At 71.9% G+C, this 56430-nt stretch carries 54 protein-coding genes, 3 tRNA genes and 2 pseudogenes (1 of these 59 only partly in view); 34 read left to right on the top strand and 25 right to left on the bottom strand.

What is annotated here, in order from left to right; genetic code table 11:
• From AB0C01_RS23990 to ilvC, 3 genes are all read left to right on the top strand, one after another.
• Positions 1 to 1509, top strand: partial view of an acetolactate synthase large subunit gene (locus AB0C01_RS23990; protein ID WP_357572155.1) — the 3' portion only. 384 nt of this gene lie to the left of the window's left edge; only the last 1509 of its 1893 coding nucleotides appear in the window; its start codon lies beyond the left edge, outside the window; the stop codon is at positions 1507 to 1509.
• Positions 1509 to 2024, top strand: coding sequence for an acetolactate synthase small subunit (gene ilvN / locus AB0C01_RS23985; protein WP_196928030.1), 516 nt, complete (start codon positions 1509 to 1511; stop codon positions 2022 to 2024). Before AB0C01_RS23990 ends, ilvN begins: the two co-directional genes overlap by 1 nt.
• Positions 2025 to 2115: 91 nt before the next feature.
• Positions 2116 to 3129: a ketol-acid reductoisomerase gene (gene ilvC, locus AB0C01_RS23980; protein WP_357250632.1), complete on the top strand. Its 1014-nt coding sequence runs from the start codon at positions 2116 to 2118 to the stop codon at positions 3127 to 3129.
• Positions 3130 to 3218: 89 nt separating this feature from the next.
• Here ilvC and AB0C01_RS23975 read toward each other — a convergent pair whose 3' ends face one another.
• On the bottom strand, positions 3219 to 4208 hold the full coding sequence (locus tag AB0C01_RS23975; protein WP_357250629.1) for a hypothetical protein: 990 nt from the start codon (positions 4206 to 4208) through the stop codon (positions 3219 to 3221).
• 265 nt (positions 4209 to 4473) lie between these two features.
• Between AB0C01_RS23975 and serA the strand changes: the two genes are divergently transcribed.
• Entirely contained in the window at positions 4474 to 6072 is a 1599-nt protein-coding gene (serA, locus tag AB0C01_RS23970; protein WP_357250626.1) for a phosphoglycerate dehydrogenase, read from the top strand.
• Positions 6073 to 6147: 75 nt separating this feature from the next.
• On the opposite strand, the gene AB0C01_RS23965 is transcribed toward serA, so the two are convergent.
• Positions 6148 to 6504 (bottom strand): hypothetical protein, encoded by a 357-nt coding sequence (locus tag AB0C01_RS23965; RefSeq protein WP_357572154.1) that lies wholly within the window; start codon positions 6502 to 6504, stop codon positions 6148 to 6150.
• 300 nt (positions 6505 to 6804) lie between these two features.
• On the bottom strand, positions 6805 to 7647 hold the full coding sequence (locus AB0C01_RS23960) for an FAD:protein FMN transferase (protein WP_357250621.1): 843 nt from the start codon (positions 7645 to 7647) through the stop codon (positions 6805 to 6807).
• 226 nt (positions 7648 to 7873) lie between these two features.
• Between AB0C01_RS23960 and AB0C01_RS23955 the strand changes: the two genes are divergently transcribed.
• Complete coding sequence (locus tag AB0C01_RS23955; RefSeq protein WP_357250618.1) at positions 7874 to 8905, top strand: 3-isopropylmalate dehydrogenase; 1032 nt, start codon at positions 7874 to 7876, stop codon at positions 8903 to 8905.
• Positions 8906 to 9068: 163 nt separating this feature from the next.
• Complete coding sequence (locus tag AB0C01_RS23950; protein ID WP_357250615.1) at positions 9069 to 10166, top strand: branched-chain amino acid aminotransferase; 1098 nt, start codon at positions 9069 to 9071, stop codon at positions 10164 to 10166.
• Positions 10167 to 10244: 78 nt separating this feature from the next.
• Here AB0C01_RS23950 and AB0C01_RS23945 read toward each other — a convergent pair whose 3' ends face one another.
• From AB0C01_RS23945 to AB0C01_RS23930, 4 genes are read right to left on the bottom strand one after another with little or no spacing between them, the layout of a single operon-like run.
• A complete protein-coding gene (locus AB0C01_RS23945; RefSeq protein ID WP_357250612.1) occupies positions 10245 to 11003 on the bottom strand; it encodes a tyrosine-protein phosphatase in 759 nt (252 codons plus the stop codon).
• A 55-nt stretch (positions 11004 to 11058) separates the two neighbouring features.
• Complete coding sequence (locus AB0C01_RS23940) at positions 11059 to 11517, bottom strand: PRC-barrel domain containing protein (RefSeq protein ID WP_357572153.1); 459 nt, start codon at positions 11515 to 11517, stop codon at positions 11059 to 11061.
• Positions 11518 to 11542: 25 nt separating this feature from the next.
• Positions 11543 to 12112, bottom strand: coding sequence for a carboxymuconolactone decarboxylase family protein (locus AB0C01_RS23935; protein WP_357572152.1), 570 nt, complete (start codon positions 12110 to 12112; stop codon positions 11543 to 11545).
• 2 nt (positions 12113 to 12114) lie between these two features.
• Positions 12115 to 12288 carry a hypothetical protein gene (locus AB0C01_RS23930; protein ID WP_357250603.1) on the bottom strand — a complete coding sequence of 58 codons (174 nt, stop codon included), beginning with the start codon at positions 12286 to 12288 and terminating at the stop codon, positions 12115 to 12117.
• Between the two features lie 316 nt (positions 12289 to 12604).
• Between AB0C01_RS23930 and cimA the strand changes: the two genes are divergently transcribed.
• Complete coding sequence (gene cimA, locus AB0C01_RS23925) at positions 12605 to 14188, top strand: citramalate synthase (RefSeq protein ID WP_357250601.1); 1584 nt, start codon at positions 12605 to 12607, stop codon at positions 14186 to 14188.
• Between the two features lie 13 nt (positions 14189 to 14201).
• Here cimA and AB0C01_RS23920 read toward each other — a convergent pair whose 3' ends face one another.
• Positions 14202 to 15137 (bottom strand): endonuclease/exonuclease/phosphatase family protein, encoded by a 936-nt coding sequence (locus AB0C01_RS23920; protein ID WP_357572200.1) that lies wholly within the window; start codon positions 15135 to 15137, stop codon positions 14202 to 14204.
• 406 nt (positions 15138 to 15543) lie between these two features.
• Between AB0C01_RS23920 and AB0C01_RS23915 the strand changes: the two genes are divergently transcribed.
• The 7 genes from AB0C01_RS23915 (at position 15544) to arfB (ending at position 20987) form a co-directional block, all read left to right on the top strand.
• Positions 15544 to 16053, top strand: coding sequence for a hypothetical protein (locus AB0C01_RS23915; RefSeq protein ID WP_357250598.1), 510 nt, complete (start codon positions 15544 to 15546; stop codon positions 16051 to 16053).
• A gap of 184 nt (positions 16054 to 16237) precedes the next feature.
• On the top strand, positions 16238 to 17287 hold the full coding sequence (locus AB0C01_RS23910; RefSeq protein ID WP_357572151.1) for a MoxR family ATPase: 1050 nt from the start codon (positions 16238 to 16240) through the stop codon (positions 17285 to 17287).
• Positions 17284 to 18285 carry a DUF58 domain-containing protein gene (locus tag AB0C01_RS23905; protein WP_357572150.1) on the top strand — a complete coding sequence of 334 codons (1002 nt, stop codon included), beginning with the start codon at positions 17284 to 17286 and terminating at the stop codon, positions 18283 to 18285. Before AB0C01_RS23910 ends, AB0C01_RS23905 begins: the two co-directional genes overlap by 4 nt.
• A complete protein-coding gene (locus AB0C01_RS23900) occupies positions 18282 to 19241 on the top strand; it encodes a VWA domain-containing protein (RefSeq protein WP_357250590.1) in 960 nt (319 codons plus the stop codon). The genes AB0C01_RS23905 and AB0C01_RS23900 overlap by 4 nt, the downstream gene beginning before the upstream one ends.
• Before the next feature lie 38 nt (positions 19242 to 19279).
• Positions 19280 to 20134 (top strand): trypsin-like peptidase domain-containing protein, encoded by an 855-nt coding sequence (locus tag AB0C01_RS23895; RefSeq protein WP_357250587.1) that lies wholly within the window; start codon positions 19280 to 19282, stop codon positions 20132 to 20134.
• A gap of 96 nt (positions 20135 to 20230) precedes the next feature.
• A complete protein-coding gene (locus AB0C01_RS23890) occupies positions 20231 to 20527 on the top strand; it encodes a hypothetical protein (protein ID WP_357250584.1) in 297 nt (98 codons plus the stop codon).
• Positions 20528 to 20561: 34 nt separating this feature from the next.
• The gene (gene arfB / locus AB0C01_RS23885) at positions 20562 to 20987 is read left to right on the top strand and encodes an alternative ribosome rescue aminoacyl-tRNA hydrolase ArfB (RefSeq protein ID WP_357250581.1); all 426 of its coding nucleotides are present in this window, start codon (positions 20562 to 20564) and stop codon (positions 20985 to 20987) included.
• Positions 20988 to 21023: 36 nt separating this feature from the next.
• On the opposite strand, the gene AB0C01_RS23880 is transcribed toward arfB, so the two are convergent.
• Together AB0C01_RS23880 and AB0C01_RS23875 are read right to left on the bottom strand one after the other, a co-directional pair.
• On the bottom strand, positions 21024 to 21710 hold the full coding sequence (locus AB0C01_RS23880) for an RICIN domain-containing protein (protein ID WP_357250578.1): 687 nt from the start codon (positions 21708 to 21710) through the stop codon (positions 21024 to 21026).
• A gap of 370 nt (positions 21711 to 22080) precedes the next feature.
• Positions 22081 to 22332, bottom strand: a pseudogene (locus AB0C01_RS23875) (3-methyladenine DNA glycosylase); the annotation flags it as partial.
• Between the two features lie 46 nt (positions 22333 to 22378).
• Between AB0C01_RS23875 and AB0C01_RS23870 the strand changes: the two are divergent.
• Positions 22379 to 23773 (top strand): recombinase family protein, encoded by a 1395-nt coding sequence (locus tag AB0C01_RS23870; protein ID WP_357250575.1) that lies wholly within the window; start codon positions 22379 to 22381, stop codon positions 23771 to 23773.
• A 209-nt stretch (positions 23774 to 23982) separates the two neighbouring features.
• On the opposite strand, the gene AB0C01_RS23865 is transcribed toward AB0C01_RS23870, so the two are convergent.
• The 4 genes and pseudogenes from AB0C01_RS23865 to AB0C01_RS23850 all read right to left on the bottom strand — a co-directional run bounded on the left by AB0C01_RS23865 (position 23983) and on the right by AB0C01_RS23850 (position 27878).
• Positions 23983 to 24354 (bottom strand): hypothetical protein, encoded by a 372-nt coding sequence (locus AB0C01_RS23865; RefSeq protein WP_357250572.1) that lies wholly within the window; start codon positions 24352 to 24354, stop codon positions 23983 to 23985.
• A 337-nt stretch (positions 24355 to 24691) separates the two neighbouring features.
• Positions 24692 to 25357, bottom strand: coding sequence for a hypothetical protein (locus AB0C01_RS23860; protein ID WP_357250569.1), 666 nt, complete (start codon positions 25355 to 25357; stop codon positions 24692 to 24694).
• Between the two features lie 335 nt (positions 25358 to 25692).
• Positions 25693 to 26319: pseudogene (locus tag AB0C01_RS23855) on the bottom strand (3-methyladenine DNA glycosylase); the annotation flags it as partial.
• Between the two features lie 35 nt (positions 26320 to 26354).
• Positions 26355 to 27878, bottom strand: coding sequence for a hypothetical protein (locus AB0C01_RS23850; RefSeq protein WP_357572149.1), 1524 nt, complete (start codon positions 27876 to 27878; stop codon positions 26355 to 26357).
• A 174-nt stretch (positions 27879 to 28052) separates the two neighbouring features.
• Between AB0C01_RS23850 and AB0C01_RS23845 the strand changes: the two genes are divergently transcribed.
• The 4 genes from AB0C01_RS23845 (at position 28053) to AB0C01_RS23830 (ending at position 29468) form a co-directional block, all read left to right on the top strand.
• The gene (locus tag AB0C01_RS23845; RefSeq protein ID WP_357250563.1) at positions 28053 to 28856 is read left to right on the top strand and encodes a fumarylacetoacetate hydrolase family protein; all 804 of its coding nucleotides are present in this window, start codon (positions 28053 to 28055) and stop codon (positions 28854 to 28856) included.
• Between the two features lie 108 nt (positions 28857 to 28964).
• Positions 28965 to 29036, top strand: a tRNA-Gln gene (locus AB0C01_RS23840).
• Positions 29037 to 29171: 135 nt separating this feature from the next.
• Positions 29172 to 29244, top strand: a tRNA-Glu gene (locus AB0C01_RS23835).
• Positions 29245 to 29395: 151 nt separating this feature from the next.
• A tRNA-Glu gene (locus AB0C01_RS23830) sits at positions 29396 to 29468 on the top strand.
• A gap of 172 nt (positions 29469 to 29640) precedes the next feature.
• Here the strand turns inward: AB0C01_RS23830 and AB0C01_RS23825 are convergent.
• Positions 29641 to 30327: an IclR family transcriptional regulator gene (locus AB0C01_RS23825; RefSeq protein ID WP_110562481.1), complete on the bottom strand. Its 687-nt coding sequence runs from the start codon at positions 30325 to 30327 to the stop codon at positions 29641 to 29643.
• Positions 30328 to 30376: 49 nt separating this feature from the next.
• On the opposite strand from AB0C01_RS23825, the gene leuC reads away from it, so the two are divergent.
• The 4 genes from leuC to AB0C01_RS23805 all read left to right on the top strand — a co-directional run bounded on the left by leuC (position 30377) and on the right by AB0C01_RS23805 (position 35482).
• Positions 30377 to 31822 (top strand): 3-isopropylmalate dehydratase large subunit, encoded by a 1446-nt coding sequence (leuC, locus tag AB0C01_RS23820; RefSeq protein WP_357250560.1) that lies wholly within the window; start codon positions 30377 to 30379, stop codon positions 31820 to 31822.
• Between the two features lie 14 nt (positions 31823 to 31836).
• The gene (leuD, locus tag AB0C01_RS23815) at positions 31837 to 32424 is read left to right on the top strand and encodes a 3-isopropylmalate dehydratase small subunit (RefSeq protein ID WP_357250557.1); all 588 of its coding nucleotides are present in this window, start codon (positions 31837 to 31839) and stop codon (positions 32422 to 32424) included.
• 172 nt (positions 32425 to 32596) lie between these two features.
• Positions 32597 to 33289 (top strand): HU family DNA-binding protein, encoded by a 693-nt coding sequence (locus AB0C01_RS23810; protein WP_357572148.1) that lies wholly within the window; start codon positions 32597 to 32599, stop codon positions 33287 to 33289.
• A gap of 141 nt (positions 33290 to 33430) precedes the next feature.
• A complete protein-coding gene (locus AB0C01_RS23805; protein WP_357572147.1) occupies positions 33431 to 35482 on the top strand; it encodes an endonuclease/exonuclease/phosphatase family protein in 2052 nt (683 codons plus the stop codon).
• Between the two features lie 22 nt (positions 35483 to 35504).
• On the opposite strand, the gene AB0C01_RS23800 is transcribed toward AB0C01_RS23805, so the two are convergent.
• The 5 genes from AB0C01_RS23800 to cofC are packed head-to-tail and all read right to left on the bottom strand — an operon-like array spanning position 35505 to position 41218.
• Complete coding sequence (locus AB0C01_RS23800; RefSeq protein WP_357572146.1) at positions 35505 to 36383, bottom strand: NUDIX hydrolase; 879 nt, start codon at positions 36381 to 36383, stop codon at positions 35505 to 35507.
• On the bottom strand, positions 36371 to 37891 hold the full coding sequence (locus tag AB0C01_RS23795; protein WP_357572145.1) for a CYTH and CHAD domain-containing protein: 1521 nt from the start codon (positions 37889 to 37891) through the stop codon (positions 36371 to 36373). Before AB0C01_RS23795 ends, AB0C01_RS23800 begins: the two co-directional genes overlap by 13 nt.
• A gap of 24 nt (positions 37892 to 37915) precedes the next feature.
• The gene (locus AB0C01_RS23790) at positions 37916 to 40282 is read right to left on the bottom strand and encodes an RNA degradosome polyphosphate kinase (RefSeq protein ID WP_357572144.1); all 2367 of its coding nucleotides are present in this window, start codon (positions 40280 to 40282) and stop codon (positions 37916 to 37918) included.
• A gap of 54 nt (positions 40283 to 40336) precedes the next feature.
• Entirely contained in the window at positions 40337 to 40534 is a 198-nt protein-coding gene (locus tag AB0C01_RS23785; RefSeq protein WP_030335323.1) for a hypothetical protein, read from the bottom strand.
• 36 nt (positions 40535 to 40570) lie between these two features.
• Positions 40571 to 41218, bottom strand: a complete 648-nt coding sequence (cofC, locus tag AB0C01_RS23780) for a 2-phospho-L-lactate guanylyltransferase (protein WP_357250535.1) — start codon at positions 41216 to 41218, stop codon at positions 40571 to 40573.
• A gap of 127 nt (positions 41219 to 41345) precedes the next feature.
• Between cofC and AB0C01_RS23775 the strand changes: the two genes are divergently transcribed.
• From AB0C01_RS23775 to AB0C01_RS23755, 5 genes are all read left to right on the top strand, one after another.
• Positions 41346 to 42083 (top strand): lysophospholipid acyltransferase family protein, encoded by a 738-nt coding sequence (locus AB0C01_RS23775; protein WP_357572143.1) that lies wholly within the window; start codon positions 41346 to 41348, stop codon positions 42081 to 42083.
• A 58-nt stretch (positions 42084 to 42141) separates the two neighbouring features.
• Positions 42142 to 43149: an NAD(P)H-dependent glycerol-3-phosphate dehydrogenase gene (locus AB0C01_RS23770; RefSeq protein ID WP_357250529.1), complete on the top strand. Its 1008-nt coding sequence runs from the start codon at positions 42142 to 42144 to the stop codon at positions 43147 to 43149.
• Positions 43150 to 43156: 7 nt separating this feature from the next.
• Positions 43157 to 44287, top strand: coding sequence for a cystathionine gamma-lyase (locus tag AB0C01_RS23765; RefSeq protein WP_357572142.1), 1131 nt, complete (start codon positions 43157 to 43159; stop codon positions 44285 to 44287).
• Positions 44284 to 45063 (top strand): putative protein N(5)-glutamine methyltransferase, encoded by a 780-nt coding sequence (locus AB0C01_RS23760; protein WP_357572141.1) that lies wholly within the window; start codon positions 44284 to 44286, stop codon positions 45061 to 45063. Before AB0C01_RS23765 ends, AB0C01_RS23760 begins: the two co-directional genes overlap by 4 nt.
• A gap of 221 nt (positions 45064 to 45284) precedes the next feature.
• The gene (locus AB0C01_RS23755; protein ID WP_357250521.1) at positions 45285 to 46334 is read left to right on the top strand and encodes an ROK family protein; all 1050 of its coding nucleotides are present in this window, start codon (positions 45285 to 45287) and stop codon (positions 46332 to 46334) included.
• A 101-nt stretch (positions 46335 to 46435) separates the two neighbouring features.
• Here AB0C01_RS23755 and AB0C01_RS23750 read toward each other — a convergent pair whose 3' ends face one another.
• Positions 46436 to 46636 carry a DUF397 domain-containing protein gene (locus tag AB0C01_RS23750; RefSeq protein WP_357250519.1) on the bottom strand — a complete coding sequence of 67 codons (201 nt, stop codon included), beginning with the start codon at positions 46634 to 46636 and terminating at the stop codon, positions 46436 to 46438.
• 6 nt (positions 46637 to 46642) lie between these two features.
• On the bottom strand, positions 46643 to 47488 hold the full coding sequence (locus tag AB0C01_RS23745; protein WP_357250516.1) for a helix-turn-helix transcriptional regulator: 846 nt from the start codon (positions 47486 to 47488) through the stop codon (positions 46643 to 46645).
• Between the two features lie 278 nt (positions 47489 to 47766).
• On the opposite strand from AB0C01_RS23745, the gene AB0C01_RS23740 reads away from it, so the two are divergent.
• Positions 47767 to 47985, top strand: a complete 219-nt coding sequence (locus AB0C01_RS23740) for a hypothetical protein (protein WP_357250513.1) — start codon at positions 47767 to 47769, stop codon at positions 47983 to 47985.
• Between the two features lie 195 nt (positions 47986 to 48180).
• Positions 48181 to 49281, top strand: a complete 1101-nt coding sequence (locus AB0C01_RS23735) for a D-alanine--D-alanine ligase family protein (protein ID WP_357250510.1) — start codon at positions 48181 to 48183, stop codon at positions 49279 to 49281.
• A gap of 45 nt (positions 49282 to 49326) precedes the next feature.
• On the opposite strand, the gene AB0C01_RS23730 is transcribed toward AB0C01_RS23735, so the two are convergent.
• Both AB0C01_RS23730 and AB0C01_RS23725 read right to left on the bottom strand, forming a co-directional pair.
• The gene (locus AB0C01_RS23730; protein WP_357572140.1) at positions 49327 to 50010 is read right to left on the bottom strand and encodes a DUF3515 family protein; all 684 of its coding nucleotides are present in this window, start codon (positions 50008 to 50010) and stop codon (positions 49327 to 49329) included.
• A 9-nt stretch (positions 50011 to 50019) separates the two neighbouring features.
• Positions 50020 to 50253, bottom strand: a complete 234-nt coding sequence (locus AB0C01_RS23725; RefSeq protein ID WP_013284547.1) for an Lrp/AsnC ligand binding domain-containing protein — start codon at positions 50251 to 50253, stop codon at positions 50020 to 50022.
• A gap of 96 nt (positions 50254 to 50349) precedes the next feature.
• Between AB0C01_RS23725 and AB0C01_RS23720 the strand changes: the two genes are divergently transcribed.
• A complete protein-coding gene (locus AB0C01_RS23720) occupies positions 50350 to 51339 on the top strand; it encodes a thiamine-phosphate kinase (RefSeq protein ID WP_357572139.1) in 990 nt (329 codons plus the stop codon).
• A 29-nt stretch (positions 51340 to 51368) separates the two neighbouring features.
• Complete coding sequence (locus AB0C01_RS23715; protein WP_357250502.1) at positions 51369 to 51830, top strand: GNAT family N-acetyltransferase; 462 nt, start codon at positions 51369 to 51371, stop codon at positions 51828 to 51830.
• 88 nt (positions 51831 to 51918) lie between these two features.
• On the opposite strand, the gene rpmB is transcribed toward AB0C01_RS23715, so the two are convergent.
• Positions 51919 to 52110 (bottom strand): 50S ribosomal protein L28, encoded by a 192-nt coding sequence (gene rpmB / locus AB0C01_RS23710; RefSeq protein WP_091671657.1) that lies wholly within the window; start codon positions 52108 to 52110, stop codon positions 51919 to 51921.
• 302 nt (positions 52111 to 52412) lie between these two features.
• Between rpmB and AB0C01_RS23705 the strand changes: the two genes are divergently transcribed.
• Positions 52413 to 54026 carry a DAK2 domain-containing protein gene (locus AB0C01_RS23705; protein WP_357250499.1) on the top strand — a complete coding sequence of 538 codons (1614 nt, stop codon included), beginning with the start codon at positions 52413 to 52415 and terminating at the stop codon, positions 54024 to 54026.
• Positions 54023 to 56272 carry an ATP-dependent DNA helicase RecG gene (gene recG / locus AB0C01_RS23700; protein WP_357572138.1) on the top strand — a complete coding sequence of 750 codons (2250 nt, stop codon included), beginning with the start codon at positions 54023 to 54025 and terminating at the stop codon, positions 56270 to 56272. Before AB0C01_RS23705 ends, recG begins: the two co-directional genes overlap by 4 nt.
• Positions 56273 to 56430 lie beyond the last annotated feature (158 nt).

Genomic DNA, 56430 nt, shown 5'->3' with positions numbered 1-56430 from the left:
AACCTGGTCACCCCGATCGCCGACGCGTACATGGATTCGGTGGCGATGGTGGCGATCACCGGGCAGGTGGCCCGCCCGTCGATCGGCACCGACGCCTTCCAGGAGGCGGACATCCAGGGCATCACCCTGCCGATCACCAAGCACAACTTCCTCGTGCAGAACGCCGAGGAGATCCCCCAGGTGCTGGCCGAGGCGTTCCACCTGGCCAGCAGCGGCCGGCCCGGCCCGGTGCTCGTCGACATCCCCAAGGACGTGCTCCAGGCGCAGACCACCTTCGCCTGGCCGCCCACCCTGGACCTGCCCGGTTACCGGCCGACCCTGCACCCGCACGGCAAGCAGATCCGGGAGGCGGCGCGGCTGATGGCCGCGGCCCGCCGGCCGGTGCTCTACGTCGGTGGCGGTGTCCTCAAGGCCGGCGCCACGGACGGGCTGCGCCGACTGGCCGAGCTGACCGGCATCCCGGTGGTCACCACGCTGATGGCGCTCGGCGCGTTCCCCGACTCGCATCAGCAACACCTGGGCATGCCCGGCATGCACGGCACCGTCGCCGCGGTCTACGGCCTGCAGAAGGCGGATCTGATCGTCGCGCTCGGCGCGCGGTTCGACGACCGGGTCACCGGCAAGCTCGACTCGTTCGCCCCGGACGCGACAGTGGTGCACGCGGACATCGACCCGGCGGAGATCGGCAAGAACCGGCACGTGGACGTGCCGATCGTCGGAGACGCCAAGCACGTCATCGACGAGCTGATCGCCGCGGTGACCGTCGAGCGGTCGGCGGGTCGCAGCACCGACCTGGGTGACTGGTGGACTCAGCTGGACGACCTGCGCAACCGCTACCCGCTGGGCTACGACGAGCCGTCCGACGGCACGCTCTCCCCGCAGTACGTGATCAAGCGCCTGGGCGAGATCGTCGGCCCGGACGCGATCTTCGTGGCCGGGGTGGGCCAGCACCAGATGTGGGCGTCCCAGTTCATCTCCTACGAGAAGCCGTACACCTGGTTGAATTCCGGCGGCCTCGGCACGATGGGTTACGCGGTGCCGGCGGCGATGGGCGCGAAGGTCGGCAAGCCGGACACGGTGGTCTGGGCGGTGGACGGTGACGGCTGCTTCCAGATGACCAACCAGGAGTTGGCCACCTGCGCGTTGGAGGGCATCCCGGTCAAGATCGCCGTGATCAACAACGGCAATCTCGGCATGGTCCGGCAGTGGCAGACGCTGTTCTACAACGAGCGCTACTCCAACACCGACCTCGGCACCCACAAGCACCGCATTCCGGATTTCGTCAAGCTCGCCGAGGCGCTGGGCTGCATCGGGTTGCGCTGCGAGACCGCCGACGACGTGGACAAGACCATCGCCGCGGCCATGGAGATCAACGACGCTCCGGTCGTGATCGACTTCGTGGTCGGCAAGGACGCGATGGTCTGGCCGATGGTCGCCGCCGGCACCAGCAACGACGAGATCATGTTCGCCCGCGGCGTCCGCCCGGTCTTCGACGAGGATGATATCTAATGACCATGCACACCCTGTCCGTGCTCGTGGAGAACAAGCCCGGTGTGCTCGCCCGGGTCTCCGGCCTGTTCTCCCGGCGCGGGTTCAACATCGACAGTCTCGCCGTCGGCGAGACCGAGAACCCGGACGTCTCCCGGATCACCATCGTGGTCAACGCCGAGTCGTCTCCGTTGGAGCAGGTCACCAAGCAGCTCAACAAGCTGGTCAACGTGCTCAAGATCGTTGAGCTGGATCCGCAGGTCTCGGTCGCCCGGGAGTTGCTGCTGGTGAAGGTCCGCGCCGACCGGTCCGCCCGGTCCCAGGTGCTGGAGACCGTCAGCCTGTTCCGCGCCCGGGTGGTCGACGTCGCCCCGGACACGCTGACCATCGAGGCCACCGGCACCCCGGACAAGCTCGACGCGCTACTCCGCGATCTTGAATCCTTCGGGATCAAGGAGATGGTCCAGTCCGGGCTGGTGGCGATCGGGCGCGGCTCGCGTTCGATCACCGCCGGGCCCGCGCTCCGGGCCGCCTGACCGCCACCGGTCGGCCCGGCCGGGCCGTACCCGAACCCATCCGCACAGCCACGACGGGCCGCCCCGTCCGTCGTACGAAAGGGAAGTTCTCATGAGCGTTGAGGTGTTCTACGACGACGATGCCGACCTCGGCCTGATCCAGGCCAAGAAGGTCGCGGTCATCGGCTACGGCAGTCAGGGCCACGCCCACGCGCTGTCGCTGCGGGATTCCGGCGTCGACGTGGTGATCGGTCTGCCGGAGGGCTCGAAGAGCCGGCCCAAGGCCGAGGAGCAGGGCTTCCGGGTCCTCACGCCGGCGCAGGCCTCCGCCGAGGCCGACGTGATCATGGTGCTCGCGCCGGACACCGCCCAGCGTTCGATCTACTCGGAGTCGATCGCCCCGAACCTCGCCGCGGGCAAGGCCATCTTCTTCGGCCACGGCTTCAACATCCGGTACGACCTGATCAAGCCGCCGGCCGACGTGGACGTGGCGATGGTCGCGCCGAAGGGCCCCGGCCACCTGGTCCGCCGCCAGTACGCCGACGGCAAGGGTGTGCCCTGTCTCGTCGCCGTCGAGCAGGACGCCAGCGGCAACGCCTTCGCCCTCGCCCTCGCGTACGCCAAGGGGATCGGCGGCACCCGCGCCGGCGCGATCAAGACCACCTTCACCGAGGAGACCGAGACCGACCTCTTCGGCGAGCAGGCGGTGCTCTGCGGCGGTGCCTCGGCGCTGGTGCAGACCGGTTTCGAGGTGCTCACCGAGGCGGGCTACGCCCCGGAGGTCGCCTACTTCGAGTGCCTGCACGAGCTGAAGCTGATCGTCGACCTCATGTACGAGGGCGGCATCGCGAAGATGCGCTACAGCATCTCCGACACCGCCGAGTACGGCGACCTCTCCCGTGGCTCGCGCATCATCGACTCCCGGGTCAAGGACGAGATGCGCAAGATCCTGGGCGAGATCCAGTCCGGCGAGTTCGCCCGCGAGTGGGTCGCCGAGGACGAGGCCGGCCGGCCCAACTTCACCAAGTGGCAGGCCGAGGGTGCGGCGCACCCGATCGAGGAGACCGGCAAGAAGCTGCGCGGCATGATGAGCTGGGTCGACCGCCCGATCACCGAGACCGCCTGACCCGTACGACCCGAAACGGTCCACCAGCGGCCGGCGATCCCGCGCTCTCCCCAGCGCGGGTCGCCGGCCGCTGGCCGTAACGCCCCGCGTCAGCGGCTTTCCGTCGCCTCGGCCTCAGCGGCTGCCCAGGCTGCCCTCTCGTACCGCCCAAGGGCGTTGAGGATGCCGGCCAACGCGCGTAGCGCGACGACCAACCGACTGTGATATCGAACGGGGTCGTGTTCGGCCAACCAGCGGTAGTGCCCGACCGCCTCCTCGGCCGCCGCAACAGCCGCCTCCGGTTCGCCGAGCCCCACGTGGCACTTGGCGATCACGAACAACAGTCTGCCGAGCATCGGCCGGAACCGCAGTGGCTCCACACGGCTCATGAAGGTCAGGTCCTCGCGGGCACCCGTGGTCAGCGTCAGCGCCTCGGCCCACCGACGATGCGAGACGAGGGATTCCGCCAGCCCGGTCATCGCCTCGAGTCGGGCGGGCATGTGCTTCAGCCGCATCCAGAGGGGAAGCCGCCGGAACAACTCGACCGCCTCCTCCCGGGCGGCGAGCGCCGCGGCCGGCTCGCCCAGCACCGCCCGGCAGTAGCCGAGCTCGGTGAGGGACCGGGCCAACGCCATCCGCTCACGGGCGCCGAGCGGCGCGCACCGTAGCCAGGTATCCCGGGCCTGGTCGGCGAGCAGCAGCGCGTCGCGGGGTGCGTCGGAGCGGAGTTGCATGGCCACCATCAGCTGCGCCGCGGCCAGGACGACGAGGCCGTCTCGGTCGGTCGCGTTCCCGACGTACCCGATCGCCTCCCGGCCCTGCGCGACCGCGGATTCGACCGTGCGGTCGTCGGGGACGGATCCTTGCGCGACGAGCGCCCGCGCGAGCCCCACCTCGTGCCGGCCCGGCCGGTCCTGGACCAGCCGCCGGTAGAGCGCGACCGCCTCGTCCGCGGCGGCGGTGCGCCGGGACACGAAGCTGCGTCGGATTTTCACCTGTTGGGACCGGGTGACCAACGCCTCGGCCAGCTTCGGACCGAACCGCGTGAGATCGATGCGGGTCAGCTGTCGCAGCAGCGTGCGACGCACGGCGAGCAACAATTGTGGCTCCTCCCGCAGGGGTGTGTCTCCGGTTGTAGCGGGCGCGGGCAACCGTGTCGGTGCGGTGAACGGCCGATGTCCGTCGCTCGACCGGGCGTGTGAGGGCACTCACCCCGAAGACCGGAACACGTCGACCAGCCCGGCCCCTACGATCGCCTGTAGGTGCAGCAGCCGGCACCTGACGGCCACGGCACGGATCAGCGCAGGGCGCAGTGCTGCGCCCGGCCGCCCGCGCCGATCGCAAACACGACCTCTACGAGGACCGATGAATCCTGTCGTACTGATCGCCGAAGAACTCGCCCCCGCCGCCATCGAGGTGCTCGCCCACGACTTCGACGTCCGGCACGTCGACGGCACCGACCGTCCGGCCCTGCTCTCGGCGCTCTCCGAGGCCGACGCCGTCATCGTGCGCAGCGCCACCCAGATCGACGCGGAGGCGGTCGCCGCCGCACCGCGACTCAAGGTGGTCGCCCGGGCCGGCGTCGGGCTGGACAACGTCGAGGTGGCGGCCGCCACCGCGCGGGGCGTGATGGTCGTGAACGCGCCCACCTCCAACATCGTCTCCGCCGCCGAGCAGGCCGTCGCGCTGTTGCTCGCCGTCGCCCGGAACACCGCCAGCGCCAGTGCCGCGCTCAAGGCGGGGGAGTGGAAGCGGTCGAAGTACACGGGCGTCGAGGTGCAGGGCAAGACCGTCGGCGTGGTGGGGCTCGGTCGCATCGGCGTGCTCTTCGCGCAGCGCATCGCCGCGTTCGGCACCCGGCTGATCGCGTACGACCCGTACATCCAGCCGGCCCGTGCGGCGCAGCTCGGCGTCCGCCTGGTCGGGCTGGAGGAGCTGCTGCGGGAGAGCGACTTCATCTCCATCCACCTGCCGAAGACGCCGGAGACGGTCGGCCTGATCGGTGAGAAGGAGCTGGCGATCGTCAAGCCCGGCGTTCGCATCGTCAACGCCGCCCGTGGTGGCCTCGTCGACGAGCAGGCGCTCGCGAACGCCATCGCCGAGGGCCGGGTCGCCGGCGCCGGTGTCGACGTGTACAGCAAGGAGCCGTGCACCTCCTCGCCGCTGTTCGCCTTCGACAACGTGGTGGCCACCCCGCACCTGGGCGCCTCCACCAACGAGGCGCAGGACAAGGCCGGTCTCGCCGTGGCGAAGAGCGTCAAGCTCGCGTTGCAGGGCGAGTTCGTGCCGGACGCGGTGAACGTGCAGGCCGGCGGCGTGGTCGCCGAGGACGTGCGGCCACTGCTGCCGCTGGCCGAGAAGCTGGGCCGGGCGTTCACCGCTGTCGCCGGCGGCATCGCGGCCAGCGTCACCGTCGAGGTTCGCGGCGAGATCGTCGCGCACGACGTGTCGGTGCTGAAGCTCGCCGCGACGAAGGGCCTGTTCAGCTCGGTGGTCGAGGAGCAGGTCACCTACGTCAACGCGCCGCACCTGGCCGCGGAGCGGGGCGTCGAGGTCACCCTGGCGGCCCTGGCCGAGACGGCCGAGCAGCCCACCCTGGTCACCGTACGCGGCGCGCTGCCGGACGGCCGGACGGTGAGTGTCTCCGGCACGGTCACCCACTCGGGTGCTCGGGACGTGCTCAAGCTGACCGAGGTGGACGGCTTCGACGTGGAGATCGGCGCGGAGGGCATCCTGCTCTTCCTGCGCTACGCCGACCGGCCCGGTGTCGTCGGCACGGTCGGCACCCTGCTCGGCGAGTCGGGCATCAACATCGCCGCCATGCAGGTGGCCCGGCGTGAGGCGGGCGGCGAGACGCTGATGACGCTCACCGTCGACCAGGCGCTCGGCGCCGACCTGCTCACCTCGGCCGCCGAGTCGATCGGCGCGACCGCGGCCAGCGCCGCTGATCTGCGCGACGAGTAGTTACCGACACGCACCGTGGGGGCCTGGCGATTCGCCGGGCCCCTCGTCGTTTCCCAGGCCGTGCCGCCGGTCAGGTCAGCCGGGCAGTCGCGCCTGGGGCGGGTAGACCGAGCCGTCCTGCGGGTCGAAGAGCATCAGCCCGTGCTCGCCGGCCAGCCGCTCGATGTCCAGCAGCACCTGGTCCGCGCAGGTCGGGTGCAGGTTCAGCTCGACATGATCGTGGGCGGCGTGCAGTGGTGCCACCGCCCACGGGCTGTTCGCGCCGGGGTGACGGTCCGGATAGGACGCGGTGATCGCCCGGTAGAAGCTGACCACCCGCGGATCCGGGTAACGGTCCACGTGTCGCCCCTGCCGGCAACCGTTGACCGCTGTCCGCACGTCCTCGGGCGTCGCCCCGGCCTCCAGGGCCCACACGCTCAGATCGAAACTCACGGCGGATAGCGTGCCATCCGCCGTTCACCATGTCGAAACTGCCTCGCCGCCGGTCAACCATCGGGTCCGGAGTCTCCCGTCCCGACGGTCCGGTGTAGAGACTCTTGCGTCGAGTTGCGTCGATTCGCTAGCGTACGTACTGCGGTCACTGGCCGAGTTCGAGGCGCCGGCCCGTCTTCGGGTGGCGCGGTCGGCATCCGGCGCGACCGGTCCGCACCCCTCGATTGTGCGAGCCACGCGCACTCGTCGCTGATCGGCCCCCACGATCGTTGCCGAGAGCGTGGGGGCCGATCGCAACACTCAGCGTCGGTGGGCGAAGAGCACCCGATAGTGGGAGTTGCCCCGGAACCACGCCAGGCCGGTGGGGCCGGCGGCGTACAGCGCGGTGGCGTAGGCGTCGGCGATCGTCAGGTCCGGACCCACGACCGTGGCGGCGACGAGCTGGTCGGCCGGCTCGCCGGTGTGCGGGTCCACCACGTGCCCCTGTCGCCCGGTCACCCCGGAGGTGCCGACCGCGCCGGCGGTCATCTCCAACACCAGCGGTGCGCGCTCGGGTGCGGTGGGGTGGTGCACCGCGACCCGCCACGGCCCACCGTGCGGCGCGTGGCCGCGGACGACGAGGTCGGCTCCGGCCAGTACGGCGTAGTCGTGGATTCCCGCGGCCCGAAGCCTCTCGGCGGCCCGTTCCACCGCCCAGCCACCGAGCAGACCGCCCGGGTCGAAGCCGCCGGGCACCGCCCAGGCGTCGAACCACCCGTCGGTGGCCGCGCGCATGGCCGCGCAGCGGTCCACCAGGTCGGCGAGCGGGGCGTACGAATCCGGGCTGATCTCACCCCGGCGCAGCCGGGAGACCAGGCTCTCCGGCCGGTTGGGGCCGTAGGTGAGGTCGATGGCGCGCAGCTCCGCGACGCTGTCCCGCAGAGCCTCGCCCACGCCCCGGCGGCCGAGCCACTCGGGCGCGTTGAGGAGGAGGGTGTATTCGGCGGTCGCGGTGCGGACGGTGTGCTGCACGGCGATCCGGCCCTCGGTGGCGCCGGCCGGGTCGATCCGCTGTCGGCGGCTGCCGAGGCGAAGGTCCGGTCGACGACTGCGGAATGCCGACGGGTCCGGCCAGCGGGTCCGCGGCTGTTCGTCGATGCGCATCGCATCTGTCCCCTCGCACTCGGTGCCGCGTCGTCGCGACCCGGCGGTCAGCAGGCCCCCGTGACCCGCTGACCACACCGTAGGCAGCGGACATGACCGCCTCATGAGTCCCAGCTGAGAGGCTGCTGTGCATCACAATTTCTCAGATGTTGGACCCCGCGTACCGGGAGGCGGGACAGCGACGTACCGTTGCCGGGACGGACCCGTTGAGCAGAGGAGTGCGGTCGTGGCGCGGATCGCGGTGGTGGCCGGAGACGGCATCGGGCCCGAGGTGGTCGCGCAGGCCCGCAAGGTCCTCGACGCGGTGCTGCCGGGCGTGCAGGCCACCGAGTACGACCTCGGCGCGGCCCGCTGGCACCGTACCGGAGAGGTGCTGCCCGACTCGGTGCTGACCGAGTTGGCCGGGCACGACGCGATCCTGCTCGGCGCGGTCGGTGACCCGACGGTCCCGCCCGGTGTCCTGGAGCGGGGGCTGCTGCTCAAGCTCCGGTTCGCGTTCGACCAGTACGTCAACCTGCGCCCGTCCCGGCTCTGGCCCGGAGTCGCCGGCCCGCTCGGCAACGTCAAGCCGGGCGAGGTCGACCTCGTGGTGGTCCGCGAGGGCACCGAGGGCCTCTACGCCGGGGCCGGTGGAACGCTGCACCGGGACACTCCCGCCGAGGTCGCCACGGAGGAGAGCCTGAACACCCGGCACGGCGTGGAGCGGGTGATCCGCGACGCGTTCGCCCGCGCCGCCCGCCGGGAGCGACGCAAGGTCACCCTGGTGCACAAGACCAACGTGCTCACCCACGCCGGGTCGCTCTGGTCGCGCACCTTCGACCTGGTCGCCGCCGAGCACCCGGACATCGCCACCGAATATCAGCACGTCGACGCCGCCGCGATGTTCCTGGTCACCCAGCCGCAGCGCTACGACGTGGTGGTCACCGACAACCTCTTCGGTGACATCCTCACCGACATCGCCGCCGCCGTCACCGGTGGGATCGGGCTGGCGGCAAGCGGCTGCATCAACCCCGAGGGGGCGTACCCCTCGATGTTCGAGCCGGTACACGGCTCGGCGCCGGACATCGCCGGGCGGGGCATCGCCGACCCGGTCGCCGCCGTGCTCTCCGCCGCACTGCTGCTGGAGCAGCTCGGGCACACCGAGTCCGCGGCCCGGGTCAACGCGGCGGTCGCCGCCGAGCTGGCCGCCCGCACTCCGGGCGTCGCGCTGCGGACCGAAGAGGTCGGGGATCGGCTCGCGGCCCACGCCGTAGCCTGACCGCCCCCGGCCCCAGCAGCGGCCGGCCCAGCCCTCGGCTCGGCCGGACCGCCCGTCTCGCCCGAGCGGCGCTACCCGCTGAACGGCCGTTCGGGTAAGTTTCTGGCACAGCCAATTCGGTGTGCGGTCCCGCATGCCGTTGTCCCGCAGGGAGGTCAGCCCGATGAGCGGTGGTGACATGCTCGACTTCGAGATCCGTCCGAATCCCGCGCCGGTATCCGCCGCCGACCGGGCCGCCCTGCTGGCCAACCCCGGGTTCGGCCGCGTCTTCACCGACCACATGGTCACCGTCCGCTACGCCGAGGGCAAGGGCTGGTACGACGCCCGGGTGGAGGCGCGAGGCCCGATCCCGATGGACCCGGCCAGCGCGGTGCTGCACTACGCGCAGGAGATCTTCGAGGGACTGAAGGCGTACCGGACGGCCGACGGCGGCGTGACGATGTTCCGGCCGGACGCCAACGCGGCCCGGTTCGTCGCGTCGGCGCAGCGGATGGCGATGCCGGAGCTGCCGCCCGAGGTGTTCGTCGACTCGCTGCACAAGCTCATCGAGATCGACCAGGAGTGGATCCCCACCGGCGAGGACGGCAGCCTCTACCTGCGGCCGTTCATGTTCGCCAGCGAGGTCTTCCTCGGCGTCCGCCCAGCCAACGAATACCTCTACCTGGTGATCGCCTCACCTGTCGGCGCGTACTTCACCGGTGGGGTCAAGCCGGTCACCGTCTGGGTCTCGCCGGACTACACCCGGGCCGCGCCCGGCGGCACCGGCGCGGCCAAGTGCGGCGGCAACTACGCGACGTCGCTGGCAGCCCAGGCCGAGGCGATCGAGGCCGGCTGCGACCAGGTCGTCTTCCTGGACGCGGTGGAGCGCCGGTTCGTGGACGAGTTGGGCGGCATGAACGTCTTCTTCGTCTACGACGACAACTCGATCGTCACCCCGCCGCTGACCGGCACGATCCTGCCGGGCATCACCCGCGACGCGATCCTCACGCTGGCCGGCGCGGCCGGGCACGTGGTCGAGGAGCGACCGGTCAGCTTCGCCGACTGGCAGGCCGACGCGGCCAGCGGTCGCCTCCGGGAGGTGTTCGCCTGCGGCACCGCCGCGGTGGTCACCCCGATCGGCGGGGTCCGCTTCCCCGACGGTGAGTTCCTGGTCGGTGGCGGCGAGCCCGGCCGGGTCACCATGAGCATCCGCGAGCAGTTGGTGAACATCCAGCGCGGCAAGGCGGCCGACGAGTACGGCTGGGTGCAGCGGGTCCTCTGACCTCCGTGGCCGTGCCGGCCCGTCCCCATCAGACGGGCCGGCGCAGTCGGCGGTCTGGTCGGCCCCGGCCCCGGCGGGCTACGCCTCGGTCGGCTCCTCGAGCAGGTGGTCGCGGAGGGCGGCGAGCTGCTCGTCGGTCACCCCGGCGTGCCGCAGGTACGCCTCGACCGAGCCGTACCCCTCGCGTAGCTCGTCGAGGAAGAGCTGCATCGCCTCGGCGGGCGAGGCCAGAAACGGCGCCGGCACGGCCGGGCCAGTCGGGCTGGTGGTCGCCAGCCAGGCACTGAACCGGGCCGACGCCTCGGAGCTGAGCGCGTAGTCCGCGGTGATGTCCGCGTCGTCGACGCCGAGCACGGAGAGCGTCAGCGCACAGACGATGCCGGTGCGGTCCTTGCCGGCGACACAGTGCACCACCGCCGGGGCATTGGCGGAGTCGGCGATCAACCCGACCGCCTCGGCCAGCCCGGCGGTGCCGGTCTGGGCCAGGTCGGCGTACCGGTCCGCGAGGTAACGGGCCAGGCTGGCACCCTCCTGGTGCGGTGTGCTCGCCCAGTCGGCGTGCTCCGGGTGGATGTTGCGGTAGGTCAGCCCCTGGTATGCCGGCACCCGGCCGTCCCGCTGCACCTCGCTGGGGCGGCGCAGGTCGATGACGGTGCGGATCCCGATCGCGGCGAACGCGTCCCCGTCCTGCTCGGTGAGGCGGTGCAGCGAGTCGGAACGGAAGAGCCGGCCCCGGCGTACGGGTCGGTCGCCGTGGCCGAGGTGGCCACCGACGTCGCGGAAGTTGAAGGTGGCGGGCAGCAGCGAGGTCTGACGATTTTCGTCGATGGCGTCCACGCTCACACGGTAACGGCCGGTGGGACCACACCCCACCGGCCGTCGGGTCGAACAGTCAGCGGGCCGTGCCCGGCGGGAGGGCGCCGTACGTCTCGTCGTAGTAGCCGCCCAGCTGATCCCGGTAGGTCGGGTCGCTGTGGCTGCTCTCGTCGTACTCCGGGGCGGCCTTGATCTGGTCCCGGGTGCGGTCGACGGAGACGGTGCGCTGGTCGTGGTCGACCTGGTTGACGGTGCCGGCCGGCAGCATCACCTTCTTGCCGAAGATCCAGGGGCCGGTGTCGACCACCAGGTAGCTGCCGCCCACCTCGTGGCTGGCACTGTCGATCTTGCCGACGCCACCGTCGCTGGCCTCGACCTTGTAGCCGACCAGGTCGGCGTCGGCCACCCCGGCCTGGTCCCGGTACCGCCAGGGGTCGAACGTGCCGGCTGGCGCGCCACCGGGCACGACGCCCTGGTCGCCGCCGTGCAGCGGGTCCGGCCCGGCGTGCGTGGCGTGCGGATCGATCCTGTCCATACCGTTCACTCCTGACTGTCACCGATCAGCTCATGTCTTGGCAGGAGCTACCCGGCTGTCGGGGGCCGGAAACGGCGGCCTCGGCGTCCAGGGTGACCGCCGCGGCGTGCACCACGGCGGAGATCCGCAGGGTCTCGTGTAGTTGCTCCCGGGTGAAGCCGCTGCCGCGCAGCTTCTTCTCGTGCAACTCCAGGCACACCGCGCAGCCGGCGATGGCCGACACGGCGAGGCACCAGAGCTCGAAGTCGCCCTTGTCCACCCCTGGCCTCGCGATGATCCGCATGCGCAGGCGGGCCGGCATCGAGGCGTACCGCTCGTCGCCGATCAGGTGCTTAGCCCGGTAGTAGATGTTGTTCATCGCCATGATCGCCGCGGCGCCCTTGGCCGCCTCGACACCCTCCGGTCCGAGGTGGCCGAGCGCCTCGGCCGCGATCTCCCGCAGCACCACCGGGTTGCGGGCGGTCACCGCGCAGGCCAGCGCGGTGCCCCAGCTCTGCGCCGGGGTCAACGCCGAGGTGCCGATGGTGGCGCCCAGGTTGAGCGCGATGTCCCTGGCGTACTCCGGCAGGGCCGCCCTGATGGCGTCCAGGCCCATGGTCAGACCCCGATCTCCGTCGGGCCGATGGAGGTGAACTCCATCGGCCCGACGAGGACCAGACGCCACGTGCCCTCGTGGGACGGGTGGCTGATCGTCGTGGACGCGTTGGTGGCGTCCAGCGATACGCAGGCGGTGGGTCCGTGCTCAGGTAAGCGGTCACTGACGGTGAGCACAGGTCCTCCTTGCCGACGGCACGGTGGCCGCCACTGGATCCGTTGCAGATGCTTCCGCACGGCTGTTTCTGCCGATGAGGGGCCCAGTGGCTTGTGAAGCCGATCACGAGCGACCGTTCGGGGTGAACGAACGCTCAGTCACTGTCCCGCTATGTGGATTGATCCTCCCAAAAAGAGGTGAGGAGTGGCAGAGTGGCCATCGTGACCAGCACCGCCCTGATTATTGCGACCTAGCGCGCCGGCTCTCCCCTCCGCCGAGCGCGCAGACCTCCCGCACCCGCGGGAGGTCTTTTTGTTGCTCCGAGAAAGGATCCTGATGACGTTCCAGGTCTTCGACACGACCTTGCGCGACGGCGCCCAGCGCGAGGGGCTCACCTACTCGGTGGTCGACAAGCTGGCCGTGGCCCGGCTGCTCGACGAGTTCGGCGTCGGCTTCATCGAAGGTGGCTGGCCGGGCGCGGTGCCCAAGGACACCGAGTTCTTCCGTCGGGCGCGTACCGAGTTGGACCTGCGGCACGCCGTGCTTGTCGCGTTCGGCGCCACCCGCAAGGCCGGTGTCGCGGTCGCCGACGACCCCCAGGTGCGGGCCCTGCTGGACGCGCAGACCCCGGCGGTGGCGCTCGTCGCCAAGGCCGACAGCCGGCACGTCGAGCGGGCGCTGCGCACCACCGGCGCGGAGAACCTGGCGATGATCCACGACACGGTCAGCCACCTCGTCCGCGAGGGCCGGAGGGTCTTCGTCGACGGCGAGCACTTCTTCGACGGCTACCGGCACGACCCGGCGTACGGCGCGGCGGTGGTGCAGACCGCGTTGGCCGCCGGCGCCGAGCGGATGGTGCTCTGCGACACCAACGGCGGCATGCTGCCGTCCCAGGTGACCGCCGTGATCGGCGACCTGACCGACCGGCTGGGGATCGACGCCGGTCTGCTCGGCATGCACGCGCAGAACGACACCTCCTGCGCGGTGGCGAACACGATCGCCGCCGTCGAGGCGGGTGTCCGCCACGTCCAGGGCACCGCCAACGGGTACGGCGAACGCCCCGGCAACGCCGACATCTTCGCGGTCGTCGCCAACCTCCAACTCAAGCTGGGCATGCCGGTCCTACCGGAGGGCTGCCTGGCGCAGATGGTGCGGGTCTCGCACGCCATCGCCGAGATCGCCAACATCGCCCCCGACACCCACCAGGCGTACGCCGGGGCCGCCGCCTTCGCCCACAAGGCGGGGCTGCACGCGAGCGCGATCAAGGTCGACCCGTTGCTCTACAACCACGTGGACCCGTCGGTGGTGGGCAACGACATGCGGATCCTGATCACCGAGATGGCCGGCCGGGCCAGTGTCGAGCTGAAGAGTCGTGAGCTCGGTCTGGACCTGGCCGGCAGCCCGGAGGCGCTGACCCGGGTCACCAAGCGGGTCAAGGAGTTGGAGGCCGGCGGCTGGTCGTTCGAGGCCGCGGACGCGTCCTTCGAGCTGCTGGTCCGTTCCGAGCTGCCGGAAGGGGGTCCGGCGCGACCGTTCACCCTGGAGTCGTACCGGGTGCTCGTCGAACATCGGGAGGACGGTTCGGTGGTCTCCGAGGCGACCGTCAAGATCCGGGTACGCGGGGAGCGGGTGATCGCCACCGCCGAGGGCAACGGCCCGGTCAACGCGCTCGACGAGGCGCTGCGGGTGGGGCTGGCCAAGCACTACCCGCAGCTGCGCGGCTTCGAGCTGGCCGACTACAAGGTGCGCATCCTGGAGGGCAGCCACGGCACCGGCGCGGTGACCCGGGTGCTGCTGGAGACCGCCGACGGCACCGGCCGCGACTGGACCACGGTGGGCGTACACCCCAACGTGGTCGAGGCCAGCTGGCACGCCCTGATCGACGCTCTCACCTACGGCCTGGCCCCCGCCTCGGTCTGACCCGGCGGCAGGATCACTGTGGGAGGGTGAGCGTGGCCAGGACCGGGCGGTGGTCGCTGCCGGGGAGGGTGAGCACCCGCACCGACCGGACCGCGATGCGGCGGTCGACGAGGACGTGGTCGATGGTGACAGGTGGGATGAGGTCACCGTCGTACGGACCCCAGGTGCCGGTCAGGCCCTCGCCGGTGGCGTCGGCGGCGTCCACGTAGCCGGTGCGCAGCAGGGCGCGCAGCGGACCGTGGTCGAGAGTGGCGTTGAAGTCCCCGGCGAGGATCCGCAGGGCGCCGTCCGGGGTGGCCGGGGGTTGGGCGGTCAGGTCGGCCCGCCAGTTGCCGACCTGGTCCAGTGCGTACGGGGCCGAGGGGTGGGCCGACTCGACCCGTACCGGGGGTGCGCCGGGGACGGCCACCGTCCCGTACGCCTGGGTGAAGCCCCACCCGTTGAGGTTGCGCCGCAGGCCGACGTCGGTCAGCGGCCACCGCGAGTAGAGCCCGGAGCCGGGCGTGCCGATCTCCGGGTTGAGCTGCCGGTGCGGCAGCAGCCGGTCGAGGCCGGCCTGATCCAGGGCGGCCCGCGCCTCCGGCGTGAACTCCTGCACGGTGAGCACGTCCACCCCGTGCCGCCGGACCAACTCGACAAGCGTCCGCGCGTCGCCGGTGCCGGCGAGCAGGTTGGCGGTGAGCAGCCGCACGGTCGGCCCGGCCGCCGCGGGTTGCGGGGAGGCCAGCGCCCGGGGTGCGACGACGCCGAGCAAGGCCACCGCGGTCAGGGCCGCGACCGTCGCCGGCCACCAGCGCCGCAGGGCGAGTGCGAGGGCCAGTGGCAGCACGCTGAAACCCGCGACGTACGGCGTGAAGGCGAGCGCCTGCACCAGGGGACCCCGGTCCAGGCCGAGCAGTCGGACGGCGGCCCAGAGGGCGATCGGCGCGACCGTCAGCCAGCAGAGCACCGTGCCGAGCCGAGCGCTGCGGTACCACCGCGCTGAGGGGATGGGTGTGGGTGGCCCGTCGACGATCATGACGCTGATCCTAATGGGTGTGCCGAAACCATTTCGTGAATGGCGAAACGTTCACCTTTCACAATTATCTGACGGCTGATCGACAACTCGATAAAGTGAGATCAACTATTGACGTCCGGCTTTTTGCGGTGCTACGTTCCATCTGGCTCATACGACGCAACTCTGAGTAGTTATCGCAGCTCAGATGGGATGTAGATTGTTCAGAAACCAACCTCACCAATTGCCGGTGGGCTAGGTTTCCCGCACCCCAGTGTCGTCGTCCGCCTATTCATGGGCAGTCATCCGTCCCGCCCCGCGGGTCGGCCGAATTCGCACGGTCACACAAGGGGGACCTGTCATGGAAACATCCTTCCGACGCAAGGCGGCAGCGGTCACGTTCGCTGTCCTGGCGCTCACTCTGGTCGGCGGGGGGATCGCCGTCGCCCAGCCGTCGGCGAAGGCGCCGCAGGCGGCCGCCAAGCCGACGGCCCGGGACACGAACAGCCAGCCGCCGGTCACCGCCGAATCCGCCCGCTCGGCGAAGGCCGCGCTGAAGTCCGGCGGGGTCACCACGATGGCGGCCGCCAGCTGGTTCACCGTCGTCAACGCCAACGGCACCAAGGCGCGCGGCACCGGCACGGTGCTCAAGTACGGCGTCGGCGAGTACGAGGTGCAGTTCGGCTACAACGTGTCGCCCGGCGCCTTCCTGGCCACCATCTCCCGGCAAGACTCCTGCTGCATCCCGCCGGGTGGTGAGGTCGCGGTCGCTCGGCGGCTGGGCACGCCCAACGCGGTCTTCATCCAGACCCGTGACTCGGCGGGAGTGCCGGCCGACCGGGGCTTCACCCTGCACACCCACACGCCCTGATCGAATCGAGACCCGGCCCCCGCGCTTCGTGCGCGGGGGCCGTTCGCTTCGATCAGCCGTTCTCGCGATGCCTCGCGCCGATCGTCACGCTTGCGTGCGACTCATCCCCGTTCGGGCCACTCCGGGCCGGTCCGGGCCGCACAATCCCACGTTTGCCGAGGCCCCGCCCCGGGAAGCAAGCACCGTGACGGACATCTCGGACACCCTGGCCAGCATGCCCAGCTCGGTCGATCCCGAGCCGACCGGCGTCGAGCTGGAACAGACCCTCTTCGAGGTCAAACGCGTGATCGTCGGGCAGGATCGGCTCGTCCAACGCCTGCTCACCGCACTGATCGCCAACGGGCACTGCCTCCTGGAGGGCGTACCCGGGGTGGCCAAGACCCTGGCCGCGCAGACCCTCGCCACAGTCGTCGGCGGCACCTTCTCCCGGATCCAGTTCACCCCGGACCTAGTCCCCTCCGACATCGTCGGCACCCGGATCTACCGGGCCTCCAAGGAGACCTTCGACATCGAACTGGGTCCGATCATGGCCAACCTGGTGCTGGCCGACGAGATCAACCGTGCCCCGGCCAAGGTGCAGTCGGCGCTGCTCGAGGCCATGGCCGAACGGCAGGTCTCCATCGGCGGGCGCAGCTGGCCCGTCCCGGAACCGTTCCTGGTGCTGGCCACCCAGAACCCGATCGAGTCCGAGGGGGTCTACCAACTCCCGGAGGCGCAGCGCGACCGGTTCCTGATGAAGGTGGTGGTCGACTACCCCAGCGACGCCGACGAGCTGGCCATCCTCTACCGGATGAGCACCGACCGGCCGGTCCCGCGCCCGGTGCTCGACGCGCAACGACTGCGGGACCTCCAGGCCCACGCCGAGCGGGTCTTCGTCCACCACGCGCTCGCCGAGTACGTGGTACGGCTGATCCTCGCCACCCGTGACCCGGGCCGCTTCGGGCTACCGGAGATCGCCCCGCTGTTGGCGTACGGCGCCAGCCCGCGGGCCACCCTGGGCCTGGTCGCCGCCGCCCGGGCACAGGCACTGCTGCGGGGACGGGAGTACGTGCTGCCCGAGGACGTCCGTGAGCTGGCTGTCGACGTCCTCGCCCACCGGCTGGTGCTCTCCTTCGACGCGGTGGCCGACGGGGTGTCGGCGGAGAGCCTGGTGCGACGGCTGGTCGAGGCGGTGCCACCGCCCCGGCTGGCCAGCAGCCACCCACAGCAGACGCCGGACCTGGCGGCGGCATGAGACGAGCGAACGTCGCGCCGGCTGACCCCGGCCTGGCCGAGTTGGCCCCGGACCAGCGGGTCCGTCGCCTGGAACTGACAGTCACGCGCCAGCTCAACGGACTGCTGCACGGCCAGTACCGCGGCCTGCTGCCCGGGCCGGGCAGTGAACCCGCGGGCAGCCGCGAGTACCGACCGGGCGAGGACGAGGTCCGCCGGATGGACTGGGCGGTGACCGCCCGCACCGGCGTACCGCACGTCCGCCAGATCGACGCCGACCGGGAACTGACCACCTGGCTGCTCGTCGACGGCAGCGCCAGCATGGAGTTCGGCACCGCCGAGCTGGACAAGCGGGAGTTGGCGGTGGCCGCGGTCGCGGCGGTCGGTTTCCTCACCGCCGGCATCGGTAACCGCCTCGGCGCCCAGGTGCTGCGCGCCGACGGGGTACGCCGCTTCCCGGCCCGCAGCGGACGTACCCATCTGCTCACCCTGCTGCGCACGCTGCTCGCCGCCCCGCGACCCACCGCGCCCGTCGACCGGCCGGGGTGGAGGCCGCCGGACCTGGCCGACGGGCTCGACGCGCTGCACCGGATCGCCAACCGGCGCGGTCTGGTCGTGGTGGTCTCCGACTTCCTCGACGGCCTGCCCGACGACCCCGGCCAGCCAGCGCCCTGGGAACGCACCCTGCGCCGGCTCGCCGTCCGGCACCAGGTGCTGGCGATCGAGGTCACCGACCCCCGTGAGCTGGAACTGCCGGACGTCGGCCTGATCACGCTCATGGACCCGGAGACCGGCCGACGCCGCGAGGTGTGCACATCGGACCGCCGGCTGCGCGAGCGGTACGCCGAGGCCGCCGCCGCCCAGCGCGACCAGATCCACCAGTCGTTGCGCCGCAGCGGCGCCACCCACCTGCCCCTGCGCACCGACGGGGACTGGAGCGCGGACATCGTCCGGCACGTGCACGCCCAGCGCCGACTGGCCACCGCGCCGGTCGCCCCGGTACGGGGAGGTGTCGCGTGACCTGGCAGTCGCCGCTGCGACTCTGGCTGCTGCTCGGCGTACTCGCCCTCGTCGGCGCGTACCTGCTGATGCAACGCGGGCGCAGCCGGTACGCGGTCCGCTTCACCAACCTGCGGCTGCTGGACCGGGTGGCGCCGGAGCGGCCCGCCTGGCGTCGGCACGTACCGGCCGGGCTCTTCCTGGCCATGCTGGCCCTGCTGGTCGTCGGGTTCGCCCGCCCCAGCGCCGAGGTCCAGGTGCCCCGGGAACGTGCCACGGTGATGGTGGCGGTGGACGTGTCCACGTCGATGCTCGCCACCGACGTGGAACCGGACCGGTTGGCCGCGGCGAAGCAGGCGGCCCGGCGGTTCGTCGAGGGCCTGCCCGACGAGTTCAACGTGGGTCTCGTCGCGTTCGCCGGCAGCGCGGCCGTGCTGGTGCCGCCCGGCACCGACCGCGACGCCCTCGACGAGGGGATCGGCCGGCTCGCCGAGGGAATCACCGGCGTGCAGGGCACCGCGATCGGCGAGGCCATCAACACGTCCCTCGGCGCGGTCAAGAGCCTGGACAGCGAGGCCGCGAAGGAGACACCACCAGCCCGGATCATCCTGCTCTCCGACGGTGCCAACACCTCCGGAATGGACCCGATGGAAGCGGCCGCGGAGGCGGTGACGGCGGAGGTGCCGGTGCACGCCATCTCCTTCGGGACGCCGTCCGGGTTCGTCGACCGAGGCGGACGGCCCATCCAGGTGCCGGTCGACGGGCAAACCCTCAAGGAGGTCGCCGAGGAGACCGGCGGGATGTTCCACGAGGCCAGCACCACCGACGAGCTGCGGGCCGTCTACGACGACATCGGCAGCTCGGTCGGTTACCGCACGGAGCGGCAGGACGTCTCGGCTCGGTTCATCGGCCTCGGACTGGTGTTCGCGATGGGCGCCGCCGCCGGATCGATGCGCTGGTTCTCCCGCCTGCCCTGACCGCCGCGCACCACCGCCGTCGACCGTGAGGAGTACGCATGGCAGTACAGACCGGACTGGGCGAACCACGCGGTCCCTGGTTCGTCTCACCCCAACTCGACCCGGACGGGCGCGGGTGGTGGGACCCGCCCGAGCGCGACCCGGGCGAGCGGAGGCCGCGACGGCTGCTCGCCGCACTGGCCGTGGTGGCGCTCTCCGCCGTCTCGGGGGCCGTCGCCGGGGGCGTGGTGGCCGCCCGGGACGGGGCGCCCGGCCCGGCTGCCGCGTCCGCCGCCCCGGTGCCCGCCGAGCTGGTCACCGCAGCCGAAAAGACCGTGCCCGGGGTGGTGTCGGTGCTGGCCGGCGGCACGTCGGCCGGATCCGCGACCGGCTCGGGCTTCGCGGTGGACGACCAGCAGCACCTGATCACCAACGACCACATCCTGGCCAAGGGTGGTGGCGGGCCGGTGACCGTCGAGCTGCCCGACGGCCGCCGGTTCGCCGCCGAGGTGGTGGGCCGGGAGCCGCGCAGCGACCTGGCGGTGCTGAAGGTGCCGGCGGCGGCCGGTCTCACCCCGTTGCCGATGGCCAAACCGGGTGCGACCCGGGTCGGTGAATCGGTGCTCGCGGTGGGCTCACCACTCGGCCTGGCCGGAACCGTCACTGCGGGAATCGTCAGCGCCTTGGACCGCGAGGTACGGCTGGGCAACAACCGGCACCGCGCGGTGCAGACCGACGCGTCCATCAACCCCGGCAACTCGGGAGGGCCGCTCGTCAACGCCCGCGGGGAGGTGGTCGGAGTGAACACCGCCATCGCCACCATCGACGGGAGCGGCTCGATCGGCATCGGCTTCGCCATCCCGATCGACCAGGTGCAGCAGACCGCCGACACGATCATCGGTAAGGGCGGCTGACCTGCCCGGACAGCCGCTCGCGCGGCCAGTGTCGGATATCCGGCCGGACCGCATCGGGCTATGGAAATATCACTGTCGGTATGGATACTGGCGGAGGTGGAGCGTCCTCTTCTCGCGGTCCTCCTGCTGGTGGGCCTGGTCATCGGATGTGCGGTGGGGTCGGCGTACGCCCGGGCACGACGCGGGTGGAACGACTACCAGACGGTCCGGAAGTCGGTGCCGGGCGCCCGTCGAGGCGCCTGGTCGCTGATCCGCGGGGTCGCCGTGAAGGCCGGGGTGATCGCGCTCCTGCTCTTCGGCGCGGTGGCGTACGCGGCGGTCGGCTCCGACGAGGAGGCCGCCGGGCCGGCGCCCAGCCAGTCGCCCACGCAGAGCAAGACCCCGCACCGATGACCCCTGGCGGGTCGCCGCGGGTTAGCCTCGGGGCGTGGACGACGGACTGCGGGTGACCGATCGGTGGATCGTTCCCGCCGGGGAGCTGCGGGAGCGCTTCTCCCGCTCGTCCGGGCCGGGTGGGCAGGGTGTGAACACCGCGGACTCCCGGGTCGAGCTGAGCTACGACCTGGCCAACTCGCCGGCCGTGCCCGATTGGCTGCGGACACGGGCACTCGCCCGGCTGGCCAACCGCCTGGTCGACGGGGTGCTGACGATCGCCGCCAGTGAGCACCGGGCCCAGCTGGCCAATCGGGAGGCGGCCCGCGAACGCATGACCGCGCTGCTGCGGGAGGCCGCCGCACCTCCGCCGCCACCCCGCCGGGCGACCCGCCCGTCCCGTGGGGCCAAGGAACGCCGGCTGGCCGAGAAGAAGCGCCAGTCCCAGCGCAAGCGGGACCGCCGCGCCGACGGCGACTGAGCGGCCGCGCCCCCGGCATGCCCGGGCGGCGCGGAGTCAGCCGGTCAAGGACCAGGCCTGGTTCTGGCCGCCGATGCACTCCCACTGCTGCACGAAGGCGCCGGGCGCCGGTGCCGTCAGGGCGGAGTTGGCCGCGTCGAGGCACTTGTCGCTGTGCCCGGCCCGCAACTCCCACTTGTCGTCTGCGCGGCGCTGGAGGTGCCAGGTCTGGTTCGGCTGCCAGCGGCAGTTCCCCAGCACCAGTCCCGCCCCATTCCCTGTCGAGGCGTCGCGGACGCTCAGGCATTGTCTGCTCGCGGCGTCCATTATCTGGAAGGCGTTCTGGTGGGCGACCCGTCCGCCTCGACGCAGAAAACGGAACCGCTGCGTCGACCGATTCATATCCGGTTGCACTTTCATGTCCGCCGTGTCGACGGCCAGATTGTCCCGGCCGCTGTAGGCGCTGTGCAGTCGCTCGGTGTAGTCGAACAGGACGAATGGCACCGATGTTGTCTCGCCGCGCTTGGAAACGGTGGCCACCCATCGGTTGGCCGCGCTTTCGTTGAGCTTCTTGTGTGCCTCGCGCACCTGGGGCGCGACGCAGAGGTGGTCCTTGGGCGTCGCCTCGCGCCACACGAACCCCTGCTGGCAGGTGTCGGGCCCGTAGGTCCGGTCGGCCGGGTTGCGGAACTGGTTGGGGTTCCGGTTGTCCAATTTCACGAATTGTCGGGTCTTCAGGTCCACGCAGACGTGGTCGTCTGGTCTGGCTTCCCGCCAGACGGTCCCCGCGACGCAGGTGGAGGGGCCGAATGGCCCAAATGCGGTCGCCGCGCCACGAACTGCGGTTCTGTCAAACGTTGTGCCGCCGGTCGCCGCACTCGCGGACGCCGTTTCGGGCACCGTTATGCCGATCGTCAGAAGACCGGCAAGGAACATCAGTCTACGTGCACCGGTAATCATAAAAATCAAGCTAACACGATGCCCCGCGCGGTCGATGGGACAACGCAATGATCCGTTCGGGGCAGACCCGGCTGACGGAACTGAAATCTGTCCGCCGGATGGTGTGTGACTGATTGTCGACGACCGGGCGGCGACTGGGTGAGCCGAGCCCCGATCAGCCCGGGACGGCGACGAGCAACCGGTCGCGCAGCACGGCGGCCCGCTCGGCGAACCCGCGTTGCGCCGCCGCGTACTCCGCCCGACCGTCCGGAGTCTCCACCCGCACCGCGGGGTAACCCAGCGCCGCCAGGTCGTACGGGCTGGCCCGCATGTCCAGCGTGCGGATGTCCCGGGCCAGCTCGAAACAGTCCGCGACCAGCTCCGAGGGCACCAGCGGCGACAGCTTGTACGCCCACTTGTACAGGTCCGCGCGTATCCTCATCACAGGCAACTTCAAGGGAGGGAACGCGGGGATGGACGTCGTCATCTACGCACGGCTCAGCCTGGACAAGCTGGGTAACGAGCTGGGCGTTGATCGGCAACTCGAAGCCTGCCGGGAGCTGGCAGCTCGTCAAGGCTGGACGGTGACGCGGGAGCTGATCGACAACAGCATCAGCGCTACGACCGGCCGTGTCCGGCCGGCGTTCGAGAAGCTGCTCACCCTGAGCCCGAAGCCGGACGCCATCATCGTCTGGCATCTCGACCGACTCGTCCGCCTAACCCGTGAGCTGGACCGGGTGATCAGCTACGGCGTACCCGTCCACGCCGTGACCGCAGGGATGCTGGACCTGAGCAACCCGACAGGCGTCCTGATGGCGAACGTGGTCACCGCGTTCTCTCAGTTCGAGGGCCAGCAGAAGGCTGCTCGTCAGCGCCTGGCAGCCACGCAGCGCGCTTCCCAGGGCCGGCCCTGGTGGTCGGCTCGACCCTTCGGATACGAGCGTGACGGATCGCCTCGTGCTGGCGAAGGCGACGCCGTTCAGCGTGCGTACCAGGATTTGCTGGCGGGGCGCTCCCTGTTGTCGATCGCTGACGAGTGGAACCGCCAGGGCATGCATACCACCAGGGGGAGGAGCTGGACGGGCGCGACTGTTCGTCAGCTCCTCATGTCTGCCAGGAACTGCGCTATCCGTACGTACGCAGGGGATGAGGTCGGCCCTGGGAACTGGGATGCCTTGGTGCCCGAGGAGATCTACCGTTCCGCTGTCCGTGTGCTCAACTCCCCTGCCCGCAAGACTGGTGGTGGCGGTCCCCGTCGCAGCCTGCTGACGGGTGTCGCTACCTGCGCCAAGTGCGATGGCCCCATCCGCACGGCACGGCGTGGACGGAAGGGCGAGCAGGGTAGCTACGCCGTGTACGAGTGCAAGCTCAAGCACTGCGTATCTCACCGTCAGGACGAAGCTGACACCATGGTCAGCGAGCGTGTGATCCGGTTCCTGACCGCGCCTCAGTTCGCGGAAGCGTTCGAGCAGAGCGAGGATGACCTGCCCGTTCAGCAGATGAGGGACGAGCTGGGGAGCCTGCGTTCACGGCTCGATGATCTGGCCACCGACTACGCCGCCGGGCTCGTTACGCGATCGCAGTTCCTGACTGCATCCCAGACCATGCGCAGTCGGGTGGAAGGGTTGGAGGATCAGCTATCTCAACTGGGGAGTGACAGCGCGGTCAAGGGCGTCACCGGGATGACGGACGAGCAGGTACGGCGTCACTGGGATGGGTTGGATGTAGACCGCAGGCGGTCCCTGATCCTCGCGGTTGTCGTGAGCTGCCGTCTCCGCCAGAAGGGGCGTGGCGTCCGCCGCACCGATGAGCGGCATGTCGATGTGTTGTTCAGGGCGGGAGATCCGGCGAAGGTCGCGAGCATCTGAACAAGGGAGGAACCGAACCGGGGAGAGGGCCCCGAAGTGCCCATCTCGGGCTCCTGATCTTCGGGGTCTATCTAAGATCTACTGCGTACAGGTTGTGGATCTACAGCAGAACAGCACTACTCCTACGGAGTAGTTCCTTAGGTACGCGCACGCGGGGGCGCGCGCCTACGCGCGTAGGAGGACATACTCCCCGGCTTCCGGCCGCTGCATCACCCTGCCGACGCTGGCGCTCCTGACAGCTCAGCCAGCAGTTCCTGCGAGAGCCGCAACGGTGCGAGGAGGTCTCGCACGTATGCCGCACGTTGTTCGTCGTTGGCGTCCTGCCACCACTCGCCCGCCTGAGTCAGGTGAGCGCGGATGGCCTCTACGCGGTGGGGGTGCGCATCGGCGTTCCGCCAGGTGCGCCACCCTTGGCCGGGGTCGGCGGCCTCAAGGGCGTCAACCAGGCGATGCTGGATGGCGGCTATGAACGGGCTGCCTGCGTAGACGCTGCCAAGATCCTCGGACTTGCACTCCATGAGCATGCGATGAAGCGCCAGGACCTCGTAATAGCCCTCGACTCGTACCGCCTCGACATCCACTGCTCAAGCTTGCCCGATGCCGTCGGCTTAGCTCTTGGCCGGCTCCATCACTCCCTGAGATGTTCAACCCTCCCAGGGCGCCGCTGGGCCATCGAGTTTACGTTGGGTATACCCCTACACTCTCCGGGCTCGTTCGGCCGTCAGTCTGGCTCTCAGGTCGGCCTGCGGGCGTGCGTGGGTGATGATCCAATCCCTCACCATACTGCCGTCGTCTCTCCTTGGGCAAGGAACTGGCCGTTCGAGCCTGTTATGGCTGGCGGGCCAGCGTTGTCTTCCCAGGTCAAGAGTCAGATCCCCGCTTCTGGGCGACCTTGGAACCGGGGCAAGATGGCGGATGCTATGACATAGCGGTGCGGGAAGGGTGTCTCAGAGGGTCATGCCCCACCCTTGCCGGTGGCTCCGCTCCCTCAAGCAGCGCCGCACACACATCGATCAACCGGGAGCGTAGCCGGCCCGCACGCTGCGAGAACTCGCGTTGACGAGCGACGTACTCGGCCTTGCCCTCAGGTGTCTCGATGGCCACCGCCGGTTCCCCATAGGAGGAGAAGTCGTACGGGGACGCCTGCATGTCGAGTAGTCGGATGTCCCTCGCCAACTCGAAGCAGTCGAGCGCCAGATCCCCCGGAACCGCAGGGCCCAGCTTGGTTGCCCACTTGTGGCAGTCCATCGAGGCATGCAAGCAGCCCGGCTGGTCAAGCTCTACCTGGCTCTCCCTCGTTGGTTGGAGCCGGTTGAGGCTAACCGCGTCAGGGGTGAAAAACCGGAACGCATCGAAGTGCGTACAGCGGATCTGGTGAGACTCGACTACCGCGTCAGTGCCCTCTTGCCCAAGTCGCAGGGGGAGTGGATGCCGATGCTCGCGTTGGCGGTACACCATCGCCCACTCATGCAGGCCGAAGCAGCCAGTGAAGGCTGGTCGCGACGCGATCGCGGACAACAGCCGATGGATGAAGCGCACCGAATCAACCCGGTCGGCGAGGAACGCTGTGACGTCGAAGCTCACGACTCCGTCCGCGTCCGTGGCGTACCAACGCCACTGTCGGTGTGGGGCAGAGCCGTTCGGTCCGGGCTCCAAGGAGATGCCGACGCCCGGGTGCCAGCGTCGGAGCACGGAGGGCCTGGTGCCGTAGTAGTCGTACAAGAAGTCATCGATCGCGTGGCGTTCACTCGTGGCCTTGCGGGCGCGGTGGCCTGCGGTAAGGGAGTCGGTGCGCTTCTCGTGAGCTTCCAATTGGGGAAGCCAGCTTGCGGCGGGGATGCTTGTCAACGGTTCGGGCCCTTGTTGTCCGCTTCGTGCCGCTTGCATACCCCCGACCTCTGAGGGGTGCCTGAGTTGCGCTTATGCAGGTCCATGTTGGCGTGCAGGCAGCCCGGCTGTTCGTGCGCGTGCTGCGTCTCCCGGGTCGGGGTGAGCAGGTTCAACGGCCGGGCCGGCGGCGTGAAGAACCGGAACGCGTCGAAGTGGCTGCACCGCACGCCCCGCTCCTCGACGACGGCGGCGGTCCGCTCCGGGGTCAGCCGCAGCGGCCAGGCGTTGTGCCGCACCTCCTCGCGGGTCTGCCGGTAGACCATCGCCCACTCGTGCATCCCGAAGCAGCCGAAGTGCGGCGCCCGCCCGGCGGTGGCCGCCAGCAGGGAGCGGATCCAGGCGATCGAGTCGCCGCGCCGCGCGCGTACCCCCTCGGTGTCGAGAATGACCCCGGCGGTGGTGGCGCGGTAGTCCCGGCCGAACTCGGCCGGATCGGCATCGCGCAGCTCGACCCCGGCGCCCGGGTGCCAGCGACGGAGCTGGGCCGGGCGGTGCGAGTAGTAGGTGAACAGGAAGTCGGCCACCGGATGCCGCTCACCACGCCGCCGGCGGGCCAGGTGCGGGGTCAGCCAGACGTCCGCCCGCTCCTCGTGGGCGCGCCGGCGGGCCTGCCACTGCGCCGCGTCGAGCACGGCGGGAGCGAGGGCGGCGGTCACGCACCCCAGGGTACGACCGCCGCCCGCGCATCCGGTCAGGGCATGTGCACCCGCACACCCGCGGAGAACACCCCACTGCGCAGCTCCAGCTGCTGCGGCGGGTCCCGTCCGTCGACGGTGAAGACCAGCGGCAGCACCGTCCGACTGCCCGCGGCCATCGGGTCGGCGAAGATGTCCCGACCCAGGTTCGCCGCCCGGGTGGCCGACTCGTCGGTGCTCACCCAGCGCCCACCGGGCAGGTACGCCCGTTGCAGTTGGCCGTGCCAGGGTTGGTGGTCCCCGGTGACGTTGCGGACACCCACGGTGGCCTGGCAGCGTCGGCCGTTGGCCGGCGCGGCACCTCCGCCGTCGCCCTTCCCGGCGGTGCCGGGCGCTCCGCACGACATCCGGTACACGGTGAACTCGAACGCCGACTCGCGAAGGGGCACCCCCACCGGCCCGGTGACCCCGGTCCCCGTCCACGCTCCGCTGGTCGGCTGCTTCTGCGTGTCGATCGCCGAGACCTGCCGGGTCGCCGTCCAGCCCGCGGTGCCGACGACGCCGGCGAGCACCGCCACGGCCGCACCCACCAACAACCAGACCGGCGGGGTACGCCGACGCCGCGTCGCACTCGGAGCTGCCGGGCGCGGGTAGATCGTTCCGCGACCACCGTCGGCGGGTCCGCTACGGCTGGCGAGCGCGGTGGCCGTGACCCGGCCCGCGCGCCGACGTCGCCACACCCACACCAGGGCGGCGCTGATCAGCAGCAGGACCGCCAGTCCGGCGAGCAGCACCGGGTACCGGCGCCACGGCGGCGCGTCGGTGACCTCGGCCGCAGGGGCGGCCGCCGCGTTCCAGGTGGCCGTGGCGCAGTCGTACGGCCGGGTGCCGTCACTCGTGAACGCGCAGGCCGGCGCGGTCAGTGGCCGGCCGGGCGCGGTCGTGGCGAGCGCGGTGCCCAGCGTGGCGCTGCTGTGTGCCGGCAGTCTCAACCGCCAGGTCACCTCGGTGCTGGACCCGCCCGCCTGGGTGGACCGGCCACCGGCGCTGATCGCGGTCGGCGACGACCCGGGCGGCAGCTCCTGCCGCACGGTGGTGTCCACCGGCGCGTTGCCCACGTTGCGCACCTGGATCCGGTACTTCGGTGCGGGGCTGCTCTCCGGCGCGACGGCCACCGTGACCTGCTGCGGCGGCGCCGACGCGGGCGCCCGGGACGGAGGCGCCACCGCCGGTGGCGCCGACGGCGGGGTGGGCTCGGCGGACATCCGCGCGACCACCGCGACCGGTGGTCGCGTGGTCCGCCCCGGCGCGGCCGTCGGCACCCCGGTCGGCGCCGCGCTCGGTCGGGTCGCGCCGCCCGGTGGCCGTGCGGTGGCGTCCGGCGGTCGGGCTGTGGCTTCCGACGGTCGTGCGGTGGCGGCCGGTGGTCGCGACGTGGCGTCCACCGGTCGGGCTGTCGCGGCCGGTGGTCGCGGCGCGGCCTCCGGCGCCACTGCCGGCAGGGCCGGCACGGCGGCGAGGATGCCGAGGCAGTGTACGAACACTGCGAGGGCTCTGTGGTGTCGTGTCGATGCAGGCATACGAACGAACCTCCGGAGCCGACGCTAGGGGCGCGCTGCCTCCGTGCGGGTACGAAGCCGCGAACCCCACCCCGGTCACCTTCAGCCCCGGTAGGGTGCCGCGCGCTGACGGGTTGCGCACACCCGACGGCCGGTCCTGGCCGGTCGAGGGGGTGGCGGGGCTAGATTGGCGGGGTGCGTATCGCTCGTTTCGCCCATGCCAAGGGAATGTCGTTCGGAGCCGTCGAAGGCGAACCGGAGGCCGGGCCGCAGGGCCTGACCATCGCCGAGATCGAGGGCCACCCGTTCGGCAACCTCTCCTTCAGTGGGGCCCGCTGGGCCCTCTCCGACGTCCGACTGCTCTCGCCGATCCTGCCCAGCAAGGTCGTCTGCGTCGGCCGCAACTACGCCGACCACGCCGCCGAACTCGGCAACGACGTGCCCAAGGAGCCGCTGCTCTTCCTCAAGCCCTCGACCTCGGTGATCGGCCCCCGGGACGCCATCCGGCTGCCGATCTTCTCCAAGCAGGTCGAGCACGAGGCGGAGTTGGCGGTCGTCATCGGGGCGCCCGGCGCGCGTCGCGCCGACCGGGCTGCCGCCGAACGCGCCATCTTCGGCTACACCTGCGCCAACGACGTCACCGCTCGGGACCTCCAGCGTTCGGACGGGCAGTGGACCCGGGCCAAGGGCTTCGACTCCTTCTGCCCGATCGGCCCTTGGATCACCACCGGACTGGACGTCTCCGACGTGGAGATCCGGTGTGAGGTCGGTCGCAACCCGGAGGAGATGGAGGTACGCCAACTCGGCCGCACGAAGGACATGGTCTTCGACGTGGTGGGTCTGGTGTCGTACATCTCGCACGTGATGACCCTGTTGCCCGGCGACGTCGTTCTCACCGGCACTCCGGCCGGGGTTAGCCCGCTCGTCGAGGGGGATACGGTCACTGTGCGGATCGAGGGCATCGGCGAGCTCACCAACCCGGTGGTCCCCGTCGCCTGATCCGTCGGATGCCCCCGTTTTCGCAGCTCACACGCGTTTCGGGGGGATCCGATTTGGCCTGCTGGCACCGGGAGGGTAAAGTTCACTCCCGGCACCGCAAGGGGCCAATGGGGTATGGGGTAATTGGCAGCCCGACTGATTCTGGTTCAGTTAGTCTAGGTTCGAGTCCTGGTACCCCAGCGCTGCTGGAATTCGCGAGAGTTCCAGACGCTGGATTCTGACGAAGTTCGGCTCCGTCCCTTCGGGGGCGGAGAGTGGTCTTCGGTAGAGTGCAGCTCCTCCGCCCGTCAGGGTGGGGGAGCAAGAGTTAGTTCTGGCCCCGTCGTCTAGTGGCCCAGGACGCCGCCCTCTCAAGGCGGTAGCGCCGGTTCGAATCCGGTCGGGGCTACATCGTGCACAGCCCGTCTCACCAGGTGAGGCGGGCTGTTTCGTTTCTCCGCGCCGCCCGCTGTGCCCCCGCACCCCGCGATCATGCCGGTGCGACGGTGCCGCTAGACTACAGCCGTACCGCCCGCGAGGGCGGTGAACGGAAAAGTTCTGGCCCCGTCGTCTAGTGGCCCAGGACGCCGCCCTCTCAAGGCGGTAGCGCCGGTTCGAATCCGGTCGGGGCTACAACCAAAGGCTCATCTCGCTCCGCGAGATGAGCCTTTCTCGTACCCACCCTGTCCCGCCCCCCAGGCCTCGGTGATCAAGAGCTTTGCGTCACCGGCTCCGGCGTGTCGTGACGCAAACTTCTTGATCACCGCGGGTGGGGTGGGGAGGGGGTGGGGGGTGGGGGGTGGGGTTAGAGGCCGGATAGGCGTTGGCCGGCTCTTACTACGGCCATGGCGTGGCGTTCGCCGGGGCGGCGGCCTAGGCGCTCGATCGGGCCGGAGATGCTCACCGAGGCGATCACCCTCCCGGTGCGGTCGCGGATCGGGGCGGAGACGCTCGCCACACCGGCCTCCCGCTCGGCGACGCTCTGTGCCCAGCCACGGCGGCGCACCTCGGCGAGCGTGCGGCCGGTGAACTTGCTGCGCGGCAGTAGCGGCATCACCGCCTCCGGCGGCTCCCAGGCGAGCAGGATCTGCGCCGCGGAGCCGGCCGTCATCGGCAGCACCGAGCCGACCGGAACGGTGTCCCGCAGGCCGCTGGCGCGCTCCGCCGCGGCCACGCAGATCCGCTCGTCGGCACGGCGCAGGTAGAGCTGTGCGCTCTCGCCGGTGGCGTCGCGCAGCGCGGCCAGCAACGGCTCGGCGGCGGTCAGCAGAACGTCCGGTGCGGCGTTGGCCAGCTCGCCGAGGCGGGGGCCGGGGCGCCATCTGCCCTGGGTGTCCCGCACCAGCATCCGGTGTATCTCCAGGGCCTGGGCCAGCCGATGTGCGGTGGCTCGGGGCAGCTTGGTGCGATCAACGAGTTCGGCCAGGCTGGCGCCGTCGACGCAGGCGGCCAGGATGACCACCGCCTTGTCGAGAACGCCGACACCGCTCATACTGTGTCCCACAAGCCGAAACTTACCTCCCAGAATTTAGGATGTCCAGATGGTGGGAGTCACTCCTGAGCCGAGGACCCTGGCCGAGAAGGTCTGGGACGCGCACGTCGTACGGTCCGCCGCTGGTGAGCCGGATCTGCTCTTCATCGACCTGCACCTGCTGCACGAGGTGACCAGCCCGCAGGCGTTCGACGGGCTGCGGCTCGCCGGTCGCCGGGTGCGTCGTACCGACCTGACCCTCGCGACCGAGGACCACAACACCCCAACCGGGTACGCCGACCCGGCGTTCCGCCTGCGCCGTGGTGACCTGCTCACCATCGAGGACCCCACGTCGCGTACGCAGATCGAGACGTTGCGGCGTAACTGCGCCGAGTTCGGGGTGCGGTTGCACCCGCTCGGCGACGACAACCAGGGCATCGTGCACGTGATCGGCCCCCAGCTCGGTGTCACCCAGCCGGGCATGACGATCGTCTGCGGTGACTCGCACACCGCCACCCACGGCGCGTTCGGCGCGCTGGCCTTCGGCATCGGCACCAGCGAGGTGGAGCACGTGCTGGCCACCCAGACGCTGCCGCAGAGCCGGCCGAAGACGATGGCCGTGAACGTCACCGGGCGGCTGGCCCCGGGCGTCACCGCCAAGGACCTGGTGCTCGCGCTGATCACCCAGGTCGGTACCGGTGGCGGGCGTGGGCACATCGTCGAGTACCGCGGCGAGGCGATCGAGGCCCTCTCCATGGAGGGGCGGATGACCATCGCCAACATGTCCATCGAGTGGGGCGCCAAGGCCGGCATGATCGCGCCGGACGAGACCACCTTCGCGTACCTCAAGGGTCGGCCGAACGCGCCGCGGGGCGCGGACTGGGACGCGGCGCTGGCGTGGTGGCGGACGCTGCCCACCGACGAGGGCGCGAGCTTCGACGCCGAGGTGACCCTGGACGCCAGCCGGATCACCCCGTTCGTCACCTGGGGCACCAACCCGGGGCAGGGGGCGCCGCTGAGCGCGCCGGTGCCGGACCCGGAGGACTTCCTCACCGACTCGGAGCGCACCGCAGCCCGCCGCGCCCTGGAATACATGGACCTGCGCCCCGGCACCCCACTGCGCGAGCTGCCCATCGACGTGGTCTTCGTGGGGTCCTGCACCAACGGCCGCCTGGAGGACCTGCGGGCCGCCGCCGACGTGCTGCGGGGCCACCAGGTCGCCGACGGCGTCCGGATGCTCGTGGTGCCCGGTTCCGCAGCCGTCCGGGAGGCCGCCGAGGCCGAGGGACTGGACAAGGTCTTCGCGGACGCCGGGGCCGAGTGGCGGTTCGCCGGCTGCTCCATGTGCCTGGGCATGAACCCCGACACGCTGAAGCCGGGCCAGCGCTCGGCCTCCACCTCGAACCGCAACTTCGAGGGCCGTCAGGGCCGGGGTGGGCGTACCCACCTGGTCTCCCCGCCGGTCGCCGCCGCCACCGCCGTGGCCGGCCGACTGGCCGCCCCCGCCGACCTGTAGAAGGGACCGAGGAGATGGACAAGTTCACCACCCACACCGGCACGGCCGTGCCGCTGCGGCGGTCCAACGTGGACACCGATCAGATCATCCCTGCCGTGTACCTCAAGCGGGTGACCCGAACGGGCTTCGCCGACGGGTTGTTCAGCGCGTGGCGGGAAGATCCGACATTCGTTCTCAACGATGAGCGCTATTCCGGCGCGTCGATCCTGATCGCCGGCCCGGAGTTCGGCACCGGCTCCTCCCGGGAGCATGCCGTCTGGGCCCTGCGGGACTGGGGCTTCCGCGCGGTGGTGGCGCCGCGCTTCGGCGACATCTTCCGCGGCAACGCCCTCAAGGAAGGTCTGTTGCCGGTCGAGTTGGAATTGAAAGCCGTCGAAGAGCTGTGGGACCTGATCGAGTCGGACCCGACCACCCCGGTGACCGTCGACCTCACCGCCCGCCAGCTCCGCGCCGGGGACGCCAACTGGTCGTTCCCGCTTGACGACTTCAGCCGCTGGCGGCTGCTGGAAGGCCTCGACGACATTGGACTCACCCTCCGCAACGTCGCCGACATCGACTCGTACGAGGCCCGGCGACTGCCGTTCCTGCCCTCCGTGGCATAGCCGTACGCCCGGCCGCACAGCGGATTCCACCCCCATCGGTCCGACCGGTGGGGGTGAATCCGTTACGACACAAGGGCTTTTTTCTACCGAATGTTTGTGTCCCGGCAGCACAGGGCATAACGTGCGCGCAGAATGGCTCGCGAAGAGTCAGTTGCACAATCGGGAGGAAGTCGTGAACAAGGCCGAGCTCATCGAGGCGCTCGCCGTTCGCCTGGGGGACCGGAAGACGGCGACGAACGCCCTAGAGGCGGTCCTCACCGAGGTCCAGGCGGCGGTCACCAAGGGCGAGAAGGTGGCGATCACCGGATTCGGAGCGTTCGAAAAGCGTGTGCGTGGTGCGCGAACAGCGCGCAACCCGCGTACCGGCGAGGCGGTGAAGGTCAAGAAGACATCCGTCCCGACCTTCCGCCCCGGCGCCGGGTTCAAGGAGATGGTGGCCAGCGGCAAGGTGCCGAAGGCCACGGTGGCGACGAAGAAGGCCGCCACCACCACCGCCACGGCCAAGACGGCCGGCACCAAGGCGGCGGGCACCAAGACGACAGGCACCAAGGCGGCGGGCACCAAGGCCACCGCGGCGACCAAGACGGCCGCCAGCAAGAAGACCGCCCCGGCCAAGGCGAGCAAGACCACCACGGCGACCAAGACGGCCGCCAGCAAGAAGACCGCCCCGGCCAAGGCGAGCAAGACCACCACGGCGACCAAGACGGCCGCCAGCAAGAAGACCACCGCCGCGGCGAAGAAGACCACCGCGGCGACCAAGTCGACCGCGGCGAAGAAGACCACCGCGACGGCGAGCAAGAGCACGGCGGCCAAGAAGGCGCCGGCGAAGAAGGCTCCGGCCAAGAAGGCGGCCAGCAAGCGCTGACCGACCAGCTCCGAAAGGGCGTCCACCCACGGGTGGACGCCCTTTCGGCGTACGGGGGCCGTTGACCCGGTCGGCGCGCTCACGCAGAATCGCCGTGCCGGTCCCCTCCGCCGGCCCCGCCGACACCGAAATGGGGCGCCGGTGCGCTACCGCCAGGTCACCACCGGGACGCTCGCGCTGGGCGTCATCCTCCTCATCGACGTGCTGCGCGTCTGGCTGCCCGGCATCATCACCATCTTCGGTCAGGCGGCGTCCACCCCGGCCGAGCTGATGGGCGCGTTCGCCCTCGGCTGGTTCGTGCTCGCGCTCGGCGCACCCGCGGTGGTTCGCCGGGTCGGCGCCCGCCCGGTCACGGTCGTCGCCGCCGTCGCGCTCGCCGTCGCCCGGCTCGCGCTCACCGCCGCCCCCGGCGGGCGTACGCAGCTCTGGCTGGCCACCGCCGGGCTGCTCGCCGGGCTCGTCTGGTTGGTCGGCGTCGCCGCCGACACCGACCGCCCGGTCCCGGGGCTGGCATTGGGGTTCGCGGTCAACGCGGCCCTGCACGCGGTGCTGGACACCGTCGACCTGGTCTGGCGGGGCGACTGGGTGGCCTGGCTGCTCAGCTCCGTCGCGGTGGCCCTGTTCCTGTTCGGTGCGGTGCGGTCCGGCAACGGGGACGTTGCGGCGCGGTTCGGCAGCGGGGACGGTACGGCGCGGTCCGGCAGCGGGGACGGTGCGGCGCGGTCCGGCAGCCGGGCGGGCGCTGGTGGGGTTCGGGCCTGGCTGCTGGCCGGACCGGCGCTGCTGCTGGCCGGAATGGTGGCGCTCTCCCCGGCGCTGGCCGAGACCGGAATGTCGTACCTGCAGGTCGGCGGTGAGGTGGCGCGCTCGCCGCTGTTCGGCATGGCGCCGGTGCCGGTGGCGGTGGCGGCCTTCCTGTGCACCGCGTTGACCCGACCGCAGCGGTGGAGCCGAGTGTACGGACCGGTGGCGGTGGTGTTCGGTGCCGTGCTGTTCGCCCTCGACCAGGGTGACCTGCTCCTTCCCGCCATTCTCCTCGCCGCCGTCGGGCTCGGCGCCTGCCTCGCCCGCACCGACGACGCCAGCCTCCCGACGAGCGACCCCGCCGCCGGTACGGCGGACAGCGCCGGTCTCGTGCACGGTGCCGGTCTCGCTGCTGCCGCCCCGGCTGACGGTGCCGGCGACAAGGGAGTCGACAGGCGGTGGGCGGCTCGCCGGGGGTACGCGGTCGCCGCCGGCATGCTCGTCTTCGCGCTGGGTGCCGTCGGGTACTACTCCGCCTACGACCTCGGCTACCCCAACGCCTCGGTGCCCGTGCTGGTGGCCCTGCTGGTCGCCGTGGTCGCGTTCGCCGCCCGGTTCGTGGCCGACCCGCCCCCCGGACCGTTTCCGCCGCTCCGGGCCGCTGGCGCGGTCACCGCGCTGGCCCTGCTGGCGCCGGTGCTCGCCGACGAGGTGCCGGTCGCCAGCAACCGGGAGGGTCCACCGGAGCGCCTGACCGTGGTGGCGTACAACATCCGGATGGGTTTCGGGCTGGACGGTCGGTTGGACCTGGCCGGGCTCACCGAGGCCGTCGACGGACAACGACCGGATGTGGTGTTGCTCAGCGAGGTGGACCGGGCCTGGCTGCTCAACGGTGGGCACGACACCCTGGACCTGCTGGCCGACCGGCTCGGCATGTCGTACGTCTTCGGGCCGGCCGCCGACCCGGTCTGGGGCGACGCGGTGCTCAGCCGTTGGCCGGTCACCGATCCACGGACCCTCGCCCTGCCGGCCGTCGGGGCGCCCACCGGCGCGCAGGCGCTCGCCGTCACGCTTGACCTCGGTGACGGCGTCCGCACCGCTGTGGTGAGCACCCACCTGCAACCTCCACCCGGGCGGGGTCCGGTGGTCCAGGCCCGCGCGGTCGCCGACTTCGCCACCGGGTACGCGGCCGGCCGGCCCCTGGTGGTGGCGGGTGACCTGAACACGGAGCCGGGCGACGAGGCGTTCGGGCAGTTCACGGCGGCCGGTCTGGTCGACGCGTTGGCGTCGGCCCGACCGCTGGCGACGAGCCCCGCCGACGATCCGCGCGAGCAGATCGACCACGTCTTCGTCTCGCCCGATCTCACCGCGACGGACCCGGTCGCACCGCGCGGCACAGCCAGCGACCACCTGCCGGTGGCGGTGACCCTGACCCTGCCACCCCGCTGACCGCGCGCCCGCGTGGCGGGGACTAGAGGCGGTCGGCGGCGAGCAGCCGGTCGCGGCCGAAGGCGAGCAGCCAACCGCCGCCCTTGGGGGTGTTGAAGTCCTCGTCGGTGCGGCCGGTCAACCGTTGCAGGGCACCCGGCAGCACCTTGCCCTGGCTGCACACCGCCACCTGCCCACCGGCGGTGGCCAACTCCAGCAGCCTGGCGGCGGTGGCGAGGATCTGCTCGTCGGCCTGCTGGCCGGGCTGTGGCTCGTCCAGGTCGCCGCAGATCTCGATCGGCAGGTCGAGCAGCGCGGCGGCCGGATCCAGTGTCTGCACGCAGCGTCGCGGTGACGCCGACACCAGCCGGGCCGGTCGGATCAGGGCCACCAGATCGGCCAGCGCGGCCGCCTGCGCCCACCCCTTGGCGTCCAGGGGGCGGCCGACGTCCGGGCCGGACCAGGTGGCCCGCTTACCGGCGTGCGCGTGCCGGACCAGCGCGACAGTCGCGGTGACCGCCGGCAGCGCGGCGAACGCCGCCAGCACCTCGGCATCGTGCGGGTAGCTGACCAACTGGATCGCGTCGTCCACCGCGAGCCACCGAATGTCGTCCACCTCGGTGTTCGGTTGGAAACCGCCGCGGGCCACCGCGAGCATCGACCAGTAGTCGACGAGCTTGTCCTGCCCCTCGCTGCGGTACCGCACCGACGGCAGCCGCACCTGCGGTACGCCCCGGACGTCGGCCTCCTCGGCGACCTCGCGTACGGCGGCGGCCAGCGCGTGCTCACCCGGCTCCAACTTGCCCTTCGGTAGCGTCCAGTCGCCGTAGCGGGGGCGGTGCACCACGCAGACGCGTACGCCCTCGGGGGTCGGCCGCCAGGCCACCCCGCCCGCCGCCCGGATGCCGATCACGGCAGCCAACTGGTCCGCCGCCGTCGGGTGGCCCGGTGCCAGGCGGCCGGGAAGAGGTCCCGCATCCGGCGTACCGACAGGCGTTCCCGCTCGGCCAGCCGCCCGGCGGTGACCGCCAGCTCGTGGTCGTCCGGCCGCTCGGCGGCGACCTCCAGCCAGGTGTCCGCCGCCACGGCCGCATCCTGGTGCTCGCCGAGCACGTCCTGCACACCGGCCAGGGCGCGGGACAGCCGGCGCGCGCCCTTGCCGACGGTCGTCGCCACCGCGTTCACCGCGTACCGGGCCTGTTTGCCCTCCTTGCGAACGGCGTGCCAGCGCTCGTCCGGCGCCTGGGCGTCGAGCCCGTCGACGCCGTCCGGCCCGGTCAGCCGCCGCCAGGGCCGGGCCACCAGCGCGGGCAACGCCTCCGCCGCGGGCGCAGCCGCCGCGCGGGTGAGTCGGGGCGCGCGGGCGGCCAGCACCAGAGCGTCCACCAGGGCCAGGTAGCGCGGGGAGCGCATCGCCTCGTCGATGGCGGCGAGCGCCTGCCCCTGCCGTTGGGCGAGCACCTCGTCCAGCCGGTCCACCGCGCCCTGGTCGAGAGGGCTGAGCGGATCGGCGCTGGCGGTGTCCCGCAACCGCTTGCGCAGCACCTCGGCGTCGCGGGCCGCGCCGAGGACACCGGCCAGCCACCGCAGCTCGTCGCGCAGCGGGCGGGACCAGGTCTTGCGGATGAGTGGCTTGAAGGTACGCAGATCACTGCGCAGGCGTCGACAGGCCACCCGCATCTGGTGCACGGCGGTGTCCCCACCGCCGGCCGGGGCGCGCAGCCGGACCAGGGGGTCGTGCGCCAGCAGCCGGCGGATCTCCTTGCGGACCGCTTCGGTCACCACGTCGCCCGCGCTCGCCTCGGCGGTCAGCCCGGCCGGCGTGACCAGGTCCGGATCGGCCTGCGCCGCCGCGCCCAGCGCCCGTACGTGCTTCGGGGTGAACGACCCGCCCTGGGCGCCCGCCTCCCGCAGCACCGCCCCGATGCGGTCGAGCAGCTCGCGGTCGCCGGCCTTGCGTTCCACCTCCAGCTCGCGGAACGTGTCGGTGGTGGCGCCGGAGTCGTCCAGCACGGTCACCCGGTCGTCCACCACCTCGGCGAGCACGGTGCCGGCCTTGTCGCACACCTCGTACGCGTGCCGGACCGTCCGCACCACCGTCACCGGGGCCAGCGGCGCACCTCGGTGCAGGACGGTGACTAGCTCCACCAACTCCGGTGGTGGCTGCCCCTTCGGCCCCGGGCGGGAGATCTCGTGCCGGACGCCCGGCGTCCCGGTCGGCAACTTCACCGTCCAGGGCAGCTCGTCGCCCTTGCGGTGACGCAGTGAGGCGCCGGCGCGGGCCAGCCGCAGGTCGACGGTGTCGAGATAACGGGCGACAAGCGTCACCGCCGGCAGTGCCCGGACCCGACCGCCGGCCGGGGCCGTGGCGGCCAGATCCGGCAGCACGTAGGCGTCGTCCACCTCGTACTTCTGCTCCTCCTCAACCATCAGCCAAGCCTATGCGGTGATCGGTCAGCCGGCCGTGCCACCGACGCGGCGCAACAGCAGTTCCTGCAGGTGCGCCCGGGCGTTGTCGTCGGCGCTGGTCCGCCGGGTCCAGCTGCCGTCGCCGGCCAGCTCGAACGCGTCCACATCGGGGCTCATCGCGGCCGTCAGCACGTGATCCAGCTCGGCTCGGGCGATCGGGTCGGTCACCTGCACCAGCGCCTCCACCCGACGGTCCAGGTTGCGGTGCATCAGGTCGGCCGAACCCATCCAGAACTCGGCCTCGCCGTTGTTGCCGAACCGGAAGACCCGCGAGTGCTCCAGGAAACGGCCGAGGATCGAGCGGACGCGGATGTTCTCCGACAGCCCGGGCACCCCGGGACGCAGCGTGCACATGCCCCGGATGAGCAGGTCGACGTGGACGCCGGCCTGGGAGGCCCGGTACAGCGCGTCGGTGATCCCCTCGTCGACCAGCGAGTTGACCTTGAACTGGACCAGGCCGGGCATGCCCAGTCGAACGTGCGAGATCTCCCGCTCGATCCGCTCGATGAGCCCGCTGCGAATGCCCTGCGGGGCGACCAGCAACCGCCGGTACGCGGTCTGCCGGCTGTAGCCGGTGAGGACGTTGAACAGGTCGGTGAGGTCCGCGCCGATCTCCGGGTCGGCGGTGAGCATGCCGAAGTCCTCGTACAGTCGGGCGGTCTTCGGGTGGTAGTTGCCGGTGCCGATGTGGCAGTAACGGCGGATCTGGTTGCCCTCCTGGCGGACCACCAGCGCGGTCTTGCAGTGCGTCTTCAGGCCGACCAGGCCGTACACCACGTGGCATCCGGCGCGTTCCAGCGTGCGGGCCCAGCCGATGTTGGCCACCTCGTCGAAGCGGGCCTTCACCTCCACCAGCACCACCACCTGCTTGCCGGCGGCGGCCGCGTCGACCAACGCGTCGACGATCGGGGAGTCGCCGCTGGTGCGGTAGAGGGTCTGTTTGATGGCCAGCACGTTCGGGTCGGCGGCCGCCTGCTCGATGAAGCGCTGCACGCTGGTGGCGAACGAGTGGTACGGGTGGTGCACCAGGATGTCCCCGTCGCGCAGGGTGGCGAAGACGCTGCGCGGCACCTCGCCCTCGGCGAGCCGGGGGTGGGTGGAGGGCACGAACGGTGGGTCCTTGAGGTCCGGCCGGTCGGCCTCGCCGTAGACCTGCCACAGCGCGGACAGGTCCAGCAGGCCGGGCACCCGCAGGACGTCCTGGTCGTCCATGTCCAACTCGCGGACGAGCAGCTCCAGCACGTGGTCGGAGATGGACGCGGCCACCTCCAGGCGCACCGGCGGGCCGAACCGCCGCCGGGCCAGTTCCCGTTCCAGGGCCTGCAACAGGTCCTCGTCGCGGTCCTCGTCGACCTCCACCTCGGCGTTGCGGGTGACCCGGAACAGGTGGCACTCGACCACCTGCATGCCGCTGAACAGCTGGCCCAGGTGCACCGAGATCAGGTCCTCCACCGGCAGCATCCGCACGCCCGGCTGGTCCCGGTCCACGCGGACGAAGCGGGGGACGTTGTTGGGCACCTTCACCCGGGCGAACAGCTCCGAACCGCCATCGGGGTCGCGAACCGCCACCGCCAGGTTCAGCGAGCGCCCCGAGATGTACGGGAACGGGTGCGCCGGGTCCACCGCGAGCGGGGTCAGCACCGGGAAGATGTGCTCCCGGAAGTAGGTGCGCAGGCGTTCCCGCTCCGGGTCGCCCAGCTCAGCCCAGCGCAGGATGCGGATGCCCTCGTCGGCCAGCCTGGGCAGCACGTCGTCGACGAAGCAGGCGGCGTGGCGGGCACCCAGTGCCCCGGTGCGCTCGGCGATCAGCTCCAACTGGGTCCGCAGCGGCAGCCGGTCCCCGCCGCGTACCGGCAGGCCGGCGGAGAGCCGCCGCTTCAGCCCGGCGATCCGCACCATGTAGAACTCGTCCAGGTTGCTGGCGAAGATCGCCAGGAACTTGGCCCGTTCCAGCAGCGGGGTGCGCTGGTCCTCGGCCAGGGTGAGCACCCGGGCGTTGAAGTCGAGCCAGGACAGCTCCCGGTTGAGGAACCGGTCCTCCGGCAGCGGCGTCGGCGGCGGGGCGTCCTCGTCCTCGTCGCCGGCGCCGGCGCCGGTCGGCAGGTCGTCGGGCAGGACCTGGTGGACGCCGCCGCCGGTCGGGCCGGTCGCCTCGACGGTCGGCCCGGGGTCGAGGACCTCGTCCAGCCCGGAGGAGGCGCCGCCGGGATCGTCGGCGAGGGTGTCGGCGCGGGCGGCGCCGGCCCGTTCGGCACGGGTCGGGCGGAAGCGGCCGTCGGTGCCGCGCGTACGGGAGCCGTTGCGGAGGTCGGTGGCGGGCGGGTTGGCCGGGTGCTCGCGAGGGGTGCTCACCCGCTCATAATCACCCGATTACGGTTAACGCAAAATGAACTTGGGCCCGCCGGCTCAGATCATCGTCGGCAATGTCACCCGGACGACCTCTCCGTCGGGATCGGTGTCGATGCGAACCCGCTGGCCGAGCCGGAGCAGCCGCAGCCCGGAGGCGTCGAAGGCCCGGGCGGGGAAACGCATCTCGGTGCCGTCGTCGAGCAGCAGGACACCGCTGCGCGTCGCCGCGTCGTAGCTGGCCACCGTGCCTTGCATGCTGGCACCGTACACCCGGCGGGCGGACCGGGCGGGTCAGCCCGCCGAGCGGGCCGGACGGGCGGCGGTGACCAGCGCGGCGGTGCGCGGCCCCAGCCCGAGCCGGGCGGCGGCGGTCAGGTCCGCGGCGGTGTCCACGTCCCGGCGCAGGCTGGGCCAGTCGCCGCTGAGTGGCAGCGCCCCGCTCGCCGCGTGCGCGGCCGCCGAGCCCACCCCGAAGCGGGGGTCCAGCGGTACCGCCGGCGGCGCGGTGAGCAACACGGTGCCGGTGCCCGGCGCGTCGGGCACGAAACGGCGTACCACTTCTCGCCCGTTCTGCGCCGCGAGCAGCGCGCCGGCCAGCTCGGCCGGGCGCAGCGCCGGCAGGTCCGCCGTGAGCCCGGCCACCCACCCGGTGGTCGTTCCTGCCGCGCCGTGCCGGAACGCGGCGTTCAGTCCGGCGGCCGGCTCGTCGGGCAGCACCCGCGCGCCGGCGGACCGCGCCGCCGCCGCCACCCGGTCGTCGTCGGTCACCACCAGGGCCTCGGCGACCGCCGGGCAGGCCAGCACCGCGCGGAGCGTGTCGGCCGCCAGGGCCAGCGCCAGCTCCTCGTGGGGTACGTCCGGCAGAGCGCCCCGCAGTCGGCTCTTGGCCGCCGCCAGATGCTTCACCGGCACCACCACGGCCCACCTCGGCTGACTCACGCCCGCAATCCTGCCAGGGGGACGGCGGGACCCTCGCTGGCCGTACCGGGGGCGAGCAGGCATGATTTCCGCTGCGGGTGTCGCGGGCGGGGTTTCGCGGCGGGTTGGGGCGCGACGAGGAGGCAGAGTGGCACGGCGGAGGCTGGGGTTCTGGCAACGGTTCGCCGTGGGGCTGGTGAAGCCTGTGATGACCGTGTGGACCCGGCGGACCTGGCGTGGCCAGGAGCACCTTCGACACGACGGCGGCATGATCATCGTGGCGAACCACATCTCGCACGCCGACCCGCTGGTCTCCGCGCACTTCATCTACGACTCCGGGCGCTGGCCGCAGTACCTGGGCAAGGCCAGCGTGTTCCGGGTGCCGGTGGTCGGCTGGATCCTGCACCGGTGCCGGCAGATCCCGGTCGAGCGGGGCAGCGTCGACGCGGTCCGCTCACTGGACTCCCTGGTCGCCGCGCTCGACCAGGGAGGCGCCGTGGTGATCTACCCGGAGGGCACCACCACCCGGCAGCCCGAGCTGTGGCCGATGAGGGCCAAGACCGGTGCCGCTCGGCTGGCCCTGGCCACCGGGGCTCCCGTCGTACCGGTGGTGATGTGGGGACCGGAACGGCTCTTCGACCCCCGGACCAGCCGCGTCAACCTGCGCCCCCGGATTCCGGTGACAGTTGTCGCCGGGGAACCGATCGACCTGAGCCGGTGGGCGGATGCCCAGCCGACCCGGGCCACCCTCGAGGAGATGACGGACACCATCATGTTGCGGCTGCGGGACATGCTCGGCGAGGTCCGCGGCGGCACCCCGCCGCCGCTGTGGGAGCGACCGGCCCGGTCCTCCGGCGGGCGCGAGCAGCAGGGCGAGGCGGCGTGAACGGGCGAAGCGTCAGCTCCGGCACCGGGGTCGCCCCGACGCGCTCCGGAGCGGTCGCGTGACCGGCCACGTCGCCGTACTCGGTGCTGGTTCCTGGGGCACCGCGTTCGCCAAGATCCTCGCGGACGCGGGGCGGGACGTGACCGTGTGGGCCCGTCGCGCGCCGGTCGCCGAGAGCATCCGCACCGAGCGCCGCAACCCGGAGTACCTGCCCGGTGTGCTGCTGCCGGCTCGGGTCACCGCCACCGCCGACGCGGCCGAGGCGATCACCGGCGCCGAGGTGGTGGTGCTGGCCGTGCCGTCGCAGACCCTGCGCGGCAACCTCGCCGAATGGGCCGGTCACCTGCACCCCGACTCGACCCTGGTGTCGCTGATGAAGGGCATCGAACTCGGCACCACCAAACGGATGAGCGAGGTCATCGTGGAGACCGCCGGGGTCGCCGCCGACCGGGTGGTCGTGGTCTCCGGCCCGAACCTGGCTCCGGAGATCGCCGCCGAGCAACCCGCCGCGACGGTTGTCGCCGGGACGAACAGCCACCGCACCGTGCTCGTGCAGTCGTCGATCCGGACGCCCTACCTGCGCCCCTACACGAACGACGACGTGATCGGCTGTGAGCTGGGCGGTGCCGTCAAGAACGTGATCGCCCTGTCGTACGGCATCGCCACCGCGATGGGTTTCGGCGACAACACCCGGGCCATGCTGATGACCCGGGGGCTGGCCGAGACGGCCCGGTTGGGCGTGGCACTCGGCGCGGACCCGATCACCTTCGCCGGCCTCGCCGGCATGGGTGACCTGGTCGCCTCCTGCTCGTCCCCGCTGGCCCGCAACCGCACCTTCGGTGAGCATCTGGGCCGCGGGGAGACGCTGGAACAGGCCCAGGCCGCCACCCGGCAGACCGCCGAGGGTGTGAAGAGTTGCCTGGCGATCCGAGACCTGGCCCGGGCGCACGGTGTGGAGATGCCGATCACCGAGCACGTCGAGCGGATCTGCCACGAGGGGATGGACCCGCGCCTCGCCGTGGACACGCTGATGAGCCGGACCGCCAAGCCCGAGTCGTACGAGTGAGGAACCGATGAGCGAACTGGGTGACGGCACCCGCTGCGTACGCGCCGGCCTGCCCGAGCCGGCGCCGGGGGACCCGTTCCTGCCCGGCCCGGTCTTCGCCGCGCCGTACCACCTCGACCCGTGGCAGGGCCAGGGCGAGTCGCCGAACGGCTACGGCCGCCCGGACAACCCGACCCGGCGGCTGCTGGAGGCGGCCGTGGGCGAGTTGGAGGGCGGGGACTGCCGGGTCTTCGCCAGCGGCCAGGCCGCCATCACCGGGGCGCTGCTCACCCTGCTGCGCCCGGGGGACACCGTGGTGCTGCCCGCCGACGGTTACTTCCCGGTCCGGGCGTTCGCCACCTCCGTGCTGGAGACGATCGGCGTGCGGGTGCTCTTCGTGCCGACCGTCGGGCCGTACCCGTCCTTCGAGGGGGTCCGGCTGGTGCTGGTGGAGACCCCGGCGAACCCTGGCCTGGACGTGGTCGACGTGGCCGCCCTGGCCGAGCGGACCCACGCCGCCGGCGCCCTGCTGGCCGTGGACAACACCACGGCCACCCCGCTCGGTCAGCGCCCGCTCGACCTCGGCGCCGACCTGGTGGTGGCGTCCGGCACCAAGGCGCTCACCGGTCACTCCGACCTGCTGCTGGGCTACCTGGCCAGCCGGTCCGCCGAGGTGATCGACGCGGTGACGCTCTGGCGTACCGGCACCGGGGCGGTACCGGGCGCGTTCGACGCCTGGTTGGCACACCGGTCGCTGGCCACCCTCGACCTGCGCCTGGCCCGGCAGAGCGCGAACGCCGCCGCCGTCACCGATCTGCTCGCCGGCCGGTCGGACGTGACCGGGCTGCGCTGGCCGGGGCGGCCGGACGACCCGGCGTACCCGGTGGCCTCGGCGCAGATGCGCCGGATGCCCGGGGTGCTCTCCTTCGACCTGGGTACCGCCGACCGGGTGGGCCGCTTCGTCGAGGCCGCCCGGCTGGTGGCGGCGGCGACCTCCTTCGGTGGCCTGCACACCACCGCCGACCGGCGGGCGCAGTGGGGTGACGACACCGCGCCCGGCTTCGTCCGGTTGTCCTGCGGTGTCGAGGACACGCCCGACCTGGTGGCCGACATCGCCGCCGCCCTGGACGCGGCCGGACCGCTCCGAGGGGGCGTGTGACAGTCACCGATCGGCCTGCGCTGGTACGCCGGCTGCGTGCCGCCGGCTGCGTCTACGCCGAGGACGAGGCCGATCTGCTGCTGGCCGCCGCCGACTCCCCGGCGACGTTGGTCGACCTGACCGACCGTCGGGTGGCCGGCGAGCCGTTGGAGTACCTGCTCGGCTGGGCGGAGTTCTGCGGTCTGCGGATCGCCGTCGACGCGGGCGTCTTCGTGCCCCGCGGTCGGACGGCCCTGCTGGTCGAGGTGGCGGCCGGATTGACCGGGCCGGCGCCGGCGGTGGTCGACCTGTGCTGCGGCTCCGGGGCCACCACCGTCGCGTTGGCGCATCGGCTCGCGCCGCGCTGGCTGGCCGCCGCCGACATCGACCCGGCGGCCGTGGCGTGTGCGCGCCGCAACCTCACCGGCCTGCCCGCCGAGGTGTACGAGGGTGACCTGTTCGCGCCCCTGCCATCGGAATGGCGGGGTCGGCTGGACCTGGTGGTCGCCAACGCCCCGTACGTGCCGACCGACGCGGTGGCGCTGATGCCGCCGGAGGCGCGGCTGCACGAGGCCCCGGTGGCGCTCGACGGCGGCCCGGACGGGCTGACCGTGCTGCGCCGGGTGGGTGTCGGGGCGGCCGACTGGCTGGCCCCCGGTGGGCACCTGGTGGTCGAGGCGGGCGTCACGCAGGTGGACGCGCTCTGCGCGGCGTTCGAGGCAGCCGGCCTGGTGCCGGACGTGCGGCACGACGAGGACCTGGACGGCACCGCGGTGACCGCCCGACGTCCCGACTGAGTCCGCGTTGCGGGTGGCACCGCGTTGGGCCGCCGCTCGGCGGAGGCCACGGCGTTGTCGAACTGACCGCGTCCCGCGTGGAACCTGACTTTGTGGTCAAACGGGACGTGCGGTGACGCCTGTCGGTGCCTCCACCCGCAAGCGGGTGGCCGGGCGTGGCGGGGAAGAGGGGTTGGCACTAGCCTCGGCTCACACTCATGACGGGCGGGAGGCGGTTTTCGGTGGGCAGCGCAGGGGTGCCGGTGGTCGTCGGGCTGGACAACGGCGGCACCAGCAACAACGCCACCGTGCTGACGGTGGACGGCCGCTTCCTGGTGGACGGGCTGTTGGAGATCCCCAGCGAGGTGCGGTCCGGGCCGGAGGCGGCGATCGAGGCGCTGGCCCGAGCGCTGGACGGCGCACTGGCGCAGACCGGCGTGCCGCGCGAGTTGGTCCGGGCGGTCGGGTTGGACACTCCCGGCCCGGCCAGCGCCGACGGCGTCATCTCGTCGCGGGGTTCCACGAACTTCTCCCAGCCGGCGTGGCGGGGCTTCGACGTGCGGGGCGCGTTGGAGCGACGGCTCGGCCTGCCGGTGGTCTACCACAACGACGGCAACGCGGCCGCGCTCTACGCCCACCACGTGCACTTCGGCGACGACGCGATGAGCCGCTCGTCGGTCTCCGCGATCGTCGGCACCGGCCTCGGCGGCGGTGTGGTCGAGAGTGGTCGGGTGATCGCCGGCGCCGCCGGGATGGCCGGGGAGCTTGGTCACGTGCACATCCCCCTGGGCGGGCTGCTCGGCCCGGAGCAGTCGGAGCCCACCTGCGCCTGCGGCTTCACCGGGGACGTGGAGAGCATCGCCTCGCTGACCGGCATCGAACGCAACCTGCTGCCGTACTGGCTGACCCGCTATCCCGACCACCCGCTCGCCGCCGAGCCGGTGGCGCGGGCGGCGAAGTTGGTCCGGGGGTACGGCGAACGGGGGGACGCCCTCGCGCGGGACCTCTTCACCCAGCAGGCGATGGCGTTGGGCCGGCTGTTCACCGTCGCGGCGAACTTCACCGATCCGCACGCGTACTTCGTCGGTGGTGGGGTGGTGGAGGCGGCAGTGGAGTTCCGGGACTGGTTCCTGGCGACCGTCCGCGAGCACACCGTGCTCCGCGAGGAGCAGGCGGCGGTCGCGACCTTCGCGCTGGTGCCGGAGCGGGACATGGCAGGTGCCCGGGGCGTGGCGATCGCCGCGTTGGAGGCGCTGCGTGCCGTCCCGGAGCCCCGGCCACTGGTCGCCTGAGACCGGCCCCGCCCCGGCCGCCGCGCCGAGTGGTCGGCGGCGCGGGGGCCGGGGCGGCGGGTGCTGGCGCAGCCGGTCGGATCGGCGGCTCGGCCTCCCGGTCAGCCCAGGGGCGGCGCCTGGGCGAAGGCGGCCCAGGCGGCCGGCGGGAACAGCAACGCCGGCCCGGACGGGTCCTTGGAGTCGCGGACGGCCACCAGCCGAGGGATGGCGGCCACCTCCACGCAGGCGCCCTGGTCGCCGCTGCGGCTGCTCTTGCGCCACGCCGCCGCGGCGATGGCCGCTGTGATCGTCGGTGTCATCGGTCCTTACCGTCCCTTCAGGGTTGTCAGGAGCATTCCGCGGCTGTCCGCCGGGCTGAGCGCCACGCTGCGGAGATGCTCCATGATCTTGGTGCAGGTACGTGTCTCGCCGGCGCGGTCGAGGATCATCTGACCCGCCACGGTCTCCACCGACGCGATGATCGGGTCCTCCGGGTCGGCGAACTCGAGGATGTGCAGGGAACCCCGGGTGCCCCGGTGGTAACCGGCGGAGAGCGGGATCACCTGGACGCTGATGTTCGGCAGCTCGGCCATCTTGACCAGGTGCCGGAGTTGCCCGTCCATCACCGACTGGTCGCCGACCGGGCGTAGCAGCGCGCCCTCGTCGATGATCGCGTCGAGGATGGGTGGTTGGTCGCCGGTGAGCCGCTGTTGCCGGTCGAGCCGGACCTTGACCCGCTGCTCCACCAGGTCGTCGCCGAGGGTGTGCGGCCCGCCGCGCATCACGCCACGGATGTAGTCCGCGGTCTGGAGCAGACCGGGCACCACGGAGGGCTCGAAGTTGGCGATGGCGGTCGCCTCGGCCTCCAGCGCGATGAAGTCGATGGTGCGGGGATCCAGCAGGTAGGAGTACGACACCCACCAGCCCGGTTTGCGGGCGTCCTTGGCGAGCTGCACCGCCGCGGACACCTCCTCGGCACCCACCCCGTACGACGTGAGCAGCGCGCGCACGGTCGCCGGGGTGATCAGGGTCTGGGCGTTCTCGTAGCGGGAGAGCGTGCTGCGGGTGCTGTTGATCTCATCTGCGGCGGTTTCCAGCGTCAGGCCGGCGGCTTCCCGGTGGTGGCGCAGGGCGATGCCGAGCCGGCGGGCGCGGGCTGTCTTCGGGGCCATGCATCGATGGTCGCACACATCGATGGGAACGTCTGCATGGGAGGAACCTCGACGAGAGTTGCATTCATGGCCGTGAACGTGTCAATCTGTTAGCGCGTCCTCACCGCCGGTTGTCGTGGCGACGGTGGTGGTGAGCGACCGGAGGGATGGGGCGCGCGGCGATCGGGTTTCTCCCCCGTGCCCGATCGTCGCGTGCCGCGCCATCCCGGCCCACCGGAAGGAGACGACGACGTGCGTACCGTTCCGGAGTCCTGTGCCGTTCACCCGGTCGGCCGCCGATGACCCGCTTCCTGGTGGTGCTCACCGACGTACGTCCGGTCGAGGGTGTCGACCGCGACGAGCGGACCGTGCCCGAGCGGCGGCGGCAGGTGGTCGGCGCCAGCAGCCGAGAGGCCGCCGACCGGATCGCCGGAGCGTTCATGGCGCTGGGGATGGTGCGCGCCGGTCGGCAGCGGGTGAAGGTGATCGCGGTCGGCCGCCGGCACTCCCGCGACTGACCACGTACCGGCCACCCGTCCAGCGCAGGGCAATAGTCCGATCACGCACCGTATATGCTCTGCTGACCGATCGCCGTGTCGCGCTGTGGCTCGCCGGGTATCGCCTCGTCCCATCGCCACGCACAGTAAGGTCAACCGGGTGAGCGCCATCGGCGAGCACGACCAGCCCCAGTCGCGTACGAAGAGGTGACCGGAGTGACCACCCCAGGCAAAACCCGCGTGGCGATCGTCTTCGGCGGCCGCAGCCCGGAGCACGGCATCTCCTGCGTCAGCGCCGGCAGCGTGTTCGGCGCGCTCGACCCGGACGAGTTCGAGGTGGTGCCGGTCGGCATCACCCGAGCCGGCCAGTGGGTGCTGACCAGCGGAGACCCAGCCCAGCTCGCGATCGACGCCCGTCGGCTGCCGGAGATCACCGCCGACTCCGGGGACGACATCGTGTTGCGTGCCGACCCGACCGGCAACGGACTGATGGTGCTCGACCCGACCGAGGGCCCCCGGGTGCTGGCCGACGTCGACGTGGTCTTCCCGGTGCTGCACGGCGCGTACGGCGAGGACGGCACCATCCAGGGAATGCTGGAGATGGCCGGCATCCCCTACGTCGGGGCGAACGTCTTCGCCTCCGCCGCCGCCATGGACAAGGAGTTCACCAAGAAGCTCTGCGCCGTCGAGGGCATCCCGGTCGGCACGTACGCCGTGCTGCGCAGCGGGATGACACTCAGCGAGCAGGACAAGGAGCGGCTCGGCCTGCCGGTCTTCGTCAAGCCGTCCCGGGCCGGATCGTCCTTCGGAGTCAGCAAGGTCACCGACTGGGCGGATCTGGACACCGCGGTCGCCGCCGCCCGGCAGTTCGACCCGAAGGTCATCATCGAGTCCGCGATCGTCGGCCGTGAGATCGAGTGCGGCGTGCTGGAGGGCGAGGCCGGTGGCACGCCCGAGGCGTCCGTGCTGGCCGAGGTGCGGGTCGTCGCGGACCACGACTTCTACGACTTCGAGGCGAAGTACCTCGACGACTCCTGCGAGTACGACATCCCGGCCGAACTGCCGGAGCGGGTGACCCGCCAGGTGCAGGAGTACGCGGTCCGCGCATTCACCGCGCTGGACTGCGCCGGCCTGGCCCGGGCCGACTTCTTCGTCACCCCCGAGCTGGACGTCTATCTCAACGAGATCAACACGATGCCCGGGTTCACCCCGACGTCGATGTTCCCGCGGATGTGGGCGGCTTCCGGCCTGGAGTACCCGAAGCTGGTCAACCGGCTGATCCGTACCGCCCAGCGGCGCGGCGTCGGCCTGCACTGAGTCACCCGGTCCCCCCGCGCGGCTCGGTCGGCGTGGGGGGCCAGCTCAGCGTTGGCAGCCGGACGGGATGGCGCCGCCGGAGGGCACGCTCGCCACGATCGTGCTGGAGATCGACGGCACCCACTGCAACGGCTGCGCGTACGCCCGCGGGACCCGTACCTCGATCGACGTCTCGCGGTCGACGGTGGTGAGCACCGTCTGCTCGCCCTGCTCGGTCAGGTGCCAGCAGACCCGGTTGACCGTCCAGACCTCGTCGGTGGCGGGGAAGGTCGGCTCGGTGCCCCCGCAGGCCACGGTGAGCGCGGGGTCGCCGTACGCCGCGTTCTGCTCCGGGCCGGCGGTGACCGGCCGCTGGGCCAGGTCGCGGATGCTCGTCGGCAACTGGGAGAGCAGAGCCCGGCAGACCGTCGCCGGGCGGGCGGCCAGCGCCGGGGCGGCCATCTCCACCGGTGCGGTGGACTGCACTTGGGCGGTGGTCGCGGACGGCGACGGCGTGGCGGCCGGTGCGTCCGGGGTGAGCTTGGTGAAGGCCAACACGGCCACCAGCAGCGTGATCGGCAGCGCGATCAACGTGGCCAGCAGAGCGGCGCCCCGGATGGTCCGGTCCCGCCCGGCCGGCGCGGCGGCGGCCGGGTCGGCCGACGCACCGGTACCGTCAGCCGGCTCGGGTGTCCCGTCGGACTCGTCGCGCGCGCCGTCGTCGTCCAGAGCAGCGGAGGAGTTCGTCATCTCGTCCACCTACAGCCGCACCACCGAACACGTGAGGGTGCGGGTGATGCCAGGCACCATCTGCACCTTGCTGACAATGAGTTTGCCGAGTTCGTCGACGGTGTTCGCCTCGGTGAGGACGACCACGTCGTACGGACCGGTGACGGCGTCGACGCGCACCACGCCGGCGAGGTCCGCGATGAGACCCGCCACGTCACGTGCGCGGCCCACCTCGGTCTGGATGAGGATGTACGCCTGTACCACGACTAGACCTCCGTCCGTCGCCGCCCGGGAGCGGCCCGAAGGGTGAAACTACCTTACGGACCAGGTCTGATCCCTATCGGTCGTCAAGGAGCAGCGGTGAGCGAGCACGGCGGGGCCGGGCGGAACGGGCGGAACGCCGGCGGCGGCGCCAGCGTGTCCGGGATCGGGGAGTTCGGGCTGATTAGCAAGATCACCGCCCGACTGGCGTACGGACCGACGACGCTGCTCGGCCCGGGCGACGACGCGGCGGTGGTGGCCGCGCCGGACGGGCGGGTGGCGGCCTCCACCGACGTTCTGGTCGACGGACGGCACTTCCGGCGGGACTGGTCCTCCGCCCGTGACGTCGGACACCGGGCGGCGGCGGCCAACCTGGCCGACATCGCGGCGATGGGTGCCACCCCGACCGCCCTGCTGGTCGCCCTCTGCATGCCTGCGGACCTGGACACCGGCTGGGCGGAGGAGTTGGCCGACGGCCTCTCCGCCGAGGCGGCCACGGTCGGCGCGAGCGTCGTCGGCGGCGACATGTCGGCCAGCCCCACCCTGACCGTCGCGGTCACGGCGCTGGGCGACCTCGCGGGCCGCCCGCCCGTGCTGCGCTCCGGTGCCCGACCCGGGGACGTGCTCGCCCTGGCCGGGCGCACCGGGTACGCGGCAGCCGGGCTGACCGTGCTCACCCGGGGCTTCCGCACTCCCCGGCTGCTGGTCGAGGCGTACCGGCGGCCGCAGGTGCCCTACCCGGCCGGCCCGCAGGCCGCCCGGCTCGGCGCCACCGCGATGATCGACGTGTCGGACGGGCTGCTCGCCGACCTCGGGCACGTGGCGGCGGCCAGTGGCGTCGCGATCGACGTGCGCCGCGACGCGTTCGAGGTGCCCCGGCAGATGGCCGACGCGGCGCGGGCGCTCGGCGTCGACCCGTACACCTGGATCCTCGCTGGTGGCGACGACCACGCTCTGGCCGCGACCTTCCCGCCGGCGGTGGTGCTGCCGTCGGACTGGCGGCCGATCGGGATGGTCACGGACGGTGTTGGTGTGACGGTCGACGGCGCGCCCCACGAGGGCCCGGCCGGCTGGGACCACTTCCGGTGACGCCCGGCGCCGGTCGTATTCTGGGTACCGTGAGTGAGATTGAGATTCGGACCGTGCGGTTCGACGCACCGGTGGCGCAGCAGTTGATCAACGCCGCGCTGGGCGACCTCGCGGTCCGCTACGGGGGCTCCGGTGACGACACCCCGGTCGACGCGACCGAGTTCGAGCCGCCCGACGGCGCGTTCCTCGTCGCCTACCTGGCCGGCGAGCCGGTCGGCTGCGGTGGCTGGCGCAGCCACGGCGCGGACACCGCGGAGCTGAAGCGGATGTACACGGCCCCGGCGGCGCGGGGGCGGGGCGTGGCTCGGGCGGTGCTGGCTGCCGTCGAACGATCGGCCCGCGACCAGGGCCGCAAGCGGGTGGTCCTGGAGTGCGGCGACAAGCAGCCCGAGGCGATCGCCATGTACGGCTCCGCCGGTTACGAGCGGATCCCGAACTTCGGCTTCTACAAGGACTCGGAGGGCTGCGTCTCGTTCGGCCGCACACTCTGACCGGCGGCGTGTGGCGGGCACACGACAGAGCCGGCGGACCTCAGGGTCCGCCGGCTGAGCCGTACGAGAAGTGTGTGGTGCCGCCGCGTCAGGCGCGGGTGACCTTGCCGGCCTTGATGCACGAGGTGCAGACCTGCAGCTTCTTGGTGTTGCCGCCACCTGCCGGGGTGCGCACCGACTGGATGTTCGGGTTCCAGCGGCGGTTGGTCTTCTTCTTGGACCAGGGCACGTTGTGGCCGAAGCCCGGCCCCTTGCCACAGACGTCGCACACGCTAGCCACGGGATACTCCTGGGATTGAAACGTTCATGAGGTTGTCGGCAGAGGTGCTGCACGGGCAACCGCGTCAGCCTACCCGATGTCCCGCCGAGGTGACCAACCGCCCTGGCCCGGTGAAATGGCCGCTCCTCCGCGAGTGGGTGGTGGTCGGCCCGCCGGGTGACGGCGGTGGTTCCGGCGGCAACTGTACCTGGAGGGCGGATCCCGTCCCTCCGGGCCGGGGGGTGGGCCTGCCGTGCGCGGGGGCAACCGGACACGCCGGACGAGCCCGACGCGTGTCGGTGCGCGCCAGTAGGCTTCTGGCCGTGCTGGACACCCTCGACGCCGCCGCGGTGCGCCGTTGGTGCGCGGGTGGGTTGGCCGCGCTGAAGCGTCACCAGGGCGAGATCGACCAGCTCAACGTCTATCCGGTGCCCGACGGCGACACCGGCACCAACCTGGTGCTCACCCTCACCTCCGCCCAGCAGGCCCTCGCGATGGATCTGGACACCCTCCCCGACAGCGGCCCGACGGCGCACGGGCACGCGCTGCGGCTGATGGCCCAGGGCGCGTTGCTCGGCGCACGGGGCAACTCCGGGGTGATCCTGTCGCAGATCCTGCGAGGTTTCGCCGACGAGGTCGCCGTGGCCCCCGCGGTGCGCGGCCGGGAGTTGGCCGCCGCGCTGCGGTCCGGCGCCGCCGCCGCGTACACCGCGGTTGCCCGGCCGGTCGAGGGCACCCTGCTCACCGTGGTCGCGGCGGCCGCCGCCGCGGCCGACCGGGCGGACAGCGACGACCTGGTGGCGGTGGCCCAGGTCGCCGCGCGGGCGGCGGCCGAGGCCCTCGCCCGGACCCCGGAGCAGCTGCCGGCGCTGGCCCAGGCCGGTGTGGTCGACGCGGGTGGGCGCGGGCTGTGCGTGCTGCTCGACGCCCTCGTCGAGGTGCTGACCGGGGAGAGCGCCGGCCAGCCGGCACCATCGCCGCGCACCGCCCGTCCGGCGGCCACCGTCGCCCGGGAGACCGGTTCCGACGAGTACGCCTACGAGGTGCAGTTCCTGCTCGATGCCCGGTCCGAGGCGGTGGCCGGGATGCGGCGAGCGCTCGACGCACTGGGGGATTCGCTTGTCGTCGTCGGCGACGGGCGTGAGCCGGAGAGCACCTGGAACGTGCATGTGCACGTCAACGACGTGGGCGCGGCGGTCGAGGCGGGCGTCGCGGCCGGCCGCCCGTACCGGATCTCGGTGACCCGGTTCGCCGACCAACCGGAGCCGCCCCGCGGCCCGGTCTCGGACGGCCGGGCCGCGGTGGTGGTGGCCACCGGCGGCGGCATCGCCGAGCTGTTCGCCGCGGAGGGCGCCAGCGTGGTGCCGGGCAACCCCTCCACGGGCGAGCTGCTCGACGCGATCCGCGGCACCGGCGCGGCCCGGGTGGTGGTCCTGCCCAACGACCCCGACACGGAGGCGGTGGCGAACGCGGCAGCCCGCGAGGCCCGTCGGCACGGCATCACGGTGAGCGTGGTGCCGACCCGCTCGCCGGTGCAGGCGCTGGCCGCCCTCGCCGTCCGGGACGGAGACCGCCGCTTCGAGGACGACGTGATCGCGATGGCCGAGGCCGCCGGGGCCTGCCGTTACGCCGAGGTCTGCCACGCCGGGCGCGAGGCGCTGACCGTGGCCGGCCCGTGCCGTCCGGGCGATGTGCTGGCGCTGGTCGAGGGGGAGGTGCACCTGATCGGCACCGACCTCACCGACACCTGCGCCGCCGTGGTCGACCGGATGCTCGGCGGCGGTGGCGAGATGGTCACCCTGCTGTCCGGGGTGGACGCCCCGGCCGGGCTCACCGATGCCGTCCGCGCGCACGTCGCGCGACGTTGGCCGTTCGTCGAGGTGCACGCGTACCCGGGCGGCCAGCCGTTCTATCCGCTCCTGGTAGGGATCGAATGACCGAACCAGCCACCGTCGACACTCCGCTGAAGAAGCTGGTCGGGGACAAGACAGCCAAGGCGCTGGCCGCGCACCTCGATCTGCACACGGCGGGTGACCTCGTCTACCACTTCCCGCGTCGCTACGACGAGCGGGGCGAGCACACCGACATCCGCTCGCTGGACGTCGGCGAGCAGGTCACCGTGCTGGCCCAGGTGCAGCGCACCGCCGTCCGCCCGATGCGGCAGCGACGGGGCAACCTACTGGAGGTGACCGTCGGTGACGGCTCCGGTGGGCTGCTGACGTTGACCTTCTTCGGCAACCAGGCGTGGCGTGAGCGGGAGCTGCGCCCCGGCCGGTGGGGGCTGTTCGCCGGCAAGGTCACCGAGTTCCGGGGCAAACGGCAGCTCAACGGCCCGGAGTACGTCCTGCTCGGTGACGGTGGAGACGGCGAGGTGGCGGCCAGCGACGAGATCGAGGAGTTCGCCGGTGCGCTGATCCCCGTCTACCCGGCCGCCGCGGCCGTGCCGACCTGGGTGATCGCGCGTTGTGTGCGGGTCGTGCTGGACACGTTCACCCCGCCGGACGATCCGCTGCCGGACGGCGTGCGGGCCAGCCGCAAGCTGGTCGGGCTGGGCACCGCCTTGACGGAGATCCACCGGCCGTCCAGCAAGGAGGCTCTGCACCGGGCGCGGCGGCGGCTCAAGTGGGACGAGGCGTTCGCCGTCCAGGTGACGCTTGTGCAGCGCAAGCACCGGGCGGCCGACTGGCCGGCGAAGGCCCGCGCGGCCCGCCCGGGCGGGCTGCTGGACGCCTTCGACGCCCGACTGCCGTACGAGCTGACGGACGGTCAGCGTGACGTCGGCGTGGAGATCGCCGGGGATCTGGCCAACCCGCACCCGATGCACCGGTTGTTGCAGGGTGAGGTGGGCTCGGGCAAGACGGTGGTGGCGTTGCGGGCGATGCTCCAGGTGGTCGACGCGGGCGGGCAGGCGGCTCTGCTGGCGCCCACCGAGGTGCTGGCCGCCCAGCATCACCGCGGCATGCTCGACCTGCTCGGGCCGTTGGGGCGGGCCGGAGAACTCGGGTCCGCTGAGCATGCCACCCGGGTCGAGTTGGTCACCGGCTCGCTCGGGGCGGCGGCGCGGCGGCGGGCGCTCGGCGAGGTGGCCAGTGGCGCCGCCGGCATCGTGCTCGGCACCCACGCACTGCTCTACGAGGGGGTCGACTTCGCCGACCTCGGCCTGGTCGTCGTCGACGAGCAGCACCGCTTCGGCGTGGAGCAACGCGACGCGCTGCGAGCCAAGGCCGACCAGCCGCCGCACGTGCTGGTGATGACGGCCACCCCGATCCCGCGCACGGTGGCGATGACCGTCTACGGCGACCTGGAGGTGTCCACCCTCTCCCAGTTGCCCCGGGGCCGGTCGCCGATCGCCTCGCACGTGGTGCCGGCCGCCGAGAAGCCGGCCTACCTGGACCGGGCCTGGCGTCGGCTGCGCGAGGAGGTGGCCGCCGGCCACCAGGCGTACGTGGTGTGCCCGCGAATCGGGGATTCGAGGTCCGGGGCCGGAGCGGCCAACGCGAAGGCGCCGGACTTCGAACTCGGGCCGACCAGCGACGAGGAACCGCCACCCGAGGACGACAACGGCCGCCGGCCGCCGCTGGCGGTGACCGAGGTGGCCCCGCTGCTGGCCGAGGGGCCGCTGCACGGGCTGCGGATCGGGGTGCTGCACGGTCGCCTGCCGGCCGACGAGAAGGACGCGGTGATGCGCTCCTTCGCCGCCGGTGACCTGGACGTGCTGGTGGCGACCACCGTGATCGAGGTCGGCGTGGACGTGCCGAACGCGACCGTGATGATCGTGTTGGACGCCGACCGGTTCGGTGTCTCCCAACTGCACCAGCTCCGGGGCCGGGTCGGCCGAGGCGCCGCCGCCGGGCTCTGCCTGCTGGTCAGCGAGGCGGCCGAGGGTTCGTCGGCACGGGAACGCCTGGACGCGGTGGCGTCCACCAGCGACGGTTTCACGCTCGCCGAGCTGGATCTGGAGCAGCGCCGCGAGGGCGACGTACTGGGGGCCACCCAGTCCGGGCACCGTTCCCACCTGCGGCTGCTGTCGCTGCGCCGCGACGCGGACCTGATCCGCGACGCCCGCGCCGAGGCGATCACCCTGATCGAGGAGGACCCGGACCTGACCGGCAACCCGGCGCTGGCCGCCTCGGTCGCCGCGCTCGTCGACGAGGAACGCGCCGAATACCTGGAGAAGGGCTGACGGGTCCGCCACGCGGCAGGGGATTGGCGAACACACCGAGGGCGGGGGGGCGCCGGGGGGGGGGGGGCCCCCGGGGGGGGGGGGTGGGGGGGTGGGTGTGGGGGCGAATGCGCACCGCCGCCCACCGCCCCCACGGAACCAAACACAACACACCACCC

Source organism: Micromonospora sp. NPDC048905 (assembly GCF_040649655.1).
Lineage (GTDB): Bacteria > Actinomycetota > Actinomycetes > Mycobacteriales > Micromonosporaceae > Micromonospora.
The sequence above is the reverse complement of the archived record's forward strand: the minus strand, read 5'-3'. Positions and strand labels throughout refer to the sequence as shown.

Bases quoted from the DNA above. Each gene is read 5' to 3' on its own strand.
- ilvN (WP_196928030.1), top strand. From the start codon at position 1,509: ATGACCATGCACACCCTGTCCGTGCTCGTGGAGAACAAGCCCGGTGTG.
- ilvC (WP_357250632.1), top strand. From the start codon at position 2,116: ATGAGCGTTGAGGTGTTCTACGACGACGATGCCGACCTCGGCCTGATC.
- serA (WP_357250626.1), top strand. From the start codon at position 4,474: ATGAATCCTGTCGTACTGATCGCCGAAGAACTCGCCCCCGCCGCCATC.
- AB0C01_RS23960 (WP_357250621.1), bottom strand. From the start codon at position 7,647: ATGCGCATCGACGAACAGCCGCGGACCCGCTGGCCGGACCCGTCGGCA.
- AB0C01_RS23950 (WP_357250615.1), top strand. From the start codon at position 9,069: ATGAGCGGTGGTGACATGCTCGACTTCGAGATCCGTCCGAATCCCGCG.
- AB0C01_RS23940 (WP_357572153.1), bottom strand. From the start codon at position 11,517: ATGGACAGGATCGATCCGCACGCCACGCACGCCGGGCCGGACCCGCTG.
- AB0C01_RS23935 (WP_357572152.1), bottom strand. From the start codon at position 12,112: ATGGGCCTGGACGCCATCAGGGCGGCCCTGCCGGAGTACGCCAGGGAC.
- cimA (WP_357250601.1), top strand. From the start codon at position 12,605: ATGACGTTCCAGGTCTTCGACACGACCTTGCGCGACGGCGCCCAGCGC.
- AB0C01_RS23915 (WP_357250598.1), top strand. From the start codon at position 15,544: ATGGAAACATCCTTCCGACGCAAGGCGGCAGCGGTCACGTTCGCTGTC.
- AB0C01_RS23905 (WP_357572150.1), top strand. From the start codon at position 17,284: ATGAGACGAGCGAACGTCGCGCCGGCTGACCCCGGCCTGGCCGAGTTG.
- AB0C01_RS23895 (WP_357250587.1), top strand. From the start codon at position 19,280: ATGGCAGTACAGACCGGACTGGGCGAACCACGCGGTCCCTGGTTCGTC.
- AB0C01_RS23870 (WP_357250575.1), top strand. From the start codon at position 22,379: ATGGACGTCGTCATCTACGCACGGCTCAGCCTGGACAAGCTGGGTAAC.
- AB0C01_RS23850 (WP_357572149.1), bottom strand. From the start codon at position 27,878: ATGCCTGCATCGACACGACACCACAGAGCCCTCGCAGTGTTCGTACAC.
- AB0C01_RS23825 (WP_110562481.1), bottom strand. From the start codon at position 30,327: ATGAGCGGTGTCGGCGTTCTCGACAAGGCGGTGGTCATCCTGGCCGCC.
- leuC (WP_357250560.1), top strand. From the start codon at position 30,377: ATGGTGGGAGTCACTCCTGAGCCGAGGACCCTGGCCGAGAAGGTCTGG.
- leuD (WP_357250557.1), top strand. From the start codon at position 31,837: ATGGACAAGTTCACCACCCACACCGGCACGGCCGTGCCGCTGCGGCGG.
- AB0C01_RS23795 (WP_357572145.1), bottom strand. From the start codon at position 37,891: ATGGTTGAGGAGGAGCAGAAGTACGAGGTGGACGACGCCTACGTGCTG.
- AB0C01_RS23785 (WP_030335323.1), bottom strand. From the start codon at position 40,534: ATGCAAGGCACGGTGGCCAGCTACGACGCGGCGACGCGCAGCGGTGTC.
- AB0C01_RS23765 (WP_357572142.1), top strand. From the start codon at position 43,157: ATGAGCGAACTGGGTGACGGCACCCGCTGCGTACGCGCCGGCCTGCCC.
- AB0C01_RS23750 (WP_357250519.1), bottom strand. From the start codon at position 46,636: ATGACACCGACGATCACAGCGGCCATCGCCGCGGCGGCGTGGCGCAAG.
- AB0C01_RS23745 (WP_357250516.1), bottom strand. From the start codon at position 47,488: ATGGCCCCGAAGACAGCCCGCGCCCGCCGGCTCGGCATCGCCCTGCGC.
- AB0C01_RS23740 (WP_357250513.1), top strand. From the start codon at position 47,767: ATGACCCGCTTCCTGGTGGTGCTCACCGACGTACGTCCGGTCGAGGGT.
- AB0C01_RS23730 (WP_357572140.1), bottom strand. From the start codon at position 50,010: ATGACGAACTCCTCCGCTGCTCTGGACGACGACGGCGCGCGCGACGAG.
- recG (WP_357572138.1), top strand. From the start codon at position 54,023: ATGACCGAACCAGCCACCGTCGACACTCCGCTGAAGAAGCTGGTCGGG.